Genomic DNA, 55423 nt, shown 5'->3' with positions numbered 1-55423 from the left:
CCAGCCCGGAGGACTTCCTCGCCGGCGTCCCCGACGAACGCCGCCGCACCGACGCCCGGGCCCTCTGTGCCCTAGATCGGTGCCGCTCTTGCGGCGGAGGCCCGCGACGCCGAGGGCGGCGCCGATCACGCCGACGACGATGCCGACCACACCGAGGGTGCGGGCGGTGGAGTCGTCACCCGTGCTCGCGGCGGCCTTGTCGCCGTGGGCGTCCTGGGAGGCGTGCTGGTCGGCGGTCGGCGCGGCGGAGGCGGTGGCGGCGGCCTTGGTGAGGGTCAGCACCGGCGCCGGCTTGGCGGGCTCGGGCTGGCCCTCCTTGGCCTCCTCGATCCAGCGGACGACGTCGCCGTTGTCGTAGGTCTGCAGGGCCTTGAAGGTCAGCTTGTCGGTGTCGGTCGGCAGGGCGCCGAGCGAGACCCGGAACTCCTGGAACTGGCCGGGGGCGATCTTGGTGCCGGCGTCCGCGGTCCAGGTGATCTTGGAGACGGCCTCGGTGATCTCCTTGCCGTGCGAGCTCAGCGGCTTGTCGAGCTTCGACTTCTCCAGGACGGCCGTCCAGCCCGGCAGCGGCTGGATGCGCACCGACGCCATCGGGTGGTCCATCGGCAGGCTGACCTCCAGCTTCACGGTGGAGGCGGTGTCGCTCTCGTCCGGCACCCGGAACGCCACGGCGGTGTAGCCGCCCTGCGGGACGCTGCCCGGCTGGACGGTGACGTGGGCGGAGGCCGGGCCGGCCAGCGCGACGAGGGCGGTACCGGCGACGGCGGCGGCGAGGGCGGTCCGGCGGGCAGGAGTGGTACGCATGACGGGTCTCTCCAAGGGGAGCGGGGTGCACGGCGGCAACGGCCGCGGCGTGCACCGGGCTTCGGGTGGGGCGGTACGGGCCGTCCCGACTCCGTGCGGGAACGGCCGGACTGCGCGCCGCGAACCCGGTGCCCCGGGCCGCTCAGCGCGCGAACGCCCCCGCCGGCGGGCCCCGCCGGACCACGCTGTGCAGCAGGACCGCGGCCCCGGGCAGCGGCACGTCCGCCGCCCGACCGCCGGGCACCGCAGGACGGGCCGCGGGCACACCGCCCAGCAGCGCCGCCGCCAGCAGCACCAGCGCGCGCCGCAGCGGCGCGGCCCACTCGCGGGCCGCCTCCGTGGTCAGCCGCACCAGCCGCCACAGCGCAGCCTCGCCGTGCCGCAGCCACCACCCGGCGACGACCGCCGCCAGCAGGTGGCCCAGCAGCATCGCCGGGCTCGTCCCCCACAGGCCCGAGGCGGCATGCCCGGCGCCGGACGCGGCATACATGTGCGGGTCCAGGCCGGCGTCGCTGATCAGCTGCTCGGGGGAGATGCCGGCCGGCACACGGGTGACACCGTTGCCCGCCACGTCGTCGCAGAGCAGCCGCCCGGCGGCCTCCGGCATCGACATGCCCGCCACGTGGTGCGCCCGGGCCGGGGTCAGCGTGTGGAAGAGCAGGTGCAGGCCGAGCTGCCCGGCACCGAGTGCCCCGGCGATCGCGGGCAGCGAGCGCTCCCGCCCGCCGAGGGCCGCGGCCAGCAGCACCACCGCGGTGAAACCGAGCCCCAGCGCAGGCAGGGCGACGTCCCCGCCGCCCACCAGCGCGTGCCCGGCGGCCGCAATCAGCGTGCACACCAGCGCGAACGGCACCGCACGCGCCACCCGGAGGTCCCAGGCTGCGGCCGCCACCCCGTCGGAGGGTGCGGCGGCGCCTGTGAACGCGGCGGCGGCGGGGTCGGCAGTCATGGCCGGGCCATCATCTCACCGCTCACACCGGCACCACGGGCAGGGTGGGAAATACGCCGAATGACCCTTTCGGCCCGGCGTGCGCGCCATCACGCGCGCCGCGCGGCACACTGTTCCGCATCAGTCCATCCGCCGAACGGGCGGTCGCGGCCGGAGCCGACGGTTCACTGCCGAAACGCCCGGAGATACCTAGTTGTATGTGGAGCCGCAGCCAGGAGGGACCTCCCGTGGACATCTGGTGGACTCTGCACCTCAAGCGCGACCCGGCCAGCGTGCCGCTCGCCCGCCGCATCCTGCTCGGCGCCATGGACACCGCCGGTGTCGACCCGCAGATCGCCCACGACCTCGGCGTGGCACTCTCCGAGGCCTGCGCCAACGCCGTCGAGCACGCCGTCACCGGCCGTCCCGACGATGGCTTCCAGGTCACCGCCGCCATCGCCGGCGACCGGCTGCGGATCGAGGTCGTCGACTCCGGCCCGGGCCTGCCGCCGATCGCCCCCGCCGTGCCCGGCACGCTCCCCCCGCCGGCCCACCCAGGGCCCGCCGCCGCGCCCCGCTCCGGCCCGCGGCGGTGCCGCAACCGCCGGGGCCGCGCCAGCCTCGGCCCCTCGCTGTTCGCCGGCCACCGGCCGCGGCAGCCCGGACACCCCGCCCCGTACGACACCCACGTCCTGCCCGCCGGCCGGCTCCTCCCCGTCCTCACCCCCGATCCGGACGTCCTCCCCGACCTCACCGCCGAGTCCGGCCGGGGCCTCTTCCTCATCCACGCCCTCACCGACCACGTCCAACTCCGCAACCACCCGCTGCGCGGCGCCATCGTGAGCTTCGACAAGATCCTCAAGTGGCAGGACGACGCCCTCCTCCGCGCCGCCTCCTGACCCCCGGGCAACCCGGCGCTCCGCGCAAGCTCCGGCAGGGGCAACCCTCGTGTCGGTGCGAGCCCCCCTCCAGCGGCGGGCGTGCCGGATTGCCGTGGGCCGGAGGCCGTCGCAGCATGGCGGCATGATGTACGAGATGCGAGCCGAGTACGGCCCGTCCGGCCCGTCCGACGGGGTGAAGACCTGGCACATCGCCCACGGCGGCACCGAGGTCGCCCTCTGCGGGAGGGAGCTGGACGCATCGGCGCTCACCCAGGACCCGGAGCTGTGGTCCCGTACGCCGGACCTCAACTGCCACACCTGCGGGGCGCTCTTCCTGCGCGAGACGCCCTACATGCCGGCCGAACACGAGTGATCGAACCGCCGGTGCGTGCCGCGGCGGAGCCGTAGCGTGGGCGCCATGGAGCCGATGACGCCTCTTGTCCCCGCCGCCGCCCGCCTCCGCGCCGGCGACCCGCCGCTCGCCGAGCACGTCGAGCGCCTCTGCACCCGGATCGACCGGATCGACCCGGCGTTGCGCGCCTTCGTCCCGGAGCCCGGCCGGCACGACCGGATCGCCGCTGCCGCCAAGGAGCTGGAGGCGCGGTACCCGTCGCCCGACGACCGCCCGCCGCTGTACGGGGTGGCGGTCGGGGTGAAGGACATCGTGCACGTCGAAGGTCTGCCCACCCATGGCGGCTCGGCGCTGCCGCCCGGGGTGCTGGCGGGGCCGGAGGGCACCCTGGTGGGGCGGCTGCGGGCGGCGGGGGCGCTGATCGCGGGCAAGACGGTGACGGCGGAGTTCGCCGTACTGGCACCGGGCCCGACCCGGAACCCGTACGACCTGGGGCACACGCCGGGAGGGTCGAGCAGCGGTTCGGCGGCGGCGGTGGCGGCGGGTCTGGTGCCGTTGGCGATCGGCAGCCAGACGGTGGGTTCGGTGGTCCGCCCGGCGGCGTACTGCGGGGTGGCCGGTTTCCGTCCGACGTACGGCCGGATGCCGGTGGACGGGGTGATCGCGCACGCGCCGACGCTGGACACCATGGGCTGCTTCGCCTCGGACACGGCCGGGGTGCGGCTGGCGGCCTCGGTGCTCTGCGACGGGTGGCGCGAGGAGCCGGCCCCGGCGGCGGACCCGGTGCTGGGCGTGCCGGTCGGCGGCTACCTGGACGAGGTCCGCCCGCAGGCGCTGGCCGCCTTCGAGCGCACGGTGGAGCAACTCGGCCTGCCGGTGAGCCGGGTCGACGTGCTGGGCGACTTCGAGGCCGTCCAGCACCACCTGCGGACGATCATCCGGTACGAGCTGGCGCAGGTGCACCACGAGCTGTTCACCCGCTTCGGGAGCCTGTACCGGCCGGAGACGGTGGCCGCCGTCCGGCACGGCCGGGAGATCGACCGGGCGGACTACGCGGCCGCGCTGGCCGCGCGCGCCGACTTCCGGCGGCGGGTGGCCGAGGTGACGGCGGAGCACGGGGTCGACGTCTGGGTGACGCCCGCCGCGACCGGTCCGGCCCCGCTCGGCCTGGACGCGACCGGCAGCGCCGTGATGTCGATCCCGTGGAGCCACGCGGGGCTGCCCGCGGTCTCGCTGCCGGCCGGGCAGCTGGACGGCCTCCCGCTGGGCCTGCAGTGCGTGGGGGCGGAGGGCGGTGACGAGGCGCTGCTCGCCCGTGCGGCCGTGATCGAGGGCCGCCTCGCGGCGTAGGCTGGCCGCCGACGGCAACCGCCGGGACGGGAGGAGCGCGGTGGAGGCGCCGACCACGGACGGCCGGGTGCAGCGGGGCAACGAGACCCGCCGCGCGGTGCTGGGGCGCGCCGTGGAGCTCGCCTCGGTCGAGGGCCTGGAGGCGCTGTCGATCGGCAGGCTCGCCACCGACCTGGGGCTGAGCAAGAGCGGAGTGTTCGCGAGCTTCGGTTCCAAGGAGGGGCTGCAGCTGGCCACCGTGCGGGCCGCCCAGCGGATCTTCTACGACGCCGTGGTCGCCCCGGTGGAGGGCCTGCCGTCCGGGCTCGGCCGGCTGCGCGCCCTGTGCGAGTCCTGGCTGGCGTACTCGCGGCGCCGGGTGTTCCCCGGGGGCTGCTTCTTCTACGCGGTGTCGGCGGAGTTCGACGCCCGGCCGGGGCCGGTGCGGGACGCCCTCGCGGTGGTCGCCCGGACCTGGGAGGGCCACATGACCGACCTGGCGCGCGCCGCCCGGGCGGCCGGCGAGCTGAGCGCCGACACCGATCTGGACCTGCTGGTCTTCTCGCTGATCAGTCTGCTGGAGACGGCCAACGCCCAGTCGCTGCTGTACGGCGAGGAGGGCCGCTACGACCTGGCGGCGGCCGGTGTCGCCCGGCTGCTCGGCCAGGCGTCCACCGCGGCCTGACCCCTTCCCGCACCGTCGCCGCATTTCCGTCGCCCTAAAACTGCACGAACGATCGTGCTAATATTTTTCCCCGTCAGGCTCCACCCGCCCCGCACCACCCCCGGGGAGACCCATGGACACCTACGCCCTGCTCGGCCGCACGCTCAACGGCACCGCGCTGCTCTCCCCGGGCCTCGCCGGCCGCGCCGCCTTCGAGATCTTCCGCCGGCCCGGCGGACGCAGCCGGGTCCGCACCGCCGAGCGGGAGGTCCACGACCGGGCCCGCACCGAGCACCTCACCGTCGCGGGCAAGCGCACCGCGGTCTACCGCTGGGGCGACGGCACCCGTCCCGTCCTGCTGGTGCACGGCTGGCAGTCCCGCGCCTCGTGCTTCGCCCCGTGGGTGTCCCGACTGCTCGCGGCGGGCCTCAGCCCGGTCGCCTTCGACGCACCCGGCCACGGCGACTCCGGCGGCCGGACCACCACGATCCTGGAGTACCGGGAGATCATCGGCCGGCTGCACGAGCGGCACGGGCCCTTCGAGGCCGCGGTGGCGCACTCCTTCGGAGTGGCCGCCACGTTCCTCGCGCTCGGCGGCGGTGTGCCGGTCGGCCGGGTGGTGGCGGTCGCCGGGGTGACCGACATCCGCTTCCTGGTCGACGGCTTCCGCCACCAGCTGGGGCTCTCCGATCGGCTCGGCACCGAACTCGCCCACCGGATCGAGACCGTGCTCTTCCCCGAGGTGGACTCGGTGTGGGACAGCTTCGACTCCACCCGGCAGCCGGCCGCATCGGTGCCGCCCACCCTGGTGGTGCACGACGAGGACGACCCGATGGTGCCGGTCCGGCACGCCCACCGGCTGAAGGCCGCGTACGGCGACCGCGTCGAGCTGCTCACCACCCGGCGGCTGGGCCACCGGCGGGTGCTCACCGAGCCCTCCGTCCTCGACAACGCGCTGGGCTTCCTGGCCGAGCCGAGCGCCAGGCCGGCGCCCAGCACCGCCTGACACGACGCCGGAGGGCGGGCCCCCTGTGCGGGGCCCGCCCTCCGGTGCTGCCTCGGGCTTCGCGCGGGGTCAGCCGCCGCTCTTGCGGCGGAACGTGCGCTTGCCGCCCGCGGCACCGTGGGTGCCGTGGATCTTCGACGCGTCCCCGCCCTGTCCGGCGCCGCCGCCCGCGCGGCCGCCGTGCTTGCGCTCCAGCGCGGCGAGGAACTTCGCCTTGACGTCGTCCTGGGCGGGCGCCTCGGTCGGCGTGTCGGCCGGGGCGGCCGCGGCCTCCGGCTGCTCGGCGGGTGGGGCTGCTTCCTGGCTCATGGCGCGACCTCCGGTACGGGCCCCCGGGGCGGGGGCCGTGTGCAGTGCACACCCTGCCATGCCGGCCGCCGCGTGTCGGGCTCATTTCACTTCGTCGGGGAAGCGCGGCCCGCCGATCAGGTAGAAGAGCGCGAGGATCGGGAAGCCGATGGACGCGATCACCAGGACGAAGAACTGCCAGACCATCGCACACTCCAGGGCGGGACCGGTTGATCTTTCGACGGTATGCCGCGCTCCGCCCGGTCGCCACCGCGCGCTCCGGCGCACGCCGCGCCGCCGCGCCGAAGGCCGTCCGACCCCTGTACCGGGCGCCCGCCCGCCCCCAGACTGGTCGGATGCAGGTACAGCTCGCCGGAGAACCGTACGGGCCGGGCCGCGAGAGCGAGGACTTCGCCGCCGCCTCTGCCGAAGCACTGGTGCTGCTGGACGGTTCCAGCATGCCGGAAGGGATGGAATCCGGGTGCCGCCACGGCACCGCCTGGTACGCGAGAAGGCTCGGCGTGCACCTCCTCGCCCGGCTCACCGACCGGGCCGACCGCTCGATCGCCGAGTGCCTGGCCGACGCCATCGCGGAGACGGCCGCCCTGCACGGCGGGCGCTGCGACCTCGCCAACCCCAACACCCCGGCCGCGATGGTGGTCGCCGCCCGGCTGACCGGCGGCTCGCTGGAGTACCTCGTACTCGGGGACTCCCTGCTGGTGCTGCACCCCCGGGAGGGCGCGCCCCGGGTGATCGGGGACAACCAGCGCTTCCCGGGCGGCGAGCTGCTGCGCCGGCAGGTCTGGACGACCGTGCCCGGCAGCGCGGAGCGGTCCGAGCTGTACACGGCGTACGCCCGGGCCGTCCGCGCGGCGCGGAACTCGGGGCAGGGGCCGTGGATCGCGGCCGCCGCCCCGCGTGCGGCCGAGCACGCCGAGACCGGCTTCGTGTCGCTCGCCGACCTGTGCGGGGTGGCCGCGCTGACCGACGGCGCGGCCCGCTTCACCGAGCGGTTCGGACTCGGCAGCTGGTCGGACGCACTGCGGCTGCTGGCGGAGTCGGGGCCGGCCGAGCTGATCGCCCAGGTGCGGGCGGTCGAGGAGGCCGACGCCGACTGCGCGCAGTGGCCGAGGGGCAAGAAGTCGGACGACGCCTGCGCCCTCTATGCCCGGATCTGAGGCCCCGGGAGGGGCCCCGGACCTCGACCGTCAGTCGACCGGGTGACCGAAGGAGCCGGACTGGAAGTCCTTCATCGCCTGCTCCAGCTCCCGGTGGCTGTTCATCACGAACGGCCCGTACCAGGCGACCGGCTCCCGGATCGGCTGCCCGCCCAGGATGATCACGTCCAGGTTGGGGTGGCGCGAATCCTGCTTGGCGTCGGCGGCGATGGTGATGGTGTCGCCGTCGCCGAAGACCACGGCCTGCCCGGTGCGGACCGGCCGCCGCTCGGTGCCGGCGGTGCCGTCGCCGTTGAGCACGTAGGCCAGGGCGTTGAAGTCCGGCCGCCAGGGCAGGGTGATCGAGGCACCCGGGGTGATCGTGGCGTGCAGCAGGGTGATCGGGGTGTGGGTGGCGCCCGGGCCCTGGTGGCCGTCGAGCTCGCCGGCGATCAGCCGCAGGACGGCGCCGCCGTCCGGGCTGGTCAGCAGCTTCACGTGGCCGCCGTGGATGTCCTGGTACCGCGGCTGGGTCATCTTGTCGCTCGCCGGCAGGTTGACCCACAGCTGGATGCCGTGGAACAGGCCGCCGCTCAGCACCAGCGACTCGGGCGGGGTCTCGATGTGCAGGATGCCGGAGCCGGCCGTCATCCACTGGGTGTCGCCGCCGCCGAGGTGGCCGCCGCCGCCGTGCGAGTCCTTGTGGATGAACTCGCCGTCGATCAGGTAGGTGACGGTCTCGAAGCCGCGGTGCGGGTGCCAGGGGGTGCCCTTGGGCTCGCCGGCGGCGTACTCCACCTCGCCCATCTGGTCCATCATGATGAACGGGTCGAGGAACTTGGTGTTGATCTTGGCGAAGGCGCGGCGGACGGGGAAGCCCTCGCCCTCGAAGCCCTCCGGCGCGGTGGCGACGGCCAGCACCGGCCGGGCCCCCGCGACGGCGGGGTCGGGGGTGGCGACGCGCGGAAGGGTCAGCGGGTTCTCGACGGTCACGGCGGGCATGTCGGCCTCCTTCGGAGGGGTCTGTGGCCTACGTCCGACAGATTAGTTCAATCCTCAACCAACTGCAAGTTGAATGTTGAACTAAATGGTGAAGAGTGTGCGGGAGGCCGCACGCCTCCCGCGGGGTGTGGGGTCAGCCGTACATCCGGCGCATGGTGAAGTCGACCATCTGCTCGACGGCCTTGGCGTCGAAGACCATGCGGTGCTCGCCCTCCATGTCGAGCGCGAACCCGTAGCCCGTCGGCAGCAGGTCGAGCACCTCGGCGCCGGTGACGCTGAAGTGCTTGGACTCCTTGCCGGCGTAGCGCCTCAGCTCCTTGAGCGAGCTGAACATCGGGATCACCGGGGTCGGGGTGTTGTGCAGGGCGAGGAAGCCGGGGCGGTCGCCGCGCGGGCAGTGCACCTTGGAGGTGATGAAGATCGCCTGGAAGTCCTCGACCGGCATCGATCCGGTGGTGAACGCCCGGACCGCGTCGGCCAGCGAGGGCGGCGAGGGCTCCGGGTAGAGGGACTGCCGGGCAGTGCCCTGCTGCGGGTCGCCGTACGGGCCGGGGCCGGGCATGCCGTTCATCCCCGCCTGCTGCTGGTAGGGGTCCTGGTACGCGGTCTGCTCGTAGCCGTACACGGGACCAGGCTAGCGGGCCGGGCGCCTCCGGGGAGCGGGTGGACCGCACAATGCGGCCGCGGCTGCGGTTGTGGGACGTGACCACGTTCATAAGGCTTTGCCGTGCGAGGGCTTGAACAAGTTACTGCCGGGTAGCATCATGGTGCGTACTGGTGGGTAAGTGGCGCTCGATCGGCGGGCCCACGGCAAGCAGACGAACCGGAGAAACGGTCATGGGTCACTACAAGTCCAACCTGCGGGACGTGGAGTTCAACCTGTTCGAGGTGTTCGGCCGCGACCAGGTGTACGGCACCGGTCCGTTCGCCGACATGGACGTCGACACCGCGAAGAACATCCTCAGCGAGATCTCCCGTCTCGCCGAGAACGACCTCGCCGCGTCGTTCACCGACACCGACCGCACCCCGCCGGTCTTCGACCCGGAGACCAACACCGCGCCGATCCCGGCCACCTTCAAGAAGAGCTACCAGACCTTCATGGACGCCGAGTGGTGGCGCCTGGGCATCCCGGAGGGCATCGGCGGCCAGGTCACCCCGTCCTCCCTGGTCTGGGCCTACGCGGAGCAGATCCTCGGCTCCAACCCCGCCATCTGGATGTACTCCTCCGGCCCGGCCTTCGCCGGCGTCGTCTACGAGGAGGGCACCGAGGAGCAGCACAAGGTCGCCCAGCGCATGGTCGACGGCCTCTGGGGCGCCACCATGGTGCTGACCGAGCCGGACGCCGGTTCGGACGTCGGCGCCGGCCGCACCAAGGCGATCAAGCAGGAGGACGGCTCCTGGCACATCGAGGGCGTGAAGCGCTTCATCACCTCCGGTGAGCACGACATGTCCGACAACATCATCCACCTGGTGCTGGCCCGCCCCGAGGGCGGCAAGCCCGGCACCAAGGGCCTCGGCCTCTACATCGTGCCGAAGTACGACTTCGACTGGGAGACCGGCGAGCTCGGCGAGCGCAACGGTGTCTACGCCACCAACGTCGAGCACAAGATGGGCCTCAAGGCCTCGAACACCTGCGAGATGACCTTCGGCGCCAAGCACCCGGCCAAGGGCTGGCTGCTCGGCGAGAAGGTCGACGGCATCCGCCAGATGTTCAAGATCATCGAGTTCGCCCGCATGATGGTCGGCACGAAGGCGATCGCCACCCTGTCCACCGGCTACCTCAACGCCCTCGAGTACGCCAAGGAGCGCGTGCAGGGCGCGGACATCGCCAACTTCCTGGACAAGACCGCCCCGCGCGTCACCATCACCCACCACCCGGACGTCCGCCGCTCGCTGATGACGCAGAAGGCGTACGCCGAGGGCATGCGCGCCCTGGTGCTCTACACCGCCTCCGTCCAGGACGACGTGCTGGCCGCCCGCCTGCGCGGCGAGTCCGACGAGGCCGCCGAGCGCCTGAACGACCTGCTCCTGCCGATCGTCAAGGGCTACGGCTCGGAGAAGTCCTACGAGCAGCTCGCCCAGTCCCTGCAGACCTTCGGCGGCTCCGGCTACCTGCAGGAGTACCCGATCGAGCAGTACATCCGGGACGCCAAGATCGACACCCTCTACGAGGGCACCACGGCCATCCAGGGCCAGGACTTCTTCTTCCGCAAGATCGTCAAGGACGGCGGCCAGGCGCTCACCGCCGTCTCCGAGCAGATCCAGAAGTTCATCGCCACCGGCGAGGGCGGCGACGCCCTGGCCGCCGAGCGCGAGGCGCTCGGCAAGGCCGCCGGCGACCTGGAGGCCATCGTCGGCAAGATGCTCACCGACCTGACCGCCGTCCAGCAGGACGTCACCAACATGTACAAGGTCGGCCTGAACGCCACCCGCCTGCTGCTGGTCTCCGGCGACGTCGTGATCGGCTGGCTGCTGCTCCGCCAGGCCGCCGTCGCGCTGGCCAAGCTCGAGGCCGGCGCCTCCGAGAAGGACGTGCCGTTCTACCAGGGCAAGGTCGCCGCGGCCCGCTTCTTCGCCCGCAACATCCTCCCCACCACCGCCCCGCAGCGCCTGATCGCGGAGGCCGTGGACAACGAGATCATGGAGCTCGCGGAGGAGGCCTTCTGAGGCCCCTGAAGTCTGCCTGACACACCCTCACGCCGTGGGGCCCGGTCCGATGACCGGGCCCCACGGCGTTTCCGCACCGGACGGATGCGGGCAAACCCCCCGTCGAGAACTGCTTGACGTCCGGTCAGGAGTGCGCTGTGTCCCGGCGCCCTCACCGTTGTGTCACCGTTTTTGAGTTCGCCGCGTCATGTCCGTGTACGGGCATATGCTCAGATGCGGAGCCGGTACCCCCATCCGGCCTCCGACCTCCCTCAACCCAGGAGCAGCATGTCGACCGCCGACCGCCCGGCCTACTTCGACCGGACGCACACCGACGATCTGATCGCCTACCTCGGCGCCGCGCCCTCGCCGTACCACGCGGTGGCCGCCTCGGCCGAGCGCCTGGAGAAGGCGGGCTTCCGCCGGGTCCTGGAGACCGACGCCTGGGGGGCCGAGGCCGGCGGCCGGTACCTCGTCCGCGGCGGCGCGCTGATCGCGTGGTACGTGCCCGAGGGGGCCGGGCCGGAGACGCCGTTCCGCGTGGTCGGCACGCACACCGACTCGCCCAACCTCCGGGTCAAGCCGATCCCGGACACCGGCTCGGCCGGCTGGCGCCAGGTCGCCGTCGAGATCTACGGCGGCGTCCCGCTGAACACCTGGCTCGACCGCGACCTCGGCGTCTCCGGCCGGCTCGCGCTGCGCGACGGCACCGCCCGGCTGGTGCAGATCGACGAACCGCTGCTGCGCGTCCCGCAGCTCGCCATCCACCTGGACCGGGCGGTCAACGAGGGCCTCAAGCTCGACAAGCAGCGCCACCTCACACCGATCTGGGGGATCGGCGAGGTGACCGAGGGCGCCCTGGTCGAATACGTCGCGGCCAAGGCCGGCGTGGCCGCCGACGACGTGGTCGGCTGGGACCTCATGACCCACGACGTGCAGCCGCCGTCCTACCTCGGCCGCGACCGCGAGCTGCTCGCCGGCCCGCGCCTGGACAACCTGCTCTCGGTGCACGCCGCCACCGCCGCGCTGGCCGCCGTCGCCACCGGCGACGCCGCCCTGCCGTACATCCCGGTGCTGGCCGCCTTCGACCACGAGGAGACCGGCAGCGAGTCCGACACCGGCGCGCAGAGCCCGCTGCTCGGCAACGTGCTGGAGCGCAGCGTCCTCGCCCGCGGCGGCACCGCCGAGGACCGCGCCCGGGCGCTGGCCGGCACGGTCTGCCTCTCCTCCGACATGGGGCACGCCGTCCACCCCAACTACAGCGAGCGGCACGAGCCCGGGCACCACCCGATGCCCAACGGCGGCCCGATCCTCAAGGTGAACGTCAACAACCGGTACGCCACCGACGGCGTCGGCCGGGCGGTGTTCGCCGCGGCCTGCGAGAAGGCCGGCGTGCCGTGGCAGACCTTCGTCTCCAACAACGCCATGCCCTGCGGCACCACGATCGGCCCGATCACCGCCGCCCGGCTCGGCATCACCACCGTGGACTGCGGCATCGCCGCGCTCTCCATGCACTCGGCGCGCGAGCTGTGCGGCGCGGAGGACCCGTACCTGCTGGCGAGCGCGCTCAAGGCGTTCCTGGAGGGCTGAGCCGGGGCCGGGGGCCGGTGCCGCGGGCGGTGGGGGCCGCCGCGCGGACGGCCCCCGGTCGATCCGTCCCGTTCAGGTCACTCCATGCCGGCGAGGACCAGCGGCAGTCGGCGCACGCCGTCGGCGGTCAGCTTCACCGGCACGCCCCAGTCCTGCTGGTGCACGTGGCAGGCCGGGTACTCGACGGCCGGGTCGTCGTCGCAGGAGGCGGCCATCGCCGACACGTGCAGCACGCCCTCGGCGACGGCCTCGTTGAGCACCAGCTCGCGGGAGAGGTCGGTGTCCGCACCCGCGCCCGAGAGCAGCAGCTCCGGCGGGGTGGAGCTGACCAGCAGCCGGGTCGACGGGCCGTAGCGCTCGTCCAGCTTCTGACCGGACGGGGCCTGGAAGACCACGTCCAGCTGAAGGGCGCCGGGGGCGACCTCGGTGGCGGCGCGCTGGGTGCGGTGCGCCACCGACTCGACCTGGACGGCCTCCTCCGGCAGGCGCAGCCGGGTCAGCCGGTGCCGGGCCGACTCCACCACGACGATGTCGCCGTCCACCACCACGGCGCCGGAGGGCTCGCGGACGTCGGTGGCGAGGGTGGTCACCTCGCCGCTCGCCGGGTCGAAGCGGCGCAGCGCGTGGTTGTAGGTGTCGGCGATCGCGACCGAGCCGTCCGGCAGCACGGTGACGCCCAGCGGGTGCTGGAGCAGGGCCTGGTCGGCGGCGCCGTCGCGGTGGCCGAAGTCGAACAGGCCGGTGCCGACCGCGGTGTGCACGGTGAATGTTCCACGTGAAACCCAGCGGACGGCCGAGGTCTCCGAGTCGGCGACCCAGAGCCGCTCGCCGTCGGCGGAGACCGCGAGGCCGGACGGCTGGGCGAACCAGGCCTCGGCCGCCGGGCCGTCGACCAGGCCCTCGTTGGTGGTGCCGGCCGCGACCTCGACGGTGCCGGCCGCCGGGTCGAAGGCCCACAGCTGGTGCACGCCGGCCATGGCGATCCACACTCGGCCGTCGAACCAGGCGACGTCCCACGGCGAGGAGAGGTCGACCTCGCGGGCCGGGCCCCCGGTGGCCGAGCCCTGCCACCACTGCCGGCCGGTGCCGGCCAGGGTGGTGACGCTGCCGTCGGCGAGGCGCACGCCGCGCAGGGCGTGGTTCACGGTGTCCGCCACCACGACGTCGTAGTCGAGGCCGAGGCCCTCCGGGACGAGGGCGAGGCCCTGCGGCTCGCTGAAGCGCGGGAAGGTGCCGTCCACCAGGCCGCGCTCGCCGTCGCCGATCCGGCGCAGCACCGTCTCGCCGTCCTCGGCCAGCTCCACCAGCGAGTGGTGGCCGGAGTCGGCCACCAGGTAGTGGCCGTCCGGCAGCCGCACCGCCTTGCCCGGGAACTTCAGGTCGCCGGCCTGCGGCTCCGGCGCCACGTACGGGCCGTCGCCGCGGCGCAGCGTGCCCTTCGCGCCGTGCTCCGCCTCCAGCTCCTCGACCAGCGCCGCGATCGCGTGCGCATGGCCCTCGCCGGCGTGCTGGGCGACGACGTACCCCTCGGGGTCGATCACCACCAGCGTCGGCCAGGCGCGCACCGCGTACTGCTTCCAGGTGGCGAGCTCGGGGTCGTCCAGCACGGGGTGGTGCACCTCGTAGCGGGCCACCGCGTCGACCACGGCCCGGTGGTCGGCCTCGTGGACGAACTTGGGCGAGTGGACGCCGACGATCACCACGGTGTCGCGGTGCTTCTCCTCCAGCTCCCGGAGTTCGTCCAGGACGTGGAGGCAGTTGATGCAGCAGAAGGTCCAGAAGTCTAGTACGACACACTTACCCCGCAAGTCGGCCAGCGTCAGGTCCTTGCCGCCGGTGTTGAGCCATCCGCCCTTGCCCACCAGTTCGGGGGCGCGTACGCGTGCACGAGAAGCCATGCCCCCATCCAACCCCACCTGCGGTGCCCGCATTCCGTGCGGCTCGGCGGGGTGACCGGATCGGTCCGGGGCGGGGCGCGATCATGCCTGGGGACGGGGCCCCGGGGCGGTCAGGATGGAGGCATGAAGACCGCACTCGTCGTCATCGACGTCCAGGAGTCCTTCCGCCGGCGACCCAACTGGGCGGCCGTCTCCGATCCGGGGATCGCCGACAAGGTGGACCGCCTGGTGGCCGCCGCACGGGAGAAGGGGGACCTCGTCGTCTGGGTGCTCCACGCCGAGCCGGGCTCGGGCGGGGACTTCGACCCGGCGCTCGGGTTCGTGCGCCCGATCGAGGGCCTGGAGCCCGCCGAGGGCGAGCCCGTCCTGACCAAGACCTCGCACAACGCCTTCACCACCACCAACCTCCAGCAGCTGCTCACCCAGCAGGGCGTCGGCGAGGTGGTGATCAGCGGCATCCGCACCGAGCAGTGCTGCGAGACCACCGCGCGGGTGGCCTCCGACCTCGGGTACCAGGTGGTGTTCGTCACCGACGCCACCGCGACCCACCCGATCGAGCACCGGGACGCCCCCGCGGGCCGCGACCTGGCGGAGATCCTGGCCGACCCGCGTACGCTGTCGACGGACGAGGTCATCGCCCGCACCGAGTACGCGCTGGCGGGCCGCTTCGCCCGGATCGCCACCGTGGCCGAGCTGACCGGATCGTGAGCAGGGCCTGATCGTGAGCAGAGCAGGAGGCGGCAGACCGTGAGCAAGGTGGTCTTCCTGCTGGCTCCCCGGCTGCACCTGCTGGACCTCGCCGGCCCGGCCCAGGTGTTCTCCTCGGCGGACGACTTCGGCCACCGCTACAGCACGGTCTACGTCGCCGAGCAGGAGGACGTGCCCACCGCGCAGGGCGTCGGCCTGCGCGCCGCCACCGACTGGCCGGAGCTGACCCCGGCCGACCTGGTGGTGGTGCCGGGCTGGCGCTCCCCCGCGCTGCCCCGCGGGGCGGTGTTCTCCCGGGAGTCGCTGGACCGGCTGGTCGCGCACCACGCCGCCGGCGGCACGGTGGCCAGCGTCTGCTCCGGCGCGGACGCCCTCGGCCGGGCCGGGCTGCTCGACGGCCGGCGCTGCACCACCCACCACGACCTGCAGGACGAGCTCGCCCGGCGCTACCCGCGGGCGGCCGTCGTCCGGGACGTCCTCTACGTCGAGGACCGGCGGGTGCTCACCTCGGCCGGCATCGCCAGCGGCATCGACCTGGCCCTGCACCTGGTCGCCGTCCGGCACGGCCCGTTCGCCGCCGCCCGGGTGGCCCGCACCATGGTGGTCCACACCCGCCGCAACGGCGACGAGCAGCAGGCCAGCGCGATGCTGCGGCACCGCGCGCACCTCAGCGACGCCGTGCACCGGGTGCAGGACGTGATCGACTCCCGGTTCGCCGACCCGCTGCTGCTCACCGGGCTGGCCGCCACCGCCGGGGTCAGCGAGCGCACCCTCACCCGGCGCTTCTCCGAGGCCACCGGCCTCACCCCGCTGCGCTACCAGCAGCAGCTGCGGCTGGAGCACGCCGAGCACCTGATCACCCAGGGGGCGACGGTGGAGGCCGCGGCCCGTGCGGTCGGCTTCCAGGACGCGCGGATGCTGCGCAGGCTCCGCGCCCGGCAGGCGGCCGGCTGACACCGGGAACGCGCCCGACACCGGAGGGACACGCCCCGGGTTCCGTGCCGCCGGGTGCTGACCGCGGGGCCGGCGTCCGGCACGATGTGCTCGTCGTGATCGGGCAGGGCAGAGGGACGAGGGAGTCGGACGGGCATGAAGTACGTGGTCAAGGAGCGGCTGTTCGCGGTCGGCGACGACTACTGGATCGAGGACGGGGACGGCGAGAAGGCGTTCCTGGTGGACGGCAAGGTGCTGCGGCTGCGCGACACCTTCGAGCTGCAGGACCCGTCCGGCACCGTGGTCGCGGTGATCAAGGAGAAGGTGCTCACCGTCCGGGACGCCATGCGGATCGAGAACGCCGAGGGCGAGACCGTGGCGACCGTCCGCAAGAAGCTTTTCACGCCCTTCCGGGACAAGTACCTGGTCGAGCTGGAGGCCGGCGGCGAGCTGGAGGTCCACGGCGACCTGATCGACAAGGAGTACACCGTGGAGTCCGACGGCGACACCGTCGCCGAGATCTCCCGCAAGTGGTTCCGCATCCGCGACACCTACGGCGTGGAGATCGCGGACGGCGCGGACGTCCCCCTGCTGCTCGCCGTCGCCGTGTGCCTGGACCGGATGGTCGAGCACAACGCCTGACGTCCGGTCGGCACGTGCGCGCCGCCCTGCGGCACCGCCTCAGTTCCGGCCCGCGAAGCGGTCGGTGGCGGCCAGCAGGGCGGCGCCCGTGCCGTCGGCGTCCCACCCGTGGCCGCCCCGCTCGACCAGCACCAGCTCGGCGTCCGGCCAGGCGCGGGAGAGCTGCCAGGCGATGTCGGGCGGGCCGCTGATGTCGAGCCTGCCGGTCACCAGCACGCCGGGGATGCCGGCCAACCGGTGGGCGTCCCGCAGCAGTCCGCCCTCCGGCAGCCAGCAGGCGTGCCGCCAGTAGTGGGTGACCAGCCGGGCGAACCGGAAGCGGAACACCGGGTCGTCGTAGCGCGGGTCCGGCCGGTGCCCGTCGGCGGTGGCGACATGGGTGTCCTCCCAGGTGCACCAGTCGCGCGCGGCGCGCTCCCGGACGGCCGGGTCCGAGGACTCCAACTGCCGGGCGTAGGCGTCGGCCAGGCAGCCGTCGCGCAGTTCGGCGGGGACGCCGTCCGCGAAGCGCCGCCACTCCTCGGGGAAGACCCGCCCCATCTGCCGGGTCACCCAGTCGACCTCGGCCCGGCCGCCGGTCACCACGCTGAACAGCACCAGCTCGGTGACCCGCTCGGGGTGGCGTTCGGCGTAGGCCAGGCCGAGCGTGGAGCCCCACGAGCCGCCGAACACCAGCCACCGGTCGATGCCCAGGTGCTCCCGCAGCCGCTCCAGGTCGGCCAGCAGGTGCGCGGTGGTGTTGGCGGCCAGCGGCGTCGCCGGATCGGCCGCGTCGGGCGTCGACCGCCCGCAGCCGCGCTGGTCGAAGAGCACCACCCGGTACGCCTGTGGGTCGAAGAACCGCCGCCATCCGGGTGTGCAGCCGGAGCCGGGGCCGCCGTGCAGCACCACCGCCGGCTTGCCGTCGGGGTTGCCGCAGGTCTCCCAGTACAGGGAGTTGCCGTCGCCGACCTCCAGCATGCCGTGTGCGTACGGCTCCACCGCCGGGTACTTCGCGTCCACAGGATTCCCCTCCCGATCGTCCGGACCGGTCGGCCCGGCCCCGCTCAGAGGATGACGTGCGGCAGGAAGCGGGCGCCGACGTGGGTGATCGGCGAGTCGTGCGTCTCCCGGATGCCGAGGCCCGCGGCCTCTCCGTCCACCACCCAGGCGCCCAGCACCGGGTGGTTGCCGTCGAAGTCCGGCAGTCGGCACAGCTGCTGGTAGCAGAAGCCCTCCGCGCCGTACCGGTCCGGGTCGCCGGCCCACGCGGGCAGCAGCGTCTCGCCGTGGCCCGGTTCGACGATCCGCACGCCCGCGCCCTCCCGGCCGAGCAGCGGCTTGGCCGCGTAGCCGGTGGCGGCCAGCTCCCGCGGGCCGTCCAGGTAGGCGGGCAGCAGGTTGGGGTGGCCGGGGTGGAGCTCCCACAGCACGGCGAGCAGCGCCTTGTTGGAGAGCAGCATCTTCCACGGCGGCTCGATCCACAGCGTGGAGCCGGTGGAGCCGCCCAGGTCGACGGTGGAGAGCAGCTGCGCGCCGAACTCGTCCTCGGCCAGCCACTCCCACGGGTACAGCTTGAACGCCGAGCGGATGTACCGGTGCTGCAGGTCCACGAAGCGCCCGGTCAGCCCGTCCAGGCCGATGTCCTCCATGGCGATGGAGACCGTCTCCAGGCCGGCCTGCTCGGCGGTCTCCTGGAGGTAGAGCGTGGTCATCCAGTCCTCGCCCTCGGTGTCGCCGCGCGAGTGCGCGAAGTGCACCGGGCCGGGCGGCAGCAGGTCCTTCTGCCGCGACCAGGCGGCGACCAGCCGCTCGTGCAGCGAGTTCCACTGGTCGGCGTCGGGGAAGCGCTCCTCCATCCAGAACCACTGCGGGCTGGCCGCCTCGATCAGCGAGGTCGGGGTGTCCGCGTTGTACTCGAAGAGCTTGGCCGGGCCGGTGCCGTCGTACGCGAGGTCGAACCGCCCGTACAGCGACGGCTGCTCCTCGCGCCGCCGCCAGGACTGCGCGATCACCTCGGCCAGCCGCGGGTCGGTGATGCCGTAGTCGGCGAACCGGCCGGTCCGCACCACGTGGTCGGCGGCCTCCAGGCAGAGCTCGTGGAGTTCGTCGACGACCTCCTCCAGCGCCTCGACCTCGGGCAGCGAGAACTCGTAGTAGGCGCTCTCGTCCCAGTAGGCGTACTCGGTGCCGGGGTTGCGCGGGTCCTCGCAGACCGCGTAGATCAGGCCCTGGGCCTCGACCGCGGCCTGCCAGCCGGCGCGGGGTTCGACGGTGCGGCGGCGCACGGCGGTCAGCCCCCGCCCGAGCCGGAGCTGCCCGACGGGCAGCCGAAGCCGCCGCGCTTGGTCGCGGCCTTGTCGAAGGTGCCGCCGGCGGCGGTCAGCGAACCGGAGCCGCAGTAGTACCAGCGGCCGGCCGCGGCGGTGGTGCCGCCCCCGCAGGAGTGGTCGTCGAGCACCTTGAGGGTGCCCGGGTCGACGCAGCGCCTCGGCGTGCTGCCGCCCGAGGAGGAGCAGCCGGACAGGGCCAGTGCCAGCGTCCCCACCATGCCGAGGGCGACGACGCCCGAGCGGCGTCTGGTGGAGGAGGGGTCGGTCTGCGTCATGACGGGTGATGGTACTCAGGGCTCCCCGGAGCCGGAACCATGGGATATCTTTTGCCGGTCCTTGACACATCGCCACGGGGGAGCAGCATGAACGACATCGTCCACGGCCTGGGCATGGCCGCCGCCTACGGCGCGGTCGGCCTGGTGCTGCTGCTGCTCGGTGTCGGTCTCGTCGATGCACTGACCCCCGGCAAGCTCGGTCGGCAGATCTGGCTGGAGCGCAACCGGAACGCGGCCGTGGTGCTCAGCTCCGCGCTGATCGGCATCGGCGGCATCGTCTTCACCGCGATCATGTACACCTACGACGAGTTCGGGAAGGGCCTCGCGGCGACCGCGCTGTTCGGCCTGCTCGGCCTGGTGCTGATGGCCGCCGCGTTCTGGCTGGTCGACCTGCTGACCCCGGGCAAGCTCGGTGCCGTCCTCGTCGACCCCGAGCCGCACCCGGCGGTCTGGGTGACCGCCGCCTGCAACCTCTCGGTGGCGGCCATCGTCGCGGCCTCCATCGCCTGACGGACCCACCCCCTTCTTCCTTCAGCCCGCGGCCAGGCGCTCCGTCAGTCGAGCCCTGGCCGCGGGCCATTCGTCGCGCAGCATGGAGAAGTGGACGCTGTCCCGCCAGGTGCCGTCGGGCCGGCGGCGGTGGCGCCGCAGGGTGCCCTCGTACTGGGCGCCGAGCCGGCGGATCGCGTTCTGCGAGCGCTCGTTGAGGTGGTCGGTCTTCCAGGTGACGCGGCCCATGCCGAGGTCCTCGAAGGCGTGGGCGAGCAGCAGCAGCTTGGCCTCGGTGTTGACGGCGCTGCGCCACACCCGGCGGGCGTACCAGGTGCCGCCGATCTCGACCGACTCGTCCCGCGGGCTGGCGTCGAGGTAGCAGGTCACGCCGATCGCCCGGCCGTCGGCGGGCGAGACCACGGCAAAGGGGACGCAGGCGCCCGCGGCCGCGTCGGCGAGCCGGTGCCCGATCCGGTCGGCCATCTCCTCCTCGGTGCGCGGCGCCTCGTGCGACATCCAGCGGAACACCTCCTCGTCCCCGCCGCCCGCGGCGAACAGGTCGGGCACATGGCCCTGGGCGAGCGGCTCCAGCCGGACGTGGCGGCCGGTCAGGACGGTCGGGGCGGGCAGCTTCGCAGTCATGCCGCCGACCATAGACCCGCTACGCACTAGGTGCAATGCATTTCTGCACTAGTGCAATCGATCGGACGGCGGGCGTGCGAAGGGCCCCGCACCCGGAGGTGCGGGGCCCTTCGGCAGTGCCCTGCGGCCCTGCAGGCGGGAGCTGCCTACAGGAAGGAGTTGATCTGGATGGTTTCGGTGCGGCCGGGGCCGACGCCGATCGCGGAGATCGGGGCGCCGGACATCTCCTCCAGGGCCTTCACGTACGCCTGGGCGTTCTTGGGCAGGTCCGCGAAGGTCTGCGCCTTCGAGATGTCCTCGCTCCAGCCGGGCAGCGTCTCGTAGATCGGCTTGGCGTGGTGGAAGTCCGACTGGTTGTACGGGAGCTCCTCGACCCGGCGGCCGTCGATCTCGTACGCGACGCAGACCGGGATCTGCTCCCAGCCGGTGAGCACGTCCAGCTTGGTGAGGAAGAAGTCGGTGAGGCCGTTGACGCGGGTGGCGTAGCGGGCGATCACCGCGTCGAACCAGCCGCAGCGGCGGTCGCGGCCGGTGGTGACACCGCGCTCGCCGCCGATCCGGCGCAGCGCCTCGCCGTCGGCGTCCAGCAGCTCGGTCGGGAACGGGCCCGAGCCGACGCGGGTGGTGTACGCCTTGAGGATGCCGATGACCCGGTCGATCTTGGTGGGGCCGATGCCGGAGCCGGTGCAGGCGCCGCCCGAGGTCGGGTTCGACGAGGTCACGAAGGGGTACGTGCCGTGGTCGACGTCCAGCAGGGTGCCCTGGCCGCCCTCCAGCAGGACGACCTTGCCGGCCTTCAGCGCCTCGTCCAGGACGAGGGTGGTGTCGGCGAGGAAGGGGCGGATCTTCTCCGCGTAGCCCAGGTACTCCTCGAGCACCAGGTCGGCCGGGATGGCGCGGCGGTTGTAGAGCTTGACCAGGATCTGGTTCTTGTCGTGCAGCGCCGCCTCGATCTTCTGGCGGAGGATCGACTCGTCGAAGAGGTCCTGGACGCGGATGCCGACGCGGTTGATCTTGTCCGCGTAGGTCGGGCCGATGCCGCGGCCGGTGGTGCCGATCCGGCGCTTGCCGAGGAAGCGCTCGGTGACCTTGTCGAGGGTGCGGTGGTACGGCGTGATCAGGTGGGCGTTGCCCGAGATCAGCAGCTTGGAGGTGTCGATGCCGCGCTCGTTCAGCCCGTTCAGCTCGGAGAGCAGCACACCCGGGTCGATGACGACGCCGTTGCCGATCACCGGGGTCACATTCGGGCTGAGGATGCCGGAAGGCAGCAGGTGCAGGGCATACTTCTGGTCGCCGATGACCACCGTGTGACCGGCGTTGTTGCCGCCCTGGTAGCGGACGACGTAGTCGACGGAGCCACCGAGGAGGTCAGTAGCCTTCCCCTTGCCCTCGTCTCCCCACTGGGCGCCAACGAGCACGAGTGCCGGCACAGGCGTACACCCCTTCCGGTTGGGGCATCCTGCGGAAGACCGCAGTCTGCCCCGAGATAGACGAAGCCCCTGGCGCAATAGCGCAAGGGGCTCTTGCACCGAGAGATTACCTGAGGAAGGACCGGTCGTGTCGTCCCTGTCCACGCCCGCATCCCGCCCCGACGGGCGAGGTCCGGGGGAGCCGCTGCTGGTGCTGGTCGACCCGGCGGCCGGCCGGGCCGACGGAGAGTCGGTGCGGATCGCCCGGGACGTCCTCTGCGGGGGCGCGGACGCCAAGGTGGCGCTCCCCGAGAGCCCCTCCGAACTGGACCGCGTGCTGTCGCACCGCGGCCGCCGGCGACCGGTGGTGATCGGTTCCGATCTTGCCGTCCAGCGGCTGCTGCAGGCCCTCCACCGGCACCGTGACCTGGGCACGGACCCGGTCGGGGTGGTTCCGGTGGGTCCGCCGGAGGCGACCTCGGCCTGCCGCTCGCTCGGTGTGCCGGACCTGCCGGTGGCCGCCGCCAGGGCGGCGCTGGGCGGTGCCCCGCGCAAGCTCGACCTGGTGGTGGACGACGGCGGCGGCGTGGTGCTCGCCGAGTTGCGGATCGGGGCGGAACCCCGAAGGGCCCCGCTGTCCTTGCGTTCGCTATGGGCGAAACTCGCTGCGCCCGACCAGGCGAGCGGTTCCGACCCGGAGGGCGTCCCGCTGCGGGTCGAGGCGGACGGCGGCCGGCTGCTCGCCGACGTCCACGACCGGGTCCGACTGCTGCGCGCGCGGCCGGCCGGCGGCGAGCTCGAAGTGGAGATCGGCACCGGCGGGCCCGTCCGCCGGCTGCGCACCTCCACGCTCGGCGTGGCCGGCCGGGGCTTCGGCTACACCGCGGACGGCTGCCCGGTGGGCCCCGTCCGGCATCGGACGTGGACGGTGCATCCGGGTGCCTGGGCGCTGATGCTGCCCGCCGGGTGAGCAGGATCACGCCGCGCCCCGCCGACCGACACCCCGTCAGCCGTTGCGCCGCCCCGAAGGGCGCGCGTGGCAAGGGAGTGCGCCGCTCGCCGGAAAACGCGCCGGAGAAATGACCCGAGCTGTAAGGGGTTTTGTCTACGCGCGTTGCCATCGGTTCGGCCAATAATCCTCGGCATCCCTGTTCGGGAAGGCGTACGGAACTGCCCTAGACTCGAAGACGTGCCACGTGGTGACGGACGACTCAACCACGATCTTCTTCCCGGCGAGAAAGGCCCCCAGGACGCTTGCGGCGTCTTCGGTGTCTGGGCTCCCGGCGAGGAGGTCGCCAAGCTCACGTACTTCGGCCTCTATGCCCTGCAGCACCGCGGACAGGAATCCGCGGGCATCGCAGTGAGCAACGGCTCCCAGATTCTCGTCTTCAAGGACATGGGGCTTGTCTCCCAGGTCTTCGACGAGACCTCGCTGGGGTCGCTGCACGGGCATATCGCCGTCGGACATGCCCGCTACTCGACAACCGGCTCGTCGGTCTGGGAGAACGCCCAGCCGACCTTCCGGGCGACCGTGCACGGCTCGCTCGCCCTGGGCCACAACGGAAACCTGGTCAACACCGCCGAACTGGCGGCGATGGTCGCCGAGCTGCCCGGCGAGGAGCACGTCTCCCGCTCCGGCCGCACCGCCGCGACCAACGACACCGACCTGGTCACCGCCCTGCTCGCCGGGTACCCGGACCTCTCCATCGAGGAGACCGCCCGGCAGGTCCTGCCCAAGGTCAAGGGCGCCTTCTCGCTCGTCTTCATGGACGAGCACACGCTCTACGCGGCGCGCGACCCGCAGGGCATCCGCCCGCTGGTCCTCGGCCGGCTGGAGCGCGGCTGGGTGGTCGCCTCCGAGACGGCGGCCCTCGACATCGTCGGCGCCTCCTTCATCCGCGAGGTGGAGCCCGGCGAGCTCATCGCCATCGACGAGAACGGCCTGCGGACCTCCCGCTTCGCCGAGGCCAAGCCCAAGGGCTGCGTCTTCGAGTACGTCTACCTGGCCCGCCCGGACACCACCATCGCCGGCCGCAACGTCCACCTCTCCCGCGTGGAGATGGGCCGCCGGCTGGCGAAGGAGGCCCCGGTCGAGGCCGACCTGGTGATAGCGACCCCGGAGTCCGGCACCCCCGCCGCCATCGGCTACGCCGAGGCCAGCGGCATCCCGTACGGCTCCGGCCTGGTGAAGAACGCCTACGTGGGCCGCACCTTCATCCAGCCCAGCCAGACCATCCGCCAGCTCGGCATCCGGCTCAAGCTCAACCCGCTGAAGGAAGTCATCCGCGGCAAGCGCCTGGTGGTCGTGGACGACTCCATCGTCCGCGGCAACACCCAGCGCGCGCTGGTGAAGATGCTCCGCGAGGCGGGCGCCGCCGAGGTGCACATCCGGATCTCCTCCCCGCCGGTCAAGTGGCCCTGCTTCTTCGGCATCGACTTCGCCACCCGCGCGGAGCTGATCGCCAACGGCATGACCATCGAGGAGATCGGCCGGACGCTCGGTGCCGACTCGCTCGCCTACATCTCGATCGACGGCATGATCGAGGCCACCGCGCAGCCCAAGGACAAGCTCTGCCGGGCCTGCTTCGACGGCGAGTACCCGATGGAGCTGCCGGACCCGGCCCTGCTCGGGAAGCTGCTCCTGGAGGCCGAGATCGCCGGCAGCCAGCAGCCGCCGGCGGTGCGCGGCAAGCCCACCAGCGACCTGGACGGCGTCCAGTCGCTGATCGGCGGGCACGGCGCGGCCGACGCGCTCCGTCGCCCGTAACCATGCACGATCCAGGGGCGCGGGGGACCGCGCGGCCGGCCGGGCACCCGTACGGTGCCGGCCGGGTGCGCCGTTGCTCGCGCCCCTGACGGTCTGACCATTCCTGAAAGGGCCACCGGACAGTGACCAGCAACGAGGGCGGCGCCACCTACGCCGCCGCAGGTGTCGACATCGAGGCCGGCGACCGCGCCGTCGAGCTGATGAAGCAGTGGGTGAAGAAGGCCGACCGCCCCGAGGTCGTCGGCGGCCTCGGCGGCTTCGCCGGACTCTTCGACGCCTCCGCCTTCAAGCGCTACGAGCGCCCGCTGCTGGCCACCGCCACCGACGGCGTCGGCACCAAGGTCGCCCTCGCCTCGGCCATGGACAAGCACGACACCATCGGCCACGACCTGGTCGGCATGGTCGTCGACGACCTCGTGGTCTGCGGTGCCGAGCCGCTCTTCATGACCGACTACATCTGCGTCGGCAAGGTCGTCCCGGAGCGGGTCGCCCAGATCGTCAAGGGCATCGCCGAGGGCTGCGCCCTGGCCGGCTGCGCGCTCATCGGCGGCGAGACCGCCGAGCACCCGGGCCTGCTCGGGCCGGACGAGTACGACGTCGCGGGCGCCGGCACCGGTGTCGTGGAGGCCGACGCGCTGCTCGGCGCGGAGCGCGTCCGGGCCGGCGACGTGGTCATCGCGATGGCCGCCTCGGGCCTGCACTCCAACGGCTACTCGCTGGTGCGCCACGTGCTGCTCAACCAGGCCGGCTGGAAGCTCGACCGCCAGGTCGAGGAGTTCGGCCGCACCCTCGGCGAGGAGCTGCTGGAGCCCACCCGGATCTACTCGCTGGACTGCCTGGCGCTCGCCCGGGCCACCGAGATCCACGCCTTCTCGCACGTCACCGGCGGCGGCCTGGCGGCCAACCTGGCCCGGGTCATTCCGGCCGGCCTGCACGCCCGCCTGGACCGCGGCACCTGGACGCCGATGCCGGTCTTCCAGACCGTCGCCCGGGTCGGCAACATGCAGGCGCTGGAGATCGAGAAGACCCTCAACATGGGTGTCGGCATGGTGGCCGTCGTCCCGCCGTCCTCGGTGGACGTGGTGCTGTCCGTCCTGGAGGACCGCGGCGTGGAGGCCTGGCTGCTCGGCGACATCGTCGAGCGCGCCGACGGGCACGACGGTGCCGCGGCGCTCTACAACGCCTACGAGGGCTTCGACCTGGCCTGAGCCCGGCCCGCGGGCCCGCCCCACCCCGGGGCGGGCCCGCGGCGGGCTGCGGCCGCCGTACGGCTGCGGATACGCCGAAGACCGGCCCGGCGCTCGATGAGCGCCGGGCCGGTCCTGTGCTGGCTGTCAGGCCCGGCGGCGGGACTGCCCGTTGTCGGCAGGGTCCTCGTCGTCGTCCTCGTCGGCGTAGAGATCTGCGTACGCCGCGTAGGGGTCGTCGTCGTCCTCTTCCTCGATCGGCTCCGGCTCGATCGCGGTGGACGGAGATACGCCCAGCTCATGAGACAGACGGTTAGCGTCGAAGCCGCCGCTGTTGTACTTCAGCTGGCGGGCGACCTTCGTCTGCTTGGCCTTGGCCCGGCCGCGCCCCATGGGTCGACCCCCTCAACGGTGGGGCTCACGGCCCCGAGTCTGACACGTGTTCATGATCAGGAGCGGCCTGCCCGGAGTGGGAGAGCCGTCCCTTGGAGCATTAACGGTACCTGTTTCCGCCGCCGGACGGTACGTCGCGGGTGTGACGTGGCGCGCACCGCCGACCCCCGAAACCGGGTCTTTCCAGGTCACAGGAGGTATCTCGGGCTTCTGCAGGCTGCCCGGAGCGTGCCCGGGTCCGTCGTTCCGGTTCCGATTATCCCTCGCGAGAGGGCCCGGTATCCCCCGATCGGGCTACCAAGTGAGAATCCGGTTCCACATTGTGATCCGGAGGGGGGCGAACTCCGTTCGCCCCCCTCCGGACCCGTGCGCTCCGCCGATCAGGACCGGCGGGCGCCCGGGAGCAGAATCGAGCGCAGAGCGCTGACCTCGCGCATCCGCTTCTCGGCGAGGCGGTCCGCGGCGACCGCCGGCGGAATGCCGTCGGCGGCGGCCCGGGTGAAGATCTCCAGCGTGGTGTCGAAGATCTTGGTCGCCTTGTTCTTGGCGCGGTCGAAGTCGAAGCCCTCGATCTCGTCGGCGACCTGGATGACGCCGCCGGAGTTCACCAGGTAGTCCGGCGCGTAGAGGATGCCGCGGTCGGCCAGGTCCTTCTCCACGCCGGCGTGCGCCAGCTGGTTGTTGGCCGCGCCGCAGACCACCGAGGTGCCGGCCTGGCCGAGCTGGGCCACCGTGGCGTCGTCCAGCGCGCCGCCCAGCGCACAGGGGGCGTAGACGTCCAGCGCGGACTGCAGCAGGGCCGCGGTGTCGGCGGCGACCTCCACCTCGGGGTGGGCCGCGCGGACGCGGTTCACCGCGGCCTCGGAGACGTCCGTGACGACCACGGTGGCGCCGTCCGCGACCAGGTGGCCGACCAGGTAGTGGCCGACCTTGCCGACGCCCGCGACGCCCACGCGGCGGCCGCGCAGGGTGGGCTGGCCCCAGCGGGCCTTGGCGGAGGCGCGCATGCCCTGGAAGACGCCGAAGGCGGTCAGCACGGAGGAGTCGCCCGCGCCGCCGTACTCGGGGGAGCGGCCGGTCACGAAGGTGGTCTCACGGGCCACGATGTCCATGTCCTGGACGTAGGTGCCCACGTCGCACGCGGTGACGTAGCGGCCGCGCAGCGACTCGACGAAGCGGCCGTACGCGCGGAGCATCGCCTCGTTCTTGTCACCGCCCTCCGAGGAGGGGGCGGGGTTGCCGATGATCACGGCCTTGCCGCCGCCGAGGTCCAGGCCGGCCAGCGCGTTCTTGTAGCTCATGCCGCGGGACAGCCGCAGCGCGTCCTCCAGCGCCTCCTCCTCGGAGTCGTACTGGTGGAAGCGGGTGCCGCCGAGGGCCGGGCCCAGCGCGGTGGAGTGGATGGCGATGATCGCCTTGAGACCGGTCGACCGGTCGTGACAGAGGACGACCTGCTCGTGGCCGTCCCCGGGGGCAGCGTCCTGCCCGGTCGCGAAGATCCTGCTGAGCACACCTGATGCGGGGTGCGCGGCGGACGCGGTGTGTACGTCGGTCACTGTGGTGACTCCAGTATTTGTGGCCCGCGGCTGTGGTGCGGGCGTCTGATCGAAGCCTAGCCCCGGGGCCGTCGCCGGATCTGCCCCCTGACGGTCCCATGGACATAACGACCGAAGGCCCCCCGACGGCACCCTCCCCGGGGGCCCGCGGGCGTGCGACGATGCCGGGTGTGACCGCCGTGCGCACTTCGGTGCTCCCGCCCTACGCCGCCCAGCTGCGGGTGTACGAGCCGCTGGCCGCCTATCCGGAGCCGGAGCGGGCCCGCTGGCAGGCGTACGCGGCGGAGCACGGCCCGGACGCCGACGGGGCCGCCGAACCGGTCGCCGCGGCCGCCCTGGCCGAGCAGCGCAGGGCCCTGGCCGAGCTGGCCGGCCGCACCCCAGGCGCACTGCCGGACCGGGAGAGCGAGCGGGCCCTGGTGCGGGTCGTCGACCGGGTCACCTACATCTGCCCCTGGACGACCCGGCTGCGCAGCTGGCAGGCGCTGGAGGAGCTCCGCGAGGCCATGCCGGCCTTCCTGCTGGACACCGTGCTGCCGCCGGCGGTGCGGGCCGAGGCCGAGGCCGACCAGGCGCGCTGGCGGGCCGACCATCCGGACGCCCGGCCGTGGATCCTCACCAGCCGCTGGGAGGTCCCGGTGCGCTGGTGCCTGCCGTTCGGCGAGGAGGACCGCCGGTTCGTCCCGGCGGAGCCGGGGTCCGTGCCCGGGGCGCGGCCCGCACCGGCCTCGCTCTTCTACCTGACGCCGATGGCCCAGGCCCGGCGGCGGGTGGCGCGCGGCTACCGGGCGCTGCGGACGGCCGTGCCGGGGGCGGGCAGCGGGCCCGGCGGAGAGCTCGTGCTGGGCGTGGAGCAGGTCGGCCGCTGGCTGGAGGAGTTCCACCCGCGCTCGCTGGTGGAGCTCGACTACGGGGGCCTGGTGCACCTGCTGGGGCCGGAGGCGCTGGCGGCCGAGCGCTCGGTGGCGGACGTCGAGGCGGGCATCGGCGCGCTGCGGGCCGGGGACACGGCCGCAGCGGTGCGGGCGTACGAGTCGGTGACGGCGCGTTGGCGCCGGGTGCTGGCCCTCCGGCAGGCCAGCTGACGCGAGGTCACCGCCGCCGGGTGAGGCCGGGGGTGGAGGCGGGTATGTACGGAGGGGTCGTTCGGCCCCCGATCCCGGGGCGAAGGGCCCCGGCGGGGTCAATCCCCCTGGAACGTGACGCTACTCACCGTTGACGCGAACTTACCCCTATATGCAAAAATGGGACAACCAGCCCAAGTTCAACCTGGTGTGTCCACTTCTGGGTCGTTCTGACGGTGGTGCGTACTTTGAGGGGAAGCGGAGGGTCTGGTCGTCTCGTTACCGAATGTCACGAAATCGTGACTGTCCGCTATGAGATGGTCCATGGCCATCCGTCTCGCTTGAACCCCTGAGGGGCCAATTTAGGCGGTTTGGCCGATGGGGCTGGACGGATGGTGTAGTTGTAGACATCAGGACAAGCCGTTCGTCCTATAACCGACTCGGTCCGTGTGTGCCATTTCGGGCATCGCGGGTCAAGGTGCAGAATTTGAAGGATAGAACCGCCCTGGTTCGGTTCTCCCGAGGAGGCCGCTCATGACCGCTCGTACCCCTGACGCTGAACCTCTGCTGACGCCGGCAGAGGTTGCCACCATGTTCCGCGTTGACCCCAAGACGGTCACTCGCTGGGCCAAGGCGGGCAAGCTGACGTCCATCCGCACCCTGGGCGGCCACCGCCGCTACCGCGAGGCGGAAGTACGTGCTCTGCTGGCCGGTATTCCGGCGCAGCGCACCGAGGCCTGACAGGTCTCAGGGGTTTTCTCGAAGGGCCGTGTCCCCGACTCCGCCGGGTCGGGGGTGCGGCCCTTCGGCATGCCGGAACAGGGCATTCCCGATGGGGCTGCTGGGGGTGGGGGGAATTACTGGGAATGCGTGTGCAATTTTATATATTAAATTCCCGCCCCCGGGAGGGGGTCCTCGAGTGTCCGATCTCAAGAACGGATAAGTGACGACCATCACGCGGTCGTTATCTTGAGGTCTAGACCTAGTCCGGTGTAAGGGCTGACGTGCCGTCAGCAGGCTCGGACGGTGGGAACGACAGAGGCCCGGAACCTTACGGCTCCGGGCCTCTGCCTGTACTGCGATCCCGACGGGACTTGAACCCGCGACCTCCACCTTGACAGGGTGGCGAGCTAACCAACTGCTCCACGGGACCAGAGATTTCTGATCCGTTCGTCTGCTCTCGCTTGCGAACAAGACAGATCGTACTGCATGGCAGGCCCCCAGGTCGAACCGGCCGCCGCGGGCCCGGTCCGGGGGCGCCCGCCCCCGGACCGGAGGCGGTCACAGCGTCGCCGCGGCGGCGTCCATCGCCTTGAGGATGCGCTTCTCCGAGACGGGTGCGGGCGTGCCCAGCCCCTGGGCGAAGAAGCTCACCCGCAGCTCCTCGATCATCCAGCGGATCGCCCGGACCTCCGGCGAGGGCTCGCGTCCGGCCGGCACCCGGGCCAGCAGCTCGCCGTAGGCCTGCTGCACGGCCTGCACCTTCAGCAGGTTCTGGGCGTCCCGCTGCGGGTGGTCCGGCAGCGCCTCCAGCCGGCGGTCCACCGCCAGCAGATAGCGCTTCAGGTCGGGCAGGCGCTGCCAGCCGGTCTCCGTGACGAAGCCCGGGTACACCAGCGAGGCCAGGTGCAGCCGGACGTCGTTCACCGCGTTCAGCAGCACCGGGCTGGAGACCGACTTCAGCCGGGTGGTCGCCCGGTGGAAGGCGATCAGCGCGGTCGCCGTCTTCAGCGTGGTGTCCGCCGACAGGTCGTACAGGTCGGCGCGGACCTTGTCGTACAGCGCGGTGAACGCCGCCTCGTCCCAGGCCGGGCCGCCGTTCAGCTCCATCAGCCGGTCGATGCCCGCCGCCACGACGTCCTCGAACAGCGCGGGGATCGACCCGTGCGGGTTGTACGACAGCGCCAGCTTCGCCTGGTTGCCCAGCCGGCCCTGGATCGACTTCGCCGGGGAGTTCACCTGGAGCGCCAGCAGCCGGCGGGTGCCCGCCCACATCGCCTGCTCCTGGGCCTCCGGCGTGTCGAACAACCGGACCGCCACCGTGCCGCCCTCGTCCACCAGCGCGGGGTACGCCCGCACCGAGTGGCCGCGGGTGCGCTGCTCGAAGGTGCGCTGCAGCACCGGCAGCCCGGCCGGCCAGGAGGTCAGCCCGCCCTGCTCGATGCCGCGGCCCGAGGCGGCGCTGGACAGCGTCGCCGACAGCTTCGGCTGGAGCTGCAGGCGAAGCTCCGCCAGGTCCTTGGACTCGGCGAGCTTCTTCCGGCCGTCCACCACCCGGAAGGTGACCTTCAGGTGGTCCGGCACCCGCTCGTCGTCCCAGGCCTCCGGCGGGACCACCACGCCGCCCATCCGGTGCAGCACCCGCTCCAGCGTCGGCAGCAGCGGTTCCTGGCGGTCCTTCATCTCGCGCAGCGCCGCCGCCGCGAAGTCCGGCGCCGGTACGAAGTTGCGCCGGATCGCCTTGGGCAGCGAGCGGATGTACGCGGTGACCAGCTCGGCCCGCAGACCCGGGATCTGCCAGTCGAAGCCCTCGTCGGACACCTGGTTCAGCACCGGCAGCGGGATGTGCACGGTCACGCCGTCCGCGTCGCTGCCCGGCTCGAACTGATAGGTCAGCCTGAAGCGCAGCTTTCCCTGGTGCCAGTGGTCCGGGTAGTCGGCCTCGGCGACGCCGTCGGCCGACTCGTTGATCAGCATCGACTTCTCGAAGTTCAGCAGGTCCGGCTGCTCGTGCCGGGCCTTCTTCCACCAGGAGTCGAAGTGCCGGGTGGAGACGATCTCCTCCGGCAGCCGCGCGTCGTAGAAGTCGAACAGGGTCTGGTCGTCCACCAGGATGTCCCGGCGGCGTGCCCGGTTCTCCAGCTCCTCGACCTCGCCGAGCAGCTTGCGGTTCTCCGCGAAGAACCGGTGGTGGGTCTCCCAGTCGCCCTCCACCAGGGCGTTGCGGATGAACAGCTCCCGGCACAGCTCGGGGTCGATCCGGCCGTAGTTCACCTTGCGCTGCGCGACGACCGGCATCCCGTAGAGGGTCACCTTCTCGTACGCCAGCACCGCGCCGGCCTTCTTCTCCCAGTGCGGCTCGCTGTACGACCTCTTGATCAGGTGGCCGGCCAGCGGCTCCACCCACTCGGGCTCGATCTTCGCGTTGATCCGCGCCCACAGCCGCGAGGTCTCCACCAGCTCGGCGGACATCACCCAGCGCGGCGGCTTCTTGAACAGCCCCGACCCCGGGAAGACCGCGAACCGGGCACCCCGGGCGCCGCCGTACTCGCGCTTCTCCACGTCGAACAGGCCGATGTGCGAGAGCAGGCCGGACAGCAGCGCCTGGTGGATGCGGTCGGCATCGGGCTCGGCGTCCGGATGCGGTTCGTCGATCGTCACCCCGAGCTGCTTGGCGACCGTCCGCAGCTGGACGTAGACGTCCTGCCATTCGCGTATCCGCAGGTAGTTCAGGAACTCCGTCCTGCACATCCGGCGGAAGGCCGAGGAGGAGAGCTCCTTCTGCTGCTCCCTGACGTAGCGCCACATCGCCAGGTAGGAGAGGAAGTCCGAGGTCTCCGAGTTGAACCGGCGGTGCCGGTCGTCGGCGGCCTGGCGCTTCTCGGCGGGCCGCTCGCGCGGGTCCTGGATGGACAGCGCGGCGGCGATCACCATGACGTCACGGACGCAGCCGAGCCGGTCCGCCTCCAGCACCATCCGGGCCATCCGCGGGTCCACCGGCAGCTGGGCCAGCTTGCGGCCGAGCGGGGTGAGCCGCTTGCGGTGGTCCTTCTCCGCCGGGTCGAGCGCACCCAGCTCGTGCAGCAGGTTGACGCCGTCCTTGATGTTCCGCGAGTCCGGCGGGTCGAGGAACGGGAAGGCCGCGATGTCGCCCAGGCCCGCCGCCGTCATCTGCAGGATGACCGAGGCCAGGTTGGTGCGCAGGATCTCGGCGTCGGTGAACTCCGGGCGGGAGAGGAAGTCCTCCTCCGAGTACAGCCGGATGCAGATGCCGTCCGAGGTGCGGCCGCAGCGGCCCTTGCGCTGGTTGGCGCTGGCCTGGCTGACCGCCTCGATCGGCAGCCGCTGCACCTTGGTGCGGTGGCTGTAGCGGGAGATGCGGGCGGTGCCCGGGTCGACCACGTACTTGATGCCCGGCACGGTCAGCGAGGTCTCGGCGACGTTGGTGGCGAGCACCACGCGCCGGCTGTTCGACCGCTGGAAGACCTTGTGCTGCTCGGCCGAGGACAGCCGGGCGTACAGCGGCAGCACCTCGGTGAACTTCAGTTTCATCCGGTTCAGCGCGTCCGCGGTGTCGCGGATCTCCCGCTCGCCGGAGAGGAACACCAGGATGTCGCCCGGGCCCTCGGCCTGGAGCTCCTCCACCGCGTCGCAGATCGCCTGGACCTGGTCGCGGTCCCGGTCGACCTCGTCCTCCTCGGTGCCCTCCTCGAGGACCGGGCGGTAGCGCACCTCGACCGGGTAGGTGCGGCCGGACACCTCGACGATCGGCGCGTCGTCGAAGTGGGCGGCGAAGCGCTCCGGGTCGATCGTCGCGGAGGTGATCACGACCTTGAGGTCGGGGCGGCGCGGCAGCAGCTGCTTGAGGTAGCCGAGCAGGAAGTCGATGTTGAGGCTGCGCTCGTGCGCCTCGTCGATGATCAGCGTGTCGTACTGGCGCAGCTCCCGGTCGGTCTGGATCTCCGCCAGCAGGATGCCGTCCGTCATCAGCTTGACCAGGGTGTCCTGGCCGACCTGGTCGGTGAACCGCACCTTCCAGCCGACCGCCTCGCCGAGCGGCGTGGCCAGCTCCTCCGCCACCCGCTCCGCGACGGTGCGCGCCGCGATCCGGCGTGGCTGGGTGTGGCCGATCAGGCCCTTCACCCCGCGGCCCAGCTCCAGACAGATCTTCGGGATCTGCGTCGTCTTGCCGGAGCCGGTCTCGCCCGCCACGATCACCACCTGGTGGTCGCGGATCGCGGCAAGGATCTCGTCCTTCTTCTGGCTGACCGGCAGCTCCTGCGGGTACCGGATCTCCGGCACCGCGGCGCGGCGCTGCTCCACCCGCAGCTCGGCCTTGGCGACCTCGGCGGCCAGCTCCCCGGCGATCTTCTGCCGGGCCTCGGGGCTGCGCACCCGCCGCGTGCCGTCCAGCCGCCGGCCGATCCGCTGCTGGTCGCGGAGCATCAGCTCGGGCAGTCGGGCGGCCAGCTCCGCGATGGCGGGCGCATCGGCGGACCGGGCTACGGGAGAACTCACTGCGGGCATCCCTCTAGATTCGCAAGGAGGCACGGGCGCGCGCACCTCGGTTTTCGAGCCCCTCCAGTGTCACAGCCCGCCCGCTCGAACGGCGAACGACCCGGGCTAGGCTGCCCGTACCGAAACGATCACGAGGGGGAAACGCCGTGGCGGGGGAGTTCGACGCACACGAACGCAGGATCTGGGCGGGGCGGGCGCGAGCGTACGAGGGCAGTTTCGCGCCGCTGTGCGCGGGCGCGGTACCGGAGCTGATCGCCGCCTCGGGCGCCGGGGCCGGCACCGAGCTGCTGGACGTCGGGACGGGCCCCGGCACCGCTGCCGCGGCCGGCGTCCGGCTCGGGGCGCGGGTCACCGCGGTCGACGCCGAGCCGAGCATGGTCGAGCTGGCCGCCGCCCGGGTGCCGCAGGCCGCGGTGCGGCACGCCGTCCTGCCCGAGCTGCCCTTCGCCGACCGTTCCTTCGACGCGGTGGTCGGCAACTTCGTGCTCAACCACGTCGAGGACCCGATCGCCGCGCTCGCCGAGCTGCGCCGGGTGACCCGGCCCGGCGGACGGCTCGCGGCCACGATCTGGGCGTCCGCGGCCAACGGCGCGATGGCGGTCTTCGGCGAGGCGCTGAACGCCGCCGGCGTCGAGCGCCCGGTGTTCCCGACCGTGCCGGTCGACTTCGAGCGGACGCCGGACGGGTTCGCCGGTCTGCTGGAGAAGGCGGGCTGGGCGGAGGTCGGCGGGCGCGAGCTGCGCTGGACGTACACGGTGGCCGCCGAGGACTACTGGCGGGGCGCGGTCGGCGGGATCGCGTCCTTCGGCCAGGTGGTCGCCGCGCAGTCGCCGGAGGGCGTAGCCGAGATCAAGCGGCACTACGACCGGCTGACCGCCGAAAGGGCGGGTGCGGACGGGCTGCTGGCGGTCCCGGCGGTGGCGGTCCTGGCGGTGGGGCGCCGCTGAGCCCCGGGCGGTCGGGGGAACCCGCGGCCCGCGGTGCGGGCAGGCTCCCCCGGCATGTCCGGGTCCGATAGCCTTTTGACCGACTATCAGCCTGTCGTGAAAGTCATGGGGGAGCGGCTGTGAGTACGTGGGACGACATCAAGAAGCTCGGCAGCGCGGCGGTGGACGTCGTCGAGGACGTCTTCTGGGCCCCGCAGAAGATCGCACACTGGGTGCTCAGCCAGATGTTCGGCGACCCTGACGCCGAACTCGCCAAGTACGCCTCGGAGCTGGAGCAGCTGGCCAAGGAGGTGGAGGCCTTCGGCAAGGAGATCAACACCGCGCTGAGCCACCTCACCTGGCACGGCCCGGCTGCCGACGCCTTCATCACCCATGCCCAGGGACGCGTCAAGGAACTCAACACCGTGGCTGACGACCTCGAGGGCCTCGGCAAGGAGATCAAGGGTCTCGCCGACGCCTTCTGAGCCGGCCGCCGGCGCGGTCGTACCCGCCCCGGCCGCACGTCCGTCATCCACACCACACGAGGGGGAGCGCCCCATGGGCGACAAGTTCGGGTACCAGCTGCAGGAGCTGGCGAAGATCCAGAACGACTTCCAGAAGATCAACCAGCGCATGGCCGAGATGACCCAGAAGGTCGGGGCCATCAAGAGCGCCATCGGCCGGGCCGCCGCCATGGACGTTGCCGCCGGCGGCCCGCTCGGCGTCGTCAACTTCCTCGCCGTCGCCTACAACGTCGCCCGGCACCTCGAGGCGATCGAGCAGAAGGCCGACGCGCTGGAGGCCTCGAAGAAGCAGCTCACCGACCACCTCGGTGAGGACGCGCAGAAGATCAAGAAGGTCATCGCGGAGTACCAGGCCGCGGAGCGCAAGATCCTCGAGGACCTCAAGGGCAAGCACGACGGCCAGGAGAAGCCCAAGGGCCCGCACACCGGCATCGACGGCACCGGCGGCGGCGGTGGGGGCGGCAACGGCGGCGGCAGCGGGAGCGGTGGCGGCGGCCACCACAAGACCCCCGACTCCCCCCACACGGGCACCGACAGCAGCGGGAACGACGGCTCGGGCGTCACCCTGCGCCCCGGCGGCCGGCACGACGGTCCGAAGATCAAGGACCGGAGCGACGGCACCTGGAAGACCCACATGATCAACGGCAAGGGCTGGGACGACTGGAGCCCGAGCCACAAGTGGCACCCGCGCAACGGCGGCGGCGCCGGCGCCCTCGCCCAGCCGAAGCTCGAAGGCGTCTCCGACGAGCGCCGGGCGATGGTCGAGCGCGCCATGGAGCGGGTCAACCGGAAGCTCGGCTACAGCCAGGGCGCCGTCACCAACGGCTACCGCGTCGACTGCTCGGGCTTCGTGTCCGCAGCCTGGGGCCTGAACACCTCGGGCGGCGGCACCTCCACCGGCCCGCTGATCAGCGAGAGCGCCGGCATCGCCCACCACATCTCCAAGGGCGAGATGAAGCCCGGCGATGCGATGGTCGTCCACCGGGAGGGCGGCTCGCAGCACGTCGTGCTCTTCGGCGGCTGGGCGGACGCGTCGCACACCCGGATGATCGTCCTGGAGGACAGCGGCAGCCGCGGCTGCGTCTCCCGCGAGACCTCGCTCTCCGAGTTCTCCTCCTACACCGCCATCCGCAAGAACGGGATGTAGCGGTCGCGGCGGCCCGTGGCCCCCGGCGGTCCGCCGCCGGGGGCCACGGGCTTTTGGTCAGGAGCTCCAGGTCTCCCGCATCGAGGTGATGGCGCCCTTCGAGTCCACGGTGTACTCGTAGGTGTCCTGGGTGCAGACGTACCCGGCGGGCAGCTTCTCCGGCTCGGTGGCGTGCGGCGTCTCCGCGCAGGTCTTCACGTGCGCCATGCCGTCGGCGGCGGTGCCGTTCTTCACCGTCACGGTCTTCGGCTTCGCGTAGTACTCGGCCGTGAACACGGTGATCTTCGCCTCGGGCGAGACGGCGAAGGAGGTGTCCTTCTCCTCCCACTTGAAGAAGAGGCCGTTGTCCGTGCAGTTGGCGGTCACCTTCTGGGCGATCAGCTTCCCGAAGCCCTTGTCGACCGACCGGACGTGGATGACCTTGTGGGTCTTGAAGTACTCCTTGCAGTTCGGCCCGCGGCCGCCGTTGTCGTCCTCCGCGGCGCCGGTGGCCTTGCCGGCCGACGCGGAGGCGGCCGGGGCGGCCTTGTCGGCCGACGGCTCGCCTGCCGGGGTCGACGGCGCGGCGGCAGCGGTGCTGGGCGCCTGGAGCGCGGTGTCGCTCCCGGAGTCCTCAGGGCCGCAGGCGGCCGCGCCGAACGAGGTCGCGATCAGCAGAGCGGCAATGGCCGCAGGACGGATGCGCATGGCGGATTCCCCCTAGATGGCTGTCCACGGCCCGCCGTACGCCCGGCGGACCGCCCCCGGCCGCGGGCGGTCCGCCCGCGGCCACAAGTGCGCCGTGGAGCCTACTAGGTGCCGCCGACCCCGCTGCACCGCCGTCCGGCAAGGCGCCTGTCGGACCGTCGGCTGACGAAGGATCACATCCCGGCCTCGGCCTGCAGCCGGTCGCGCAGCTCGCGCAGCCGGTCCGCCGGAGCGCCGAGGCCGTTGATCCGCTGCCGCGCCGCCTCGCACCGCGGCCGGTGGTGGCCGGAGAACGCCAGGTTCGCGGACTGGTGCAGCATCCACTGGTGGTAGCTGACCAGCCGCACCGCGAGGTCGCGCACCCCGGCCAGGTCGCCGTCGGCCGGCAGCGCCCGCAGCCACCCCGCCAGCCGGGCGTAGCGCACGGACTGCCGGGACAACTGCTCCGCCAGCCCCGGGGGCACCGGACCGGGCTCCCCGCACATCGCGAGCGCGAGGTCCGCGGACACCTGCTCCTCCACCGCCTCGTCCAGCACCGCGAGCAGGGCGGCGGCCTGCGTCCGGCGGCCCAGCGAAAAGGCGGCGGGGTCGGGCAGCGGGCGGGTGCGGTTCCGTCCGAGCCCGCCCGCCAGCCGGCGCAGGACGGCAGAGGGGCCGCAGCGCCGGGGCGCTGCCGGAGCCGATTCCACGGGCACCTCCGGGCCGGGGCCCGGCGGCGGACCGCCGGCCGCGGAGCTGCGGCCGATCCCGTACCGCCGTGCCGGAGACGCCCGGCGTGCAGTTCCAGTGTGCGCCCGGCGCCGTAAGGCCCGCGTCACTCGGAGCGGGGTGCGGCACCTTCCTCCGGCCGGCCCGTACGGCGCCGGGAGCGGGCCTTCAGCGCCCCCGCCACCAGTGCGCGGACCGGCAGCGGCGGCCGACGGACGCCGAGCGCCTCGCGCAGCGGTGCGTCCAGCAGGGCCGCCGCGAACACCGGGACGAGCGGTGCCAGCCGCCGCGGCAGCCGGGAGGCCAGCAGGCCGCGGGCCGAGGCCCACAGCTCCCTGCCCGCCGGGGTCGGCTCGAAACGGCGGCGCTCGAAGCCGCGCATCCATTCCTCGGTGCCGGCGAGGCCGCCGCCGGGCGGCTCGGGCAGGCCCAGGGCGGCGGCGAGCTCCCGGTGGAAGGCGTACGCGGCGTCCCGCTCGGCGGGTGTCGTGGGACGGGGCCCGTACGCGTCCGCGAAGCGCAGCGGGCAGACCGTGAAACAGGCCAGCACGTAGTGCATCAGCTCCGGCGTGATGTCCGGGCGGTCGTGGATCCGCCGCAGCGCGGCCACCACCTCGCGGCCCTCCGCACTGTCCGGGCCGCACCCGATCAGCGTGAACATCGCCGCACCGGTCGCCTTGCCCCGCGCCTTCGGCTGCCCGGTGACCCGGCCGGTGCCGTGCAGCACCGCGGCGATCTCCGGCACCGCGAACGTCCGGACGAAGCCCAGGGTCAGCCCGGCCTTGCACTCCTCCGGCATCACCTCCAGCACCAGCCGGGCGTACGCGTCGCGCGGGCCCGCGGGGCGGGGGCCGCCGGCGGCGTCCGGGTCGAGCGGGTCGTCCGGTTCGGGTGCGCTCACGGCGTCCGGGCCGTGGCGAGGGCCTCTTCGGTGAGCGGGCCGTCGAGTCCGCGGGCGACGCGGACGAGGTGCGCCCGCTCCTCGGCGGGGTCGGCGTCGAGGCCGGGCAGCGCGGCCTGCTCCTCGCGGGGCCTCGGCGGGCGCCCGGCGTCCAGCGCCGCGACGGCGGACCGCAGCCCGGCGGCCACCACCAGGGCGGCGCGCTCGGCCTCGTCCAGCCCGGCCCGTTCGGCGATCCGCAGGCCTCCGTCGACCACGGCCGGGTCCACCCAGGGACGCAGGGTCAGCTGTCCGTCCCGGATCTCCAGGCCGCGCCGGGTGGTGCGCCACTCCAGGTCGCGCAGGGCCAGGCGCTCCGTCCAGCGGGCCGGCGGGGCCTCCAGGGCGAGGCGGCGGTCCGCCCGGTAGACGAGGTCCCAGAGCGGGCGCAGGGCCCGGTAGTCGCGCCGCCGGCGGGCCCAGGCCGCGCCCGCCGGGCCGGCGAAGCCGGCGGTGATCAGCAGGGCGCCGGCCGCCGCGAAGGCGGGCCCCGCCGCGGTGCTCAGCCAGTCGAGACCGCCGGTGCCGGCCGCAGCCGCCGCGATCGCCGTGATCTTGCAGAGCACGTACCCGCAGGCGGTGACCGAGCCGTACGCGATCAGCCGGATGCCGCGGCGCAGCCAGCCGTCCGGCAGCCGGGCCGCGTGGCCCAGGCAGACCCGTCCGATGTCGACCAGCGCGAAGGCGAAGACGCCCTGGTAGAGGGCGAGGAAGCAGGCGATCGCGGGCACCGTGGCGAAGGTGGTGTCGAAGGTCAGCGGCGTCTCCGGGCTGCCGGCCCGGCCCGCGGCGAACAGCACCGCCATCAGCGGTGCCAGCACCGCGAACACCGCCAGGCGCTGCCGTATCCGGCGCCGGGTGACCGCCGAGGAGGCGTCCCAGATCCGGTCGCCGGAGCGCTCCCCCGGGGGCGTCCAGATCAGCGCCAGCACCACGGTCGCGGCCGAGAAACCGGTGATGCCCAGGTAGACCAGCAGGGTCGCCAGGTTGCCGACGTGCGCGACCCGGTCGATCAGGCGGTACACGACGGGTGCGGCCATCAGGAAGGAGGTGGCCGGCGAGGCGATCGCCAGCGCCACCACCAGCAGGCCCGCCGAGGGGTCGCGGCGCCACGCCCGGACCTTGAGGCAGGCCACCGCCCAGGCGGCCGCGCCGATCGCCAGGTAGACGGCGTTGAACGGCGCCTCGGACACCGCCGGGGCCGCGGAGGCCGCGGCAGCGGCGTACGGCTCAGACATGCTGCCCCTTGCGGTGCTCCAGGGCGGGCGCCAGCTGCGAGGTCGTTCCGGCGCCCGGTGCCAGGACCAGGATCCGCAGCAGTTCGGCCCCCAGCACCTCGGCCTCCTCCTCGGCGGCGTCGTCGTAGTGCGAGCGGCCCAGCACCAGCCGCAGCACGGCCGGATCGATGGTGGGCAGCTCCACCAGCTCGGCCTCCGCGCCGGGCGGCGGGGCCTCCGGCAGGTGCCCGCACAGCAGGTGGGCCAGTTCGTGGCAGATGATGTGCGCCTGGTGCAGGCCGGAGGTCTCCTGCTCGAAGTGGACGACGTCCTCGTCCGGGAGCCGCTCGACGAAGCCGGACGGCTCCCCCACCCGCATCCGGCGGGGCGACAGCCGCACCGGTCGGCCCGAGCGCTCGGCGACCGCCGCGCACAGCTCCTCGACGGTGCTCAGCGGCGGCAGTCCCAGCTGCCTGGCCACGCCCCTCATCCGGCGGCGGGTACGCCCCACACCTCGCACGTGCTCCCCCTCGGGAAGCCGCCAGTGGCCCAGCGGCGTCTGCTGCCCGGTCACGCCGCTCACGCCACCGGGTCACCGTCGTCGGGCAGTCCGACCGCCCGGCGCAACTGTTCCACGACGGTGAGTGCCGCGTCCTGCATCTCCGGCGGAAGGCCGGCCGCCCGCATCGCGATCCGCTCCACCCGGGCGTCCCGCAGCGCCTCGATCCGCTGCAGGTCGCGCTCGACGGCCTGCGCGGTCGCCGAGTCGCTGAAGTAGTCCAGCGGGACGCCGAAGAACTTGGCGATCTTCACGGCGTTCTCCAGGCTCGGCTTCTGCGTGCCCTTGCGGAGGTTGCCGATGTAGGTGCCGCTCAGCCCGGTGCCGACGGCGATCTCGGAGTCCCGCCAGGGGCGGCCGAGGTCCTTCGGGTAGATCACCTTGATCAGGCGCCGGAAGCGGGCCGCGAAGTCGGGGGAGCCCGACGGCTCCGCACCCTCGCCGGACGGCCCGCCGGAGCCCGCCGGTCGCGCAGATTCGGTGGACATGCGCGGATCATAGAACGATCTGACGCTCCGCCAGTATCCCCCGGGTGCACCGACTTGCACGATCGTTGAGGGATAAGTGCCCGAACGGTGCACGACGCGTGCCGGTATCCGGGAGCAGCCCCCATCACGATCCACGATAGTTGACAGGCCATCACGCATTCAGCAGGATCGACCACACCGGCCCGCCGGTGCGCGGCCGAACCGCCGTCACCCGGCCCCGCAGACTCCGGAGCGCCGCTGCCCCACGGGGGTGGGCAACGGCGCCCGGCACCGCTTCCGCCCGCGGCGCCCCCACGGCGCCCCCGCCCCCGGCCCGCCGCTCCACCGATCGGTTGTCCCGCAAACGCCGCCGGGGCCGTCGGTACGTGCACTACTGTGCGTCGGATGCCCGCCCGGTGTGCGGGCCGGGCCGGAACGGAGATGGTGCGCGCCATGGTTCTGCTGACTCCCCCCGGGCCGCTGGTGGCGGCCGACTGGCTCGCGGAGCGGCTCGGCCGGCCCGGCCTGGTGGTGCTCGACGCCAGCGTCGGGGTGTACCGCGGCATCCGGCGGCCGATCCCGGGCGCCCGGGAGTTCGACATCGACGGCGCGCTCTCCGACCTCTCGGACCCGCTGCCGCACACCATGCCCGCCCCGGAGCAGTTCGAGCGCGTGGTGCGGGCGCTCGGGGTGCACGAGGACAGCGTGGTGGTGGTCTACGACAACGCGGGCATCTACTCCAGCGCCCGCGCCTGGTGGATGCTGCGCGCGATGGGCTTCGACCGGGCCGCCGTCCTCGACGGCGGGCTGCCCGTCTGGGAGGCCGCCGGGCTGCCGCTGGCGGCGGCGGGCGCCGAGGAGGAACCGCCCGCGCCGGGGACGTTCACGGCCAGGCCCCGCCCGGGGCTGCTGGTGGACCGCCACGCGGTGGCCGGGGCACTGGCCGACGACGCCTGCGCGGTGCTCGACGCCCGCAGCCGCGAGCGCTACAGCGGCCGGGTCGAGGAGCCCCGGCCGGGCCTGCGCCGCGGCCACATCCCCGGCGCGGTGAACCTGCCCTTCCCGGACCTCCAGGAGGACGGCCGGATGCGGCCCGCCGGGGAGCTGAAGGCCCGGATCGCGGCCGCGGCCGGCGGCCGGGAGAAGCTGGTCCTCAGCTGCGGCTCCGGGGTCACCGCCTGTGTCCTGGCCCTGGGCGCCGAGCTGGCCGGCTACCGCGACGTCGTCGTCTACGACGGCTCGTGGAGCGAGTGGGGCCGCCCGTCCGACCTCCCGGTGGAACAGGGCCCCGGGCCGCGCTGACCCGTGCCGGGGACGCCTTTTCAGGCCGAGCCGGGCGGTTGATGCTGCCTGGTCCGGGCGACTGTGCCGTCCACGGAAGGCCGCAGGGGGATGCCACCGTCCGGGGCGGTCGGCCTCGGCACCGTCGCCGCACGTCGCCGTGCTCCTGATGGATCGAGTCGATGACCGTCCCGCCCCCGCGCCGGTCGGCGTCCGAGTCGACCGGTGTGCCGAGGGTCACAAGAGGAAGAGCCTGGGGAAGGGCGCGGGGAGCCGCTCCGTCCGTGAGCCGAAGTCGACGAGCACGGCGATCTCGCCGTCGCCTTCGGCGCCGATGACGCGGCCGAGGCCGTACTCGTCGTGCGTCACACGGTCTCCGACGGCGAATTGCTTGGGCGGTGGCGGGGCCGGAGCCCGGCGGAAGGGGCTGGTGGGCAGGTGGCGCCGGGGCGCGGCTGGATTCGTCATTTCGGCCAGTATGCGCCCGATTTCGACGGGTGGGAGGTTCGAGCCGCCGAATATTTTTGGATCTCGGCCGGCGGGCGTGAACGACGGTGTGCACTCCCGGCGAACGGGGGAGCCGCGGGCGCGGACGAGTGCCTGGCGCCATCGCCGGTCGGGGCCGCGTCGGTGAACCGGCCGAGGAGAAATCCCCCGTTACGGTTCGGACCCTGCTACAGTCGTGGTAGTTGCAGTTGTGGTTCCCATGAACTTTGTGTGCGCCTGCTGGTTGTGACCGCAGGCGCATTTTGTTTCCCGGCCATTCCCCGGGTGGGTCATCATCGCGGCGACGCGGAACTTGCGACCTGTGGGTTTCGGACGTCCCATTCGAAGGATATTTTTATGGCTAACGGCACTGTGAAGTGGTTCAACTCGGAAAAGGGCTTCGGCTTCATCGAGCAGGAGGGCGGCGGTCCTGACGTGTTCGCCCACTACTCGAACATCAACGCCAACGGCTTCCGTGAGCTGCTCGAGGGCCAGAAGGTCGAGTTCGACGTCACGCAGGGCCAGAAGGGCCCGCAGGCGGAGAACATTCGCCCGCTCTAGTACTTCCCGCTGCTCGGCCCCTGCCGGGCAGCCCGGGCCCGCACCGCGCACTCGCACGGTGCGGGCCCTTCGGCTTTTCACCGGTTGACGTTCCACCGCTGGTCACGTGCGCGTTGACGAGGTGTGAGGGCGTACTGCTCCACCGTCCACGCACTGCTCCTCGAAGTCCCGGCCCGTTCTTGCGAGTTCCGCGCGGTCTCACGCCGCGGAGTCTTCCAGGCAGTGTGCCGCTCCCAGGAAGGTTCCGCATGATGCGTTCCACCGGTTCTTCGAACGGGACTTCCGGCTCGCGCCCGGCCCCCCGCCCGATGATCCCGCCGACCGCCGGCCGCCGGCACGGGGTCGCTCCGCCGTCCGGTACCACCTCGGCGCTGCCCCCGGTCGGGTCGTTCGGCGGAATGGACCTGCCGGGCGCGCTGCTTGCGGCGCTGAGCCGGCAGGGCGTCACCACGCCGTTCCCGATCCAGGCCGCAACGCTGCCGAACTCGCTGGCGGGCCGCGACGTCCTGGGGCGCGGACGCACGGGCTCCGGCAAGACCCTCGCCTTCGGGCTGCCGCTGTTGGCCCGTACCGCCGGACGCCGCGCCGAGCCGCGCCGACCGCTGGCCCTGATCCTGGTGCCCACCCGTGACCTCGCCCAGCAGGTCGCCGACGCCCTCCTCCCCTTCGCCCGCTCGGTACGGCTCCGGCTGGCCACCCTCGTGGGCGGCATGCCGATCCACCACCAGGCACTGGCTCTGAACCGTGGGGCCGAGGTCGTCGTCGCCACCCCCGGTCGGCTTGCAGACCTGGTTCAACGAGGTGACTGCCTGCTCGACGACATCACCGTCACGGTCCTCGACGAGGCCGACCAGATGGCCGACATGGGATTCCTCCCGCAGGTCACCGCGCTGCTCGACAGGGTCGACGCGGACAGTCAGACGATGCTGTTCTCCGCCACCCTCGACCGCAACGTCGACCACCTGGTGCATCGCTTCCTCAAGGACCCGGTCACCCACTCGGTGGACCCGCCGGCGGCTGCGGTCAGCACGATGGATCACCACGTGCTGTACGTCCAGAACTCCGACAAGCGCTCCGCCGTTGCCCACATCGCGTCCCGTGACGGTGGCGTGATCATGTTCACCGAGACCAGGAGCGGAGCCGACCGCCTGGTGGAGGACCTGCTGGCCAACGGGGTGAAGGCAGCCGCGCTGCACAGCGGCAAGTCGCAACCGCAGCGCACCCACACCCTGGAGCAGTTCCGCGCGGGCGCGGTCACCGCGCTGATCGCCACCAACGTCGCCGCCCGCGGCATCCACGTCGACGGCCTCGACCTGGTCGTCAACGTAGACCCCCCGGTCGACCACAAGGACTACCTGCACCGCGGCGGCCGTACCGCCCGCGCCGGCGAGTCCGGCACGGTCGTCACCCTCGTGCTGCCCAACCAGCGCCGTGGGACGGCGCGCATGATGGCCGCCGCCGGCATCACCCCCGAGTCCGCCCGTGTCCGGCCCGGCGACGAAGTACTCGCCCGGATCACCGGTGCGCGCGTACCCACCGGAGTGCCCGTGGTGGTACCCGGCCTTGCGGCCGAACACCCCCGCCACGCCGCCGGTCGCAATCGCGGCGCTCGCCCCGCGTCGGGCGTCCGAAAGGCCCAGGAGGCCCCGGGGCGCCGCGGCGGCCCGCCCCCGCGGTCCCCACGCGGTGCATGAGCGGGGCGGCCCGTCGGGCGACAGGGGAGGCGGGTCCGCCGTCCCCGGCGCCGGAGTGGCCGTCCGCCGTCGCGTTGGCGTCGGACGGCATGGAAAATGCCCTCGAAGCGAGCTGCTTCGAGGGCATCGTGCCTGGTCAGGCGATGTGGCCAGGGCCGGGGTCGAACCGGCGACCTTCCGCTTTTCAGGCCAAGCCGGGGTGTCGAGATGCCCTGGTTTGAGCGCTTCCGCCGTCCGCAGAAGTGCGGCTTCGGACGTCATCGCGCACGGCGGTTGGCGTCAGCGTTGGCGTCAACCGGAGTCTCGGGATCGGACTGTGCTCGTCAACCGAGGGTGCACAGTTGCCGGTTGATCTCACGCAGGTCGAAGTAAGCCGGGTCGAAGTCGGCTGCTGTCTTGAGACCGAGCCAGCGAAGCAGGTCCTCGTGCTCCGGGTTGGCGGAGTCCTGGAGGGTTTGCTTGAGGTCCTCGTACCCGCCCGGGCCGCCGCAGTCCTCGGGTGGGCAGGCGCCCGCGCCGTCCACGCAGACGGGGTAGTGGTGGCCCGCCTCGGCGGTCATCCGGCGCTCGACGGTGATGCTGTGCTCCCACGAGTCGCCGAAGTCGTAGTCGTAATCGAGGTGCGCACCTTCCTTGACCAGGACGTCCAGGACAACGGTGGTCTCGTCGACGAAGTCGAGTTCAGAGGAGCGGCGTCCGTACTGGACGCCATCCGCGCTGAACGCGTGCAGGTGACAGTTCTGCCAGCCCATGACGGCCTGGATGACCTGGTGCAACCTGTCGAGGCGGATGCCTGCCGGTACCTGGATGAGACGCCAGACCGGAGGCTGGTCCACGTCGGAGAGCTGGATGCGGAGCTGGTAGACCGGGTCGCCGGGGCGCGGCTCCCCGCGAAGCCGGGCCAGGGCTGCACGGCCGGCCGCGGTGAATGCGACGGCGTCACCGGTCGGTTCGACGGCGCCGAGGCCCTTGAGCACGGTGAGCAGGCGCGCCACGTCACGATCGTTGCCCCGGCGCAGGAGGCCGAGACGGTCCTCCGGAAGGCCATCGAGGACGAAGAACTCGGACAGCGTGTCCCACACCGCAGTCCGCAGTCTCTGCTCCGGCACCGGAAGGTCGGCGGCGTAGAGGCCCGTCAGTACGGCCTGCAGCCCGGCGGGGTACTCCTCCGCGAGCATCGAGCCGAGCCACCCGGAGGGGAGCACCGCCTCACCGATGCGCGGCAGGGCCTCGAACAGCGCGTCGAGGAGGCGCTCGGGGTCCTCCACTACGCGCGCGTTCTTCTTGACGGGCACCAGGCGCCCGTTGGCGACCCGAAGCAGCCGGGCCGCCCTGGCCCACTCCACCAGCAGGTTCAGGTGGTACAGCTCCTGGCTGGACTTGGTCTTGAAGGTCCTGTCACCGATGGCCGGATCGACGGTGTCGCCGGTCTCCAGAAGAGTGACCAGGGCCCGCGCGTCGGCGAGGGTGACCTTACCCGTCTGGGTGAGCTTGCGCCCCGCGCCGATCCAGCTGACGAGACCTCGGATCTGCTCGACGGTGCGTGGCTGCTCGGATTCCATCATCGGTTCCTGTCTGCCTCGGGCTTGACGGATTCCATCATCGAGGATCGGCAGACCCGCTAGGGTCGCGGCGATGAGCGAGTACCAGTACTACGAGTTCCTGGCGATCGACCGGCCGCTGACCCGCGAGGAGCAGGACGAGCTGCGATCGCTGTCCACCCGGGCCCGGATCACCGCGACCAGCTTCACCAACGAATACCGGTGGGGCAACTTCCGCGGTGATCCGAGGCGGATGGTGGAGCAGTACTACGACGCTCACCTCTACCTGACCAACTGGGGCACCCACCAGGTGATCCTGCGGGTGCCCAAGGGGCAGCTCACGCTTCGGGCGCTGGAGCCGTACTGCTTCGACGAATGTGTCGAGGCATGGACGACCGGGACCCACCTCGTCCTGGACCTGCGCAGCGAGGACGAGAGCGGGGACTGGGAGGAGGGCGCCGAGGACTCGCTCGGTGCCATCGCGGGGGTTCGGGCCGAGCTGGCTTCTGGGGATCACCGGGCCCTGTACCTCGCATGGCTGTCCGGCATCGGCGCCTGGGCACTCCAGGACGACGACGAGGATGAGTATCGGGCAACGCTTGAGCCCCCGGTCCCGGCTGGGCTCGACCGGCTCACCGCTCCGCAGCGAGCGCTCGCGGACTTCCTGCGCGTCGACGCCGACCTGCTGGCGGTCGCCGCCCAGGCCAGCCCGCCCACCCCCGCACCTCGGAAGAGGCCCGGGAAGAAGGAGTTGGCGCCGCTGATCGCCGCGCTTCCCGAGACGGAGAAGGACGATCTCCTGTTGCGCCTCGCGCTGGGTGATGAGCATCAGCTGGGAGCCGAACTCGTGCGCCGGCTGCGCGGCGAGCCGCCCGTCGCGACGGTGCCGGGGCAGCGCTCAGCCGCAGAACTGCTGGATGCCGCGCACACGCGAGTCACCGAGCGCCGGCAGCGCGGTGAGCGGGGTCGAGTCGAGGCACGGGCGAAGAAGCTGACCACCCTGGCTGCCGAGGAGGAAGCGATCTGGCACGAGGTCGAGAACCACGTCGCCCGTAAGCAGGCCGCCCGCTACGACACCGCCGTGGCCCTCCTGGTCGAGCTCCGTGACGCCTGTGATCACGTCGGACGCGGCCTGGAGTTCCGGCAGAGGCTCGCCGCGCTCCGCGACCGGTACCGGCACCTGCCCGGCCTGCTGCGCCGACTCGACGACCGGGCCCTGCGGGGCTGACGCCCGTCCTTGCCGCGTTAGCGCGCGCCGAGGGACACCGGTGAGCCTGGGCTGCAATTCGGCAGCCGGGGTCAGTGCCCCTCGGTCCAGAACTGCTGGAGTCGCGCGATCGCCTGGGTCTTGTCCAGCTCGGCTACCTGGTCCTCGGTGAGTCCGACGCGGTTGATCAACATGTAGACCAGATCAACTGGAAGCGCCTCGCGTTGTGGCTCAGGCGCGCCTCGATCGGGAAGTGTGCCGTCCAGGACGCACGGCCAGAAGACATCCTCCGTCACGTCCAGCTGATCGCGGAGGACGTGCGCCCACATGCTCGCGCCGTACGCGGTGCGGTCGACCGGATGCGATACCCGAGTGCGCAGGATCCCCCCATCGGGGAGCCCGAACTCATAGGTGATGTGGTGGGTACCGGTGCGGCCGCGCGCGTCACGTACGCGGTCCCAGCCTTCGACCCTGCAGAACTGCTCGTGTCGTTCGCGTGTCGGCTGAGGCCAGGTCACTTCGCGACTCCGAGCAGCCAGTCGCGGAGCTGCGCGTCGTCGCTGAGACCGATCAGCTGAACCAGGCCCCAGTTGTCGCGGTGGTTCGGAGCGCTCAGGAGTCGGTCCTGCCAGTCCTCCGCATACTCGCGGAGCGCGTCGACCATCTCGTCGATGGCCTCATCGAACGTGCTGCCGTCCGCGGCGACCGGGAGGCCAGGGAAGAACACCGACCAGCCGCCGCCCTCTGCGACCACCTCGGCCTTGGACGGACACAGCAGCGTGAGCGCGTGGCGCAGCCGCCCCGCGTCGACTACCGCGGCGTACCCGGTGTCCCGGCGAACGGTCGCGACCCGGCCTTGCCCTGCCGCGTCGAGCAGGTCCTTCAGGTGTGCGCGGGCTTCGGTGTAGCTCTCGTAGTGGACCGCTGTCATTGGGAGCCTCCTCGTCCGAGAACCAGGGTCGCGCCCGCTGTGAAGTACGTCAAGTACGTCACGTACTCGCCTTCGGGCAGAGGACGGCGACCGTCCGCCGTGCCGTTGGCGTCAAACGACACAAAAATGCCCCCGAAGCGATCTGCTTCGAGGGCATCGTGCCTGGTCAAACGCGGTGGCCAGGGCCGGGGTCGAACCGGCGACCTTCCGCTTTTCAGGCGGACGCTCGTACCAACTGAGCTACCTGGCCGTACTGCACCGTCTCTTGCGAGACGAGCGATCCCGACGGGACTTGAACCCGCGACCTCCACCTTGACAGGGTGGCGAGCTAACCAACTGCTCCACGGGACCTGGTGCGGAAAAATTCCGCTCAGGCCTTGCGGCACTGCACTGTACTACGGTAACGCGTGCCCCCAACGGGATTCGAACCCGTGCTACCGCCTTGAAAGGGCGGCGTCCTGGGCCACTAGACGATGAGGGCTTGCGGCCCCCCGGGCTGTTATCCAGCGTTCGGGGACGTCGAGAAGCATATGGGATGCCGGGCGGGAACACCAAAACGGTTTCCGCCGCCGTGTCCGGTGTCGCGTCCCGGGCCGGCTCTGACCCGGGCGGCGGACGGTCAGGACCAGCCCAGCTCGTGCAGCTCGTGGTCGTCGAAGCCGAAGTGGTGGGCGACCTCGTGGATCACCGTGGTCCGCACCTCGTCGACGATCTGCTCGTACGACTCGCAGTACCGCAGCGTGGGGCCCATGTAGATGATGATCCGGTCGGGCAGCACCCCGGCGTACCACTCGCCGCGCTCGGTGAGCGGGGTGCCCTCGTAGAGTCCGAGCAGGTCGGGGGCGGACGGGTCCGGCTCGTCCTCGACGAAGATCGCGACGTTGTCCATCATCGCCGCGAGCTTCGGGGGGATCTGGTCGAGGGCGTCGGCGACCAGCGTCTCGAACTCGTCCCGGGTCATCTCCACCGCCTCATTGTCGGGTGTGCGGTGACGGTGTGCCAGGTGATCGGCGGGGGTGATTCACTTGAGTGTGCGCTCGGACCCGGCAGACGGAGTCGCGGCGGCGTCGCGGGAGTCCGCCGGCGCCCGTCCGCCGGTGCTGCGCGGGCAGGGCCCGACCATCGCCGTGGTGGCACTGGGGGGCGCACTCGGCGGCTCCGCGCGGTACGCGGCCGCGCTCGCCTGGCCGACCGGGACGGACGCCTTCCCGTGGACGACGCTGCTGGTCAACACCCTGGGCTGCGGTGTGATCGGCGTCTTCATGGTGCTGATCACCGAGGTCGGCACACCGCACCCGCTGCTCAGGCCCTTCTTCGGCACGGGCGTCCTGGGCGGCTTCACCACCTTCTCCACGGCCACCGTCGAGGTGCAGAGCCTGGTCGACCACGGCGCACCGGCCCGCGGGCTGGCCTACCTCGCGGCGACCCTCCTGGCCGCGCTCGGCTCGGTCTGGGTCGCGGCCGCGCTGACCAGGCGCCTGTTCGTCCGGCGGCCGGTGTGAGCCGGGCACCGGGCCCGGCAGTCGGGAGGACGGCATGACCAGGCTGAGGGGCACCGCACTGCGGCTGACCGTGCTGGTCGGCGAGAACCACCGCCACCGCTCGCGGCCGCTGTACACCGAGGTGGTGCACCGCGCGCACGCCGCGGGCCTGGCCGGCGCGAGCGTGTTCCGCGGGATCGAGGGCTTCGGCGCCTCCTCGATGATCCACACCGCCCGGCTGCTCTCGCTCGGCGAGGATCTGCCGGTGGCCGTGGTCGTGGTGGACGCGGCGGAGCGGATCAGGGCCTTCCTGCCGCAGCTGGAGGACCTGTCAGGGCTCGGGCTGGTGCTGCTCGACGAGTGCGAGGTCGTCCGGGGCTCGGGCGGCGGGGAGGACCGCCGGTGACCTGGCTGCTGGTGATCGCCGGCGCGGCCGTCGGCGCCCCGCTGCGCTACCTGACCGACCGGGCCGTGCAGTCCCGGCACGACTCGGTGTTCCCCTGGGGCACGTTCACCGCGAACGTGGTCGGCTGCCTGGTGCTCGGGCTGCTCACCGGTGCCGCGGCCGCCGGCGAGGCCTCCTCCGACCTCCGGCTGCTGCTCGGCACCGGGCTGTGCGGGGCGCTCACCACGTACTCGACGTTCTCGTACGAGACGCTGAGGCTGGCGCAGGCCGGTGCCCGCTTCCTGGCTGCCGCGAACGTCGCCGGGAGCGTGCTGGCGGGGCTCGGTGCGGCGTACGCGGGGACGGCGCTGGCGCACGCGTTCTGGGGCTGAGCCCGAAGAGGTGCGCGGGCCGTGTCCGCCGGGGTGTCCCGCGCGTTGGGCACCGGAGGGCAGTGGGCCCGGGTGGGCGGCGAGAGGTGGCTCGGGTGGTGGCTCGGGTGAGGACAGGGGTGCCGGCGATCGGCACGGCCGGGAAGGGCGGACCGGCGGCCGGCGCGAGGCGCCGGCGCGCGGTGGCGGGTGCCGTGATGGCGGCGCTCGCCGGGCTGGGGCTCAGCGGATGCATGGCGGTCGGCGGCGGGTCGACCGAGCTGCAGTCCAGCGACCGGCAGGCCGGGCAGGGCGATGCGGCGGGCGGCTCCGGCGCCCCCGGTGTGCGGCCGGCCGACGGGAAGCACGCGCCCCGCGGCGGGGCGCGGCCGTCCGCCGCGGGGCGGACGGGGGCGGCGTCCTCCGGGGCGGCGGCCGGCAGCGCGGGCGCGGCGCCGTCCGAGGCCGTCCCGCCGGAGCCCGGGCCGTCCGCCCCGGTGCCGGCCAACCGCAGCGTGGAGACCCCGACCCCGCACCCCTCGCCGTCCGGCCCGGCGCCCTCCGCCACGTCCGCGCCGGAGCCGTCCGGGAGCCCCACCTCCGCGCCGTCCGACCCGGGGCCGATCCCCAGCCTCCCCGGTTCCTCCGGCTCCGGCGGTGGATCACCCGACCATTGACCGGCTGGCCAGCGCGTTTGCCTCCGATCCCCAGGCTCCTCTATGGTGGTAGATCGTTCGTTTGATCCATTTGACTGGCGCCTCCATTCCCAAACCGGCGCCCTTGGCGCGTTCCGGCGATCCGTGGCTGACCGCATAGAGGCGGTTGTGAAACAGAACCCCGGACTTTGGCGCGTGCCACTTCCGGAAGGTTTTGAATGTCTCTCGTTGACGACGCCCGCTTCGCCATGCCCGCGAACGGTATCGACGCCGCCGACACCACCGACCCCGCCGAGCTGCTCGACGCCGTCGAGCCCGCCGACGCGGACACCGACACCGCGAGTGCCGAGCCCACCGTCACCTTCGGCGACCTGGGCCTGCCGGACGAGGTCGTCCGCGCCCTCGCCAAGCGCGACGTCACCACGCCGTTCCCGATCCAGGCCGCGACCATCCCGGACGCCCTGGCCGGCAAGGACGTGCTGGGCCGCGGCCGTACCGGCTCCGGCAAGACCCTCAGCTTCGGCCTGCCGCTGCTGACCCGCCTCGCCGACGGCGAGCGCACCCGCGCCAAGCACCCCCGCGGCCTGATCCTGGTGCCGACCCGCGAGCTGGCCATGCAGGTCGCCGACGCCCTGGAGCCGTTCGGCTCGGTGCTGGGCCTGCGCCTCAAGGTCGTCTGCGGCGGCACCTCGATGTCCAACCAGATCTACGCCCTGGAGCGCGGCGTCGACGTCCTCGTCGCCACCCCGGGCCGCCTGCGCGACCTGATCAACCGCGGCTCCGCCAAGATGGACGACGTCCGCATCGCCGTTCTCGACGAGGCCGACCAGATGGCCGACATGGGCTTCCTGCCCGAGGTCACCGAGATCCTCGACCTGGTGCCGGCCGGTGGCCAGCGCCTGCTGTTCTCCGCCACGCTGGAGAACGAGATCGACACCCTGGTGAAGCGCTACCTGAACAACCCGGTCACCCACGAGGTCGACCCGTCCGCCGGCGCGGTCACCACCATGACCCACCACATCCTCGTGGTGAAGCCCAAGGACAAGGCGCCGATCACCAACGCGATCGCCGCCCGCAAGGGCCGCACCATCATCTTCGTCCGCACCCAGATGGGCGCCGACCGCGTCGCCGAGCAGCTGGTCGAGGCCGGTGTGAAGGCCGACGCGCTGCACGGCGGCATGACCCAGGGCGCCCGCACCCGCGTGCTCGGCGACTTCAAGGACGGCTACGTCAACGTGGTCGTCGCCACCGACGTCGCCGCCCGCGGCATCCACGTCGACGGCATCGACCTGGTGCTGAACGTCGACCCGGCCGGCGACCACAAGGACTACCTGCACCGCTCGGGCCGCACCGCCCGCGCCGGCCGCTCCGGCACCGTCGTCACCCTGGTGCTGCCGCACCAGCGCCGCAGCGTCTTCCGCCTGATGGAGGACGCCGGTGTGGAGGCCTCCCGCCACATCCTCGACCACGCCTTCGACGCCGAGGTCGCCAAGATCACCGGCGCCCGCTCGCTCGTCGAGGTGCAGGCCGAGTCGGCCGCCGGCATCGCCGGTGCCGCCGAGCGCGAGGTCGCCGAGATGACCCGCCAGCTGGAGCGTGCCCAGCGCCGCGCCACCGAGCTGCGCGAGGAGGCCGACCGCCTGGCCACCCGTGCCGCGCGTGAGCGGGCCGCCCTCGGCATCGAGGACGAGCCGGCCGAGGAGACCGCCGAGGCTGCGGCCGAGACCGCCCCCGCGGCGGTGGCCGAGGCGCCCGCCGCGGCCGCCGAGCCCGAGCGCGCCCCCACCTACCGCGAGGCGCGCAGCGAGCGCCCGGCGTACACCCGGGACCGCGACCGCGAGCGTCCGTCCTTCGGCCGCGACCGGGACCGCGAGCGTCCGTCCTTCGGCCGCGACCGCGACGACCGCGGCGGCCGTTCCTTCGGCGACCGCGACCGCGAGCGCGGCGGTTTCAACCGCGACGACCGCGGCGGCTTCAACCGGGACGACCGGGGTGGCCGTTCGTTCAACCGCGACGACCGTGGCGGCCGTTCCTTCGGCGACCGCGACCGCGAGCGCGGCGGTTTCAACCGCGACGACCGGGGTGGCCGTCCGTTCAACCGCGACGACCGCGGCGGCCGTTCCTTCGGCGACCGCGACCGCGAGCGCGGCGGCTTCAACCGCGACGACCGCGGTGGTCGCTCCTTCGGCGACCGTCCGGCCCGCTCCTTCGGCGACCGTCCGGCCTTCGGTGACCGCGACCGCGGCAGCAGCAGCCGTCCGTTCGCCCGCCGCGACGACCACCGCTCCGGTGGCCGCCCGCAGGGCTTCGGCCGGGACGACCGCGGCGGCCGTTCCTTCGGTGACCGCGACCGTGACCGCGAGCGCGGCGGCTTCAACCGCGACGACCGCAAGCCGCGCTGGAAGAACTGACGCCCCTGCGGCGTGAGGCCGGGCCCGCTCCACTTCGGTGGGGCGGGCCCGGCCGCGTTCCCGGACCGACTCCGCGGCGTGTTGTTCTCCGATTGAGAATAATAGGTGGCGGGCGGGCCGTGCCGCGCGTAGCGTCACCGTCATGAGTCGAATGCATCATGTGGCGGTCGAGAACGAGGCGATCGCCGAGCGGGGGAGCTACCGGGCGCGCGAGGGCGCGGAGGTGGAGATCGGGCCGCTGCTGGCCGCGGCCCGGGCGGGCACGGTCTCGTACGGGCCGGACGAGGCGCCGGGCCGCGGGGCGGGCCGGTACACGGGGGAGGTGGAGGTCACCGCCGAGGGCAGCATCCAGGCGGGCGAGCGGCTGGTGCGGGAGGGCGGCGAGCACGTCGCCGTGCTGAACTTCGCCTCCGCGCGCAATCCGGGCGGCGGCTACCTGCGCGGCGCCAAGGCCCAGGAGGAGGACCTCTGCCGCAGCGCGCTGCTCTACCGGTGCCTGCTGGAGGCCCCCGACTACTACGAGGCGCACCGGGCCTCGGCCGACCTGCGCTACAGCCACCGGGTGATCTGGTCGCCGCACGTTCCGGTGGTCCGCGGGCCCGGCGGGCTGCTCGCGGAGCCGTACACGCTGTCCTTCCTGACCTCGCCGGCGCCCAACGCGGGCCAGCTGGCGCTGCGTTCGCCCGGGCGGCCGGTGGACGTGGCCGGGGTGCTCGCGGAGCGGGCCGGGCGGGTGCTCGCCGTGGCGGCCCGGCACGGTGTGCGCGAGCTGGTGCTGGGCGCCTGGGGGTGCGGGGTGTTCCGCAACGACCCGGCGGTGGTGGCCGAGGCGTTCGCCGGCGCGCTGGACGAGCACGGCGCCGCCTTCTCCCGGGTGGTCTTCGCGGTGTGGGACCGCTCCCCGGTGTCGGCGAACCGCGCCGCCTTCGAGGCGCGCTTCAAGGCCGCCTGAGCCGCTTGCAGCAGCCGAAGCGCCGGCGTCAGGCGGAGCGGCGCGTGGCCAGGGCCGAGGCGGCGGCGACCACACCGGTCACCGCCAGGACGGACGGCCAGGCGCCGATCTTCTTGGCCAGCGGGTGC

Annotated in this window: 55 protein-coding genes, 4 tRNA genes and 1 pseudogene (1 of these 60 running past the window's edge); 30 read left to right on the top strand and 30 right to left on the bottom strand. The window is 72.8% G+C overall.

Annotated elements, in window-relative coordinates:
* Window positions 1-84: 84 nt before the first annotated feature.
* Window positions 85-804, bottom strand: a pseudogene (locus AB0M03_RS19640) (YcnI family protein); the annotation flags it as partial.
* A gap of 142 nt (window positions 805-946) precedes the next feature.
* Complete coding sequence (locus AB0M03_RS19635) at window positions 947-1753, bottom strand: hypothetical protein (protein ID WP_363492817.1); 807 nt, start codon at window positions 1751-1753, stop codon at window positions 947-949.
* Between the two features lie 227 nt (window positions 1754-1980).
* Here AB0M03_RS19635 and AB0M03_RS19630 point away from each other — a divergent pair, with 227 nt between their 5' ends.
* The 5 genes from AB0M03_RS19630 to AB0M03_RS19610 all read left to right on the top strand — a co-directional run bounded on the left by AB0M03_RS19630 (window position 1981) and on the right by AB0M03_RS19610 (window position 5964).
* On the top strand, window positions 1981-2631 hold the full coding sequence (locus tag AB0M03_RS19630; RefSeq protein WP_363492816.1) for an ATP-binding protein: 651 nt from the start codon (window positions 1981-1983) through the stop codon (window positions 2629-2631).
* Window positions 2632-2755: 124 nt separating this feature from the next.
* Window positions 2756-2986, top strand: a complete 231-nt coding sequence (locus tag AB0M03_RS19625) for a hypothetical protein (RefSeq protein WP_363492815.1) — start codon at window positions 2756-2758, stop codon at window positions 2984-2986.
* A gap of 45 nt (window positions 2987-3031) precedes the next feature.
* Entirely contained in the window at window positions 3032-4315 is a 1284-nt protein-coding gene (locus AB0M03_RS19620) for an amidase (RefSeq protein WP_363492814.1), read from the top strand.
* Window positions 4316-4355: 40 nt separating this feature from the next.
* Window positions 4356-4979: a TetR/AcrR family transcriptional regulator gene (locus AB0M03_RS19615; protein WP_363492813.1), complete on the top strand. Its 624-nt coding sequence runs from the start codon at window positions 4356-4358 to the stop codon at window positions 4977-4979.
* Window positions 4980-5091: 112 nt separating this feature from the next.
* On the top strand, window positions 5092-5964 hold the full coding sequence (locus AB0M03_RS19610; protein WP_363492812.1) for an alpha/beta hydrolase: 873 nt from the start codon (window positions 5092-5094) through the stop codon (window positions 5962-5964).
* Between the two features lie 69 nt (window positions 5965-6033).
* Here the strand turns inward: AB0M03_RS19610 and AB0M03_RS19605 are convergent, their stop codons facing one another.
* Complete coding sequence (locus AB0M03_RS19605; RefSeq protein WP_363492811.1) at window positions 6034-6273, bottom strand: DUF5302 domain-containing protein; 240 nt, start codon at window positions 6271-6273, stop codon at window positions 6034-6036.
* Between the two features lie 335 nt (window positions 6274-6608).
* Between AB0M03_RS19605 and AB0M03_RS19600 the strand changes: the two genes are divergently transcribed.
* Window positions 6609-7430, top strand: coding sequence for an integrase (locus AB0M03_RS19600; protein WP_363492810.1), 822 nt, complete (start codon window positions 6609-6611; stop codon window positions 7428-7430).
* Between the two features lie 30 nt (window positions 7431-7460).
* Here AB0M03_RS19600 and AB0M03_RS19595 read toward each other — a convergent pair whose 3' ends face one another.
* Together AB0M03_RS19595 and AB0M03_RS19590 are read right to left on the bottom strand one after the other, a co-directional pair.
* Window positions 7461-8411: a pirin family protein gene (locus tag AB0M03_RS19595; RefSeq protein ID WP_363492809.1), complete on the bottom strand. Its 951-nt coding sequence runs from the start codon at window positions 8409-8411 to the stop codon at window positions 7461-7463.
* Window positions 8412-8544: 133 nt separating this feature from the next.
* A complete protein-coding gene (locus tag AB0M03_RS19590) occupies window positions 8545-8973 on the bottom strand; it encodes an SseB family protein (protein ID WP_363492825.1) in 429 nt (142 codons plus the stop codon).
* Between the two features lie 275 nt (window positions 8974-9248).
* Here AB0M03_RS19590 and AB0M03_RS19585 point away from each other — a divergent pair, with 275 nt between their 5' ends.
* Window positions 9249-11078 carry an acyl-CoA dehydrogenase gene (locus AB0M03_RS19585; protein WP_363492808.1) on the top strand — a complete coding sequence of 610 codons (1830 nt, stop codon included), beginning with the start codon at window positions 9249-9251 and terminating at the stop codon, window positions 11076-11078.
* 267 nt (window positions 11079-11345) lie between these two features.
* Window positions 11346-12647, top strand: coding sequence for a M18 family aminopeptidase (locus AB0M03_RS19580; RefSeq protein WP_363492807.1), 1302 nt, complete (start codon window positions 11346-11348; stop codon window positions 12645-12647).
* Between the two features lie 77 nt (window positions 12648-12724).
* Here the strand turns inward: AB0M03_RS19580 and AB0M03_RS19575 are convergent, their stop codons facing one another.
* On the bottom strand, window positions 12725-14545 hold the full coding sequence (locus tag AB0M03_RS19575) for an NHL domain-containing thioredoxin family protein (protein ID WP_363492806.1): 1821 nt from the start codon (window positions 14543-14545) through the stop codon (window positions 12725-12727).
* A 123-nt stretch (window positions 14546-14668) separates the two neighbouring features.
* Between AB0M03_RS19575 and AB0M03_RS19570 the strand changes: the two genes are divergently transcribed.
* The 3 genes from AB0M03_RS19570 to AB0M03_RS19560 all read left to right on the top strand — a co-directional run bounded on the left by AB0M03_RS19570 (window position 14669) and on the right by AB0M03_RS19560 (window position 16828).
* Window positions 14669-15253, top strand: a complete 585-nt coding sequence (locus AB0M03_RS19570) for an isochorismatase family protein (RefSeq protein WP_363492805.1) — start codon at window positions 14669-14671, stop codon at window positions 15251-15253.
* Window positions 15254-15292: 39 nt separating this feature from the next.
* Complete coding sequence (locus AB0M03_RS19565; protein WP_363492804.1) at window positions 15293-16207, top strand: DJ-1/PfpI family protein; 915 nt, start codon at window positions 15293-15295, stop codon at window positions 16205-16207.
* Between the two features lie 135 nt (window positions 16208-16342).
* Window positions 16343-16828, top strand: coding sequence for an LURP-one-related family protein (locus AB0M03_RS19560; RefSeq protein ID WP_363492803.1), 486 nt, complete (start codon window positions 16343-16345; stop codon window positions 16826-16828).
* Between the two features lie 39 nt (window positions 16829-16867).
* On the opposite strand, the gene pip is transcribed toward AB0M03_RS19560, so the two are convergent.
* Genes pip through AB0M03_RS19545 form a run of 3 tightly spaced genes read right to left on the bottom strand, consistent with a single transcriptional unit; the run spans window position 16868 to window position 19415 of the window.
* Window positions 16868-17830: a prolyl aminopeptidase gene (pip, locus tag AB0M03_RS19555; RefSeq protein WP_363492802.1), complete on the bottom strand. Its 963-nt coding sequence runs from the start codon at window positions 17828-17830 to the stop codon at window positions 16868-16870.
* Between the two features lie 44 nt (window positions 17831-17874).
* Window positions 17875-19095 carry a glutathionylspermidine synthase family protein gene (locus AB0M03_RS19550; protein WP_363492801.1) on the bottom strand — a complete coding sequence of 407 codons (1221 nt, stop codon included), beginning with the start codon at window positions 19093-19095 and terminating at the stop codon, window positions 17875-17877.
* Window positions 19096-19100: 5 nt separating this feature from the next.
* Window positions 19101-19415, bottom strand: a complete 315-nt coding sequence (locus tag AB0M03_RS19545) for a hypothetical protein (protein WP_363492800.1) — start codon at window positions 19413-19415, stop codon at window positions 19101-19103.
* A gap of 87 nt (window positions 19416-19502) precedes the next feature.
* Between AB0M03_RS19545 and AB0M03_RS19540 the strand changes: the two genes are divergently transcribed.
* Complete coding sequence (locus AB0M03_RS19540) at window positions 19503-19925, top strand: DUF350 domain-containing protein (protein WP_363492799.1); 423 nt, start codon at window positions 19503-19505, stop codon at window positions 19923-19925.
* A gap of 21 nt (window positions 19926-19946) precedes the next feature.
* On the opposite strand, the gene AB0M03_RS19535 is transcribed toward AB0M03_RS19540, so the two are convergent.
* Entirely contained in the window at window positions 19947-20549 is a 603-nt protein-coding gene (locus AB0M03_RS19535; RefSeq protein WP_363492798.1) for a GNAT family protein, read from the bottom strand.
* 146 nt (window positions 20550-20695) lie between these two features.
* A complete protein-coding gene (locus tag AB0M03_RS19530) occupies window positions 20696-21979 on the bottom strand; it encodes an adenylosuccinate synthase (protein ID WP_363492797.1) in 1284 nt (427 codons plus the stop codon).
* 127 nt (window positions 21980-22106) lie between these two features.
* Here AB0M03_RS19530 and AB0M03_RS19525 point away from each other — a divergent pair, with 127 nt between their 5' ends.
* The 3 genes from AB0M03_RS19525 to purM all read left to right on the top strand — a co-directional run bounded on the left by AB0M03_RS19525 (window position 22107) and on the right by purM (window position 25933).
* The gene (locus AB0M03_RS19525; RefSeq protein ID WP_363492796.1) at window positions 22107-22928 is read left to right on the top strand and encodes a diacylglycerol kinase; all 822 of its coding nucleotides are present in this window, start codon (window positions 22107-22109) and stop codon (window positions 22926-22928) included.
* A 219-nt stretch (window positions 22929-23147) separates the two neighbouring features.
* On the top strand, window positions 23148-24725 hold the full coding sequence (purF, locus tag AB0M03_RS19520; RefSeq protein WP_363492795.1) for an amidophosphoribosyltransferase: 1578 nt from the start codon (window positions 23148-23150) through the stop codon (window positions 24723-24725).
* A 122-nt stretch (window positions 24726-24847) separates the two neighbouring features.
* Window positions 24848-25933: a phosphoribosylformylglycinamidine cyclo-ligase gene (gene purM / locus AB0M03_RS19515; RefSeq protein ID WP_363492794.1), complete on the top strand. Its 1086-nt coding sequence runs from the start codon at window positions 24848-24850 to the stop codon at window positions 25931-25933.
* A 126-nt stretch (window positions 25934-26059) separates the two neighbouring features.
* On the opposite strand, the gene AB0M03_RS19510 is transcribed toward purM, so the two are convergent.
* Both AB0M03_RS19510 and AB0M03_RS19505 read right to left on the bottom strand, forming a co-directional pair.
* Window positions 26060-26305: a DUF3073 domain-containing protein gene (locus tag AB0M03_RS19510; protein ID WP_363492793.1), complete on the bottom strand. Its 246-nt coding sequence runs from the start codon at window positions 26303-26305 to the stop codon at window positions 26060-26062.
* A gap of 380 nt (window positions 26306-26685) precedes the next feature.
* On the bottom strand, window positions 26686-27816 hold the full coding sequence (locus AB0M03_RS19505; RefSeq protein WP_363492824.1) for a Glu/Leu/Phe/Val dehydrogenase dimerization domain-containing protein: 1131 nt from the start codon (window positions 27814-27816) through the stop codon (window positions 26686-26688).
* A gap of 206 nt (window positions 27817-28022) precedes the next feature.
* Here AB0M03_RS19505 and AB0M03_RS19500 point away from each other — a divergent pair, with 206 nt between their 5' ends.
* Window positions 28023-28946 carry a hypothetical protein gene (locus AB0M03_RS19500; protein ID WP_363492792.1) on the top strand — a complete coding sequence of 308 codons (924 nt, stop codon included), beginning with the start codon at window positions 28023-28025 and terminating at the stop codon, window positions 28944-28946.
* Window positions 28947-29459: 513 nt separating this feature from the next.
* Entirely contained in the window at window positions 29460-29666 is a 207-nt protein-coding gene (bldC, locus tag AB0M03_RS19495; RefSeq protein WP_014137253.1) for a developmental transcriptional regulator BldC, read from the top strand.
* Between the two features lie 338 nt (window positions 29667-30004).
* Here the strand turns inward: bldC and AB0M03_RS19490 are convergent.
* Together AB0M03_RS19490 and hrpA are read right to left on the bottom strand one after the other, a co-directional pair.
* Window positions 30005-30078 (bottom strand) — tRNA-Asp (locus tag AB0M03_RS19490).
* A 128-nt stretch (window positions 30079-30206) separates the two neighbouring features.
* Window positions 30207-34172, bottom strand: coding sequence for an ATP-dependent RNA helicase HrpA (gene hrpA, locus AB0M03_RS19485; RefSeq protein ID WP_363492791.1), 3966 nt, complete (start codon window positions 34170-34172; stop codon window positions 30207-30209).
* A 137-nt stretch (window positions 34173-34309) separates the two neighbouring features.
* Here hrpA and AB0M03_RS19480 point away from each other — a divergent pair, with 137 nt between their 5' ends.
* The 3 genes from AB0M03_RS19480 to AB0M03_RS19470 all read left to right on the top strand — a co-directional run bounded on the left by AB0M03_RS19480 (window position 34310) and on the right by AB0M03_RS19470 (window position 36760).
* Window positions 34310-35110 (top strand): class I SAM-dependent methyltransferase, encoded by an 801-nt coding sequence (locus tag AB0M03_RS19480; RefSeq protein ID WP_363492790.1) that lies wholly within the window; start codon window positions 34310-34312, stop codon window positions 35108-35110.
* Window positions 35111-35229: 119 nt separating this feature from the next.
* Window positions 35230-35574: a hypothetical protein gene (locus tag AB0M03_RS19475; RefSeq protein ID WP_363492789.1), complete on the top strand. Its 345-nt coding sequence runs from the start codon at window positions 35230-35232 to the stop codon at window positions 35572-35574.
* A gap of 73 nt (window positions 35575-35647) precedes the next feature.
* The gene (locus AB0M03_RS19470) at window positions 35648-36760 is read left to right on the top strand and encodes an ABC transporter C-terminal domain-containing protein (RefSeq protein ID WP_363492788.1); all 1113 of its coding nucleotides are present in this window, start codon (window positions 35648-35650) and stop codon (window positions 36758-36760) included.
* Between the two features lie 57 nt (window positions 36761-36817).
* Here the strand turns inward: AB0M03_RS19470 and AB0M03_RS19465 are convergent, their stop codons facing one another.
* The 6 genes from AB0M03_RS19465 to AB0M03_RS19440 all read right to left on the bottom strand — a co-directional run bounded on the left by AB0M03_RS19465 (window position 36818) and on the right by AB0M03_RS19440 (window position 41359).
* The gene (locus AB0M03_RS19465) at window positions 36818-37447 is read right to left on the bottom strand and encodes a hypothetical protein (protein WP_363492787.1); all 630 of its coding nucleotides are present in this window, start codon (window positions 37445-37447) and stop codon (window positions 36818-36820) included.
* A 173-nt stretch (window positions 37448-37620) separates the two neighbouring features.
* The gene (locus AB0M03_RS19460; protein WP_363492786.1) at window positions 37621-38136 is read right to left on the bottom strand and encodes a hypothetical protein; all 516 of its coding nucleotides are present in this window, start codon (window positions 38134-38136) and stop codon (window positions 37621-37623) included.
* Between the two features lie 125 nt (window positions 38137-38261).
* Window positions 38262-39056: an oxygenase MpaB family protein gene (locus AB0M03_RS19455; protein ID WP_363492785.1), complete on the bottom strand. Its 795-nt coding sequence runs from the start codon at window positions 39054-39056 to the stop codon at window positions 38262-38264.
* Entirely contained in the window at window positions 39053-40333 is a 1281-nt protein-coding gene (locus AB0M03_RS19450) for an MAB_1171c family putative transporter (RefSeq protein ID WP_363492784.1), read from the bottom strand. The genes AB0M03_RS19455 and AB0M03_RS19450 overlap by 4 nt, the downstream gene beginning before the upstream one ends.
* Complete coding sequence (locus AB0M03_RS19445) at window positions 40326-40793, bottom strand: hypothetical protein (RefSeq protein WP_363492783.1); 468 nt, start codon at window positions 40791-40793, stop codon at window positions 40326-40328. Before AB0M03_RS19445 ends, AB0M03_RS19450 begins: the two co-directional genes overlap by 8 nt.
* Before the next feature lie 98 nt (window positions 40794-40891).
* Window positions 40892-41359, bottom strand: coding sequence for a helix-turn-helix domain-containing protein (locus AB0M03_RS19440; protein ID WP_363492782.1), 468 nt, complete (start codon window positions 41357-41359; stop codon window positions 40892-40894).
* Window positions 41360-41791: 432 nt separating this feature from the next.
* On the opposite strand from AB0M03_RS19440, the gene AB0M03_RS19435 reads away from it, so the two are divergent.
* A complete protein-coding gene (locus AB0M03_RS19435; protein ID WP_363492781.1) occupies window positions 41792-42640 on the top strand; it encodes a sulfurtransferase in 849 nt (282 codons plus the stop codon).
* 216 nt (window positions 42641-42856) lie between these two features.
* Here the strand turns inward: AB0M03_RS19435 and AB0M03_RS19430 are convergent, their stop codons facing one another.
* Window positions 42857-43087: a hypothetical protein gene (locus AB0M03_RS19430; protein WP_363492780.1), complete on the bottom strand. Its 231-nt coding sequence runs from the start codon at window positions 43085-43087 to the stop codon at window positions 42857-42859.
* A gap of 375 nt (window positions 43088-43462) precedes the next feature.
* On the opposite strand from AB0M03_RS19430, the gene AB0M03_RS19425 reads away from it, so the two are divergent.
* Together AB0M03_RS19425 and AB0M03_RS19420 are read left to right on the top strand one after the other, a co-directional pair.
* Entirely contained in the window at window positions 43463-43666 is a 204-nt protein-coding gene (locus tag AB0M03_RS19425; RefSeq protein ID WP_045694210.1) for a cold-shock protein, read from the top strand.
* A 308-nt stretch (window positions 43667-43974) separates the two neighbouring features.
* Complete coding sequence (locus tag AB0M03_RS19420) at window positions 43975-45360, top strand: DEAD/DEAH box helicase (RefSeq protein ID WP_363492779.1); 1386 nt, start codon at window positions 43975-43977, stop codon at window positions 45358-45360.
* Between the two features lie 323 nt (window positions 45361-45683).
* Here the strand turns inward: AB0M03_RS19420 and AB0M03_RS19415 are convergent, their stop codons facing one another.
* The gene (locus AB0M03_RS19415) at window positions 45684-46922 is read right to left on the bottom strand and encodes a plasmid pRiA4b ORF-3 family protein (RefSeq protein WP_363492778.1); all 1239 of its coding nucleotides are present in this window, start codon (window positions 46920-46922) and stop codon (window positions 45684-45686) included.
* 73 nt (window positions 46923-46995) lie between these two features.
* Here AB0M03_RS19415 and AB0M03_RS19410 point away from each other — a divergent pair, with 73 nt between their 5' ends.
* Window positions 46996-48129 (top strand): hypothetical protein, encoded by a 1134-nt coding sequence (locus tag AB0M03_RS19410; RefSeq protein ID WP_363492777.1) that lies wholly within the window; start codon window positions 46996-46998, stop codon window positions 48127-48129.
* A 71-nt stretch (window positions 48130-48200) separates the two neighbouring features.
* Here the strand turns inward: AB0M03_RS19410 and AB0M03_RS19405 are convergent, their stop codons facing one another.
* The 6 genes from AB0M03_RS19405 to AB0M03_RS19380 form a co-directional block, all read right to left on the bottom strand.
* Entirely contained in the window at window positions 48201-48626 is a 426-nt protein-coding gene (locus tag AB0M03_RS19405; protein ID WP_363492776.1) for a cytotoxic translational repressor of toxin-antitoxin stability system, read from the bottom strand.
* A complete protein-coding gene (locus AB0M03_RS19400) occupies window positions 48623-49039 on the bottom strand; it encodes a prevent-host-death protein (RefSeq protein WP_363492775.1) in 417 nt (138 codons plus the stop codon). Before AB0M03_RS19400 ends, AB0M03_RS19405 begins: the two co-directional genes overlap by 4 nt.
* Window positions 49040-49215: 176 nt before the next feature.
* A tRNA-Phe gene (locus tag AB0M03_RS19395) sits at window positions 49216-49289 on the bottom strand.
* 27 nt (window positions 49290-49316) lie between these two features.
* Window positions 49317-49390, bottom strand: a tRNA-Asp gene (locus AB0M03_RS19390).
* 57 nt (window positions 49391-49447) lie between these two features.
* Window positions 49448-49520: transfer RNA gene (locus tag AB0M03_RS19385), tRNA-Glu, on the bottom strand.
* Window positions 49521-49658: 138 nt separating this feature from the next.
* A complete protein-coding gene (locus AB0M03_RS19380) occupies window positions 49659-50000 on the bottom strand; it encodes a metallopeptidase family protein (protein WP_363492823.1) in 342 nt (113 codons plus the stop codon).
* 136 nt (window positions 50001-50136) lie between these two features.
* Between AB0M03_RS19380 and AB0M03_RS19375 the strand changes: the two genes are divergently transcribed.
* From AB0M03_RS19375 to AB0M03_RS19350, 6 genes are all read left to right on the top strand, one after another.
* Window positions 50137-50541, top strand: a complete 405-nt coding sequence (locus AB0M03_RS19375; protein WP_363492822.1) for a CrcB family protein — start codon at window positions 50137-50139, stop codon at window positions 50539-50541.
* A 34-nt stretch (window positions 50542-50575) separates the two neighbouring features.
* Window positions 50576-50926, top strand: a complete 351-nt coding sequence (locus tag AB0M03_RS19370) for a DUF190 domain-containing protein (RefSeq protein WP_363492774.1) — start codon at window positions 50576-50578, stop codon at window positions 50924-50926.
* On the top strand, window positions 50923-51297 hold the full coding sequence (gene crcB / locus AB0M03_RS19365) for a fluoride efflux transporter CrcB (protein ID WP_363492773.1): 375 nt from the start codon (window positions 50923-50925) through the stop codon (window positions 51295-51297). The genes AB0M03_RS19370 and crcB overlap by 4 nt, the downstream gene beginning before the upstream one ends.
* A gap of 107 nt (window positions 51298-51404) precedes the next feature.
* Complete coding sequence (locus AB0M03_RS19360; RefSeq protein ID WP_363492772.1) at window positions 51405-51953, top strand: hypothetical protein; 549 nt, start codon at window positions 51405-51407, stop codon at window positions 51951-51953.
* A 197-nt stretch (window positions 51954-52150) separates the two neighbouring features.
* Window positions 52151-54343 (top strand): DEAD/DEAH box helicase, encoded by a 2193-nt coding sequence (locus AB0M03_RS19355; RefSeq protein WP_363492771.1) that lies wholly within the window; start codon window positions 52151-52153, stop codon window positions 54341-54343.
* Between the two features lie 142 nt (window positions 54344-54485).
* Window positions 54486-55295, top strand: coding sequence for a TIGR02452 family protein (locus tag AB0M03_RS19350; RefSeq protein ID WP_363492770.1), 810 nt, complete (start codon window positions 54486-54488; stop codon window positions 55293-55295).
* Window positions 55296-55323: 28 nt separating this feature from the next.
* Here the strand turns inward: AB0M03_RS19350 and AB0M03_RS19345 are convergent, their stop codons facing one another.
* A protein-coding gene (locus tag AB0M03_RS19345; protein ID WP_363492769.1) for a hypothetical protein crosses the window boundary here: on the bottom strand, window positions 55324-55423 show its 3' portion. 203 nt of this gene lie beyond the right edge of the window; only the last 100 of its 303 coding nucleotides appear in the window; the start codon falls outside the window, past its right edge; the stop codon is at window positions 55324-55326.

The organism is Kitasatospora sp. NPDC051914, from assembly GCF_040680995.1.
Lineage (GTDB): Bacteria > Actinomycetota > Actinomycetes > Streptomycetales > Streptomycetaceae > Kitasatospora.
This window is presented reverse-complemented; position numbering and strand designations above follow the sequence as displayed.

Bases quoted from the DNA above. Each gene is read 5' to 3' on its own strand.
- AB0M03_RS19635 (WP_363492817.1), bottom strand. From the start codon at position 1,753: ATGACTGCCGACCCCGCCGCCGCCGCGTTCACAGGCGCCGCCGCACCC.
- AB0M03_RS19625 (WP_363492815.1), top strand. From the start codon at position 2,756: ATGATGTACGAGATGCGAGCCGAGTACGGCCCGTCCGGCCCGTCCGAC.
- AB0M03_RS19620 (WP_363492814.1), top strand. From the start codon at position 3,032: ATGGAGCCGATGACGCCTCTTGTCCCCGCCGCCGCCCGCCTCCGCGCC.
- AB0M03_RS19610 (WP_363492812.1), top strand. From the start codon at position 5,092: ATGGACACCTACGCCCTGCTCGGCCGCACGCTCAACGGCACCGCGCTG.
- AB0M03_RS19605 (WP_363492811.1), bottom strand. From the start codon at position 6,273: ATGAGCCAGGAAGCAGCCCCACCCGCCGAGCAGCCGGAGGCCGCGGCC.
- AB0M03_RS19600 (WP_363492810.1), top strand. From the start codon at position 6,609: ATGCAGGTACAGCTCGCCGGAGAACCGTACGGGCCGGGCCGCGAGAGC.
- AB0M03_RS19595 (WP_363492809.1), bottom strand. From the start codon at position 8,411: ATGCCCGCCGTGACCGTCGAGAACCCGCTGACCCTTCCGCGCGTCGCC.
- AB0M03_RS19590 (WP_363492825.1), bottom strand. From the start codon at position 8,973: ATGCCCGGCCCCGGCCCGTACGGCGACCCGCAGCAGGGCACTGCCCGG.
- AB0M03_RS19585 (WP_363492808.1), top strand. From the start codon at position 9,249: ATGGGTCACTACAAGTCCAACCTGCGGGACGTGGAGTTCAACCTGTTC.
- AB0M03_RS19580 (WP_363492807.1), top strand. From the start codon at position 11,346: ATGTCGACCGCCGACCGCCCGGCCTACTTCGACCGGACGCACACCGAC.
- AB0M03_RS19575 (WP_363492806.1), bottom strand. From the start codon at position 14,545: ATGGCTTCTCGTGCACGCGTACGCGCCCCCGAACTGGTGGGCAAGGGC.
- AB0M03_RS19570 (WP_363492805.1), top strand. From the start codon at position 14,669: ATGAAGACCGCACTCGTCGTCATCGACGTCCAGGAGTCCTTCCGCCGG.
- AB0M03_RS19560 (WP_363492803.1), top strand. From the start codon at position 16,343: ATGAAGTACGTGGTCAAGGAGCGGCTGTTCGCGGTCGGCGACGACTAC.
- AB0M03_RS19545 (WP_363492800.1), bottom strand. From the start codon at position 19,415: ATGACGCAGACCGACCCCTCCTCCACCAGACGCCGCTCGGGCGTCGTC.
- AB0M03_RS19540 (WP_363492799.1), top strand. From the start codon at position 19,503: ATGAACGACATCGTCCACGGCCTGGGCATGGCCGCCGCCTACGGCGCG.
- AB0M03_RS19535 (WP_363492798.1), bottom strand. From the start codon at position 20,549: ATGACTGCGAAGCTGCCCGCCCCGACCGTCCTGACCGGCCGCCACGTC.
- AB0M03_RS19510 (WP_363492793.1), bottom strand. From the start codon at position 26,305: ATGGGGCGCGGCCGGGCCAAGGCCAAGCAGACGAAGGTCGCCCGCCAG.
- AB0M03_RS19500 (WP_363492792.1), top strand. From the start codon at position 28,023: ATGCCGGGTGTGACCGCCGTGCGCACTTCGGTGCTCCCGCCCTACGCC.
- bldC (WP_014137253.1), top strand. From the start codon at position 29,460: ATGACCGCTCGTACCCCTGACGCTGAACCTCTGCTGACGCCGGCAGAG.
- hrpA (WP_363492791.1), bottom strand. From the start codon at position 34,172: ATGCCCGCAGTGAGTTCTCCCGTAGCCCGGTCCGCCGATGCGCCCGCC.
- AB0M03_RS19470 (WP_363492788.1), top strand. From the start codon at position 35,648: ATGGGCGACAAGTTCGGGTACCAGCTGCAGGAGCTGGCGAAGATCCAG.
- AB0M03_RS19465 (WP_363492787.1), bottom strand. From the start codon at position 37,447: ATGCGCATCCGTCCTGCGGCCATTGCCGCTCTGCTGATCGCGACCTCG.
- AB0M03_RS19450 (WP_363492784.1), bottom strand. From the start codon at position 40,333: ATGTCTGAGCCGTACGCCGCTGCCGCGGCCTCCGCGGCCCCGGCGGTG.
- AB0M03_RS19440 (WP_363492782.1), bottom strand. From the start codon at position 41,359: ATGTCCACCGAATCTGCGCGACCGGCGGGCTCCGGCGGGCCGTCCGGC.
- AB0M03_RS19435 (WP_363492781.1), top strand. From the start codon at position 41,792: ATGGTTCTGCTGACTCCCCCCGGGCCGCTGGTGGCGGCCGACTGGCTC.
- AB0M03_RS19430 (WP_363492780.1), bottom strand. From the start codon at position 43,087: ATGACGAATCCAGCCGCGCCCCGGCGCCACCTGCCCACCAGCCCCTTC.
- AB0M03_RS19425 (WP_045694210.1), top strand. From the start codon at position 43,463: ATGGCTAACGGCACTGTGAAGTGGTTCAACTCGGAAAAGGGCTTCGGC.
- AB0M03_RS19420 (WP_363492779.1), top strand. From the start codon at position 43,975: ATGATCCCGCCGACCGCCGGCCGCCGGCACGGGGTCGCTCCGCCGTCC.
- AB0M03_RS19415 (WP_363492778.1), bottom strand. From the start codon at position 46,922: ATGGAATCCGAGCAGCCACGCACCGTCGAGCAGATCCGAGGTCTCGTC.
- AB0M03_RS19410 (WP_363492777.1), top strand. From the start codon at position 46,996: ATGAGCGAGTACCAGTACTACGAGTTCCTGGCGATCGACCGGCCGCTG.
- AB0M03_RS19400 (WP_363492775.1), bottom strand. From the start codon at position 49,039: ATGACAGCGGTCCACTACGAGAGCTACACCGAAGCCCGCGCACACCTG.
- AB0M03_RS19380 (WP_363492823.1), bottom strand. From the start codon at position 50,000: ATGACCCGGGACGAGTTCGAGACGCTGGTCGCCGACGCCCTCGACCAG.
- AB0M03_RS19370 (WP_363492774.1), top strand. From the start codon at position 50,576: ATGACCAGGCTGAGGGGCACCGCACTGCGGCTGACCGTGCTGGTCGGC.
- AB0M03_RS19355 (WP_363492771.1), top strand. From the start codon at position 52,151: ATGTCTCTCGTTGACGACGCCCGCTTCGCCATGCCCGCGAACGGTATC.
- AB0M03_RS19350 (WP_363492770.1), top strand. From the start codon at position 54,486: ATGAGTCGAATGCATCATGTGGCGGTCGAGAACGAGGCGATCGCCGAG.